The organism is Corynebacterium sp. ACRPS, assembly GCF_022346005.1.
In the GTDB taxonomy this organism is placed as follows: Bacteria; Actinomycetota; Actinomycetes; order Mycobacteriales; family Mycobacteriaceae; genus Corynebacterium.
In genome coordinates, this window is the sequence record NZ_JAKRMY010000009.1 from 1 (window position 1) to 56,212 (window position 56,212).

Genomic DNA, 56,212 nt, shown 5'->3' on the forward strand with positions numbered 1-56,212 from the left:
CGACCCCGAGGACATCCCCGAGCTCATCGTCGCCGGTGCCGTTCGTGGCGACGATGAGCTCGGGGATGTCCTCGGGGTCGAAGGGGGTGAGCCAGGTGGCATCGTCAAGCGGGTCAGCGCCCGGATCCCCAAGGAAGGCTGGGCCCTTGGCGGCGGCGGGGTAGTAGCGCAGGAGCGCGGCCCCCACGGGCTCTACAGTTGGGTCCTCGTTGGCGGCAAGGGGCAAGGCGATGACGCCGCCATCAACGATGGGGGACCAGTCCGCGATATGGGAAGGGAAGAGGCCCGCAAGGTAGTCGCGGTCCTCTTCCTTGGCCAAGCGAACACCAAGAGAAGAATCAGTCATTCTTCCAGGCTAGCTGGCGCGGCTACTTAATTTCCAGCAGCTGCGCGCCCTTGGTGGTGGACGAGCCGGCCTCGACCGCCAGCCCGGTTACTGTGCCGGACTTGTGGGCCTTGACGGGGTTTTCCATCTTCATGGCCTCAAGGACCATGACGATATCGCCCTCTTCTACCTCTTGGCCCTCTTCCACGTTGACCTTGATGACCGTGCCCTGCATCGGTGCGGTCACGGCATCGCCGGACACCGCAGACTTGGTGCCGGCACCCTTGCGCTTTTTCCGCTTGCGCGCGCCGGTAATGCCAAAGGTGGCGGGCAATGCTACCTCGATGCGGCGGCCGTCGATTTCCACGGTGTGGACCTGCGAGGCCTCGGGCGCGCCGGCTTCCGCATCGGTGGAATCATCGTGCGGCGTCAGCTGGTTATCCCACGCCTCCTCGATCCACTTGGTGTAGACATCGAAGGAACCATTTTCCGCGGTAAAGGCGGGATCTGCAACGATGGCTCTGTCAAAGGGCAGCACGGTGGGCAGGCCCTCAACCTGGTATTCATCCAGGGCTCGGGCGGAGCGCCGCAGGGCGGTTTCGCGGTCCGAACCCCAGACAATGAGCTTGGCCAGCATGGAATCGAATTGCCCGCCGATGACGGAGCCCTCGACGACGCCCGAGTCCACGCGGACGCCCGGCCCAGCGGGCTCGGAGTACTTGACGATGATCCCGGGAGCGGGCATGAAGTCGGCCGCGGCGTCTTCGCCGTTGATGCGGAACTCAAAGGCATGCCCGCGCGGTGCTGGATCCTCACTGAGCGAAAGCTTTTCGCCTTGGGCAATCCGGAACTGCTCGCGCACGAGGTCCAGCCCGGTGGTTTCCTCCGAAACGGGGTGCTCCACCTGCAGGCGGGTATTGACCTCGAGGAAGGAAATCAGGCCATCGGCGCTGACCAAATACTCCACGGTGCCGGCACCGCAGTAGTCAGCCTCGCGGCAAATGCGCTTGGCGGACTCGTGGATGGAGGCGCGCTGCTCGTCGCTCAGGAAAGGCGCCGGCGCTTCTTCTACGAGCTTTTGGAAGCGGCGCTGCAGAGAGCAATCGCGCGTGCCGACGACCACCACATTGCCGTGCTTATCTGCCAAAACCTGGGCCTCCACGTGGCGGGCCTTATCGAGGTAGCGCTCGACAAAGCACTCGCCGCGGCCAAAGGCAGTGGTGGCCTCGCGGGTCGCGGATTCAAATAGCTCCGGAATCTCTTCAGCGGTGTGCGCGACCTTCATGCCGCGGCCGCCGCCGCCAAACGCCGCCTTGATGGCTACGGGCAAGCCGTGCTCATCCGCAAAGGCCTTGACCTCATCCGCGTTGGCCACCGGATCCTTGGTGCCAGGGGCCATGGGAGCTTCGGCGCGCTCGGCGATGTGGCGGGCCGTGACCTTATCTCCCAAAGCGCGGATGGATTGGGGAGGCGGGCCAATCCAGGTCAGGCCAGCATCGATAACTGCCTGGGCAAAATCGGCATTTTCGGACAAGAAACCATAGCCGGGGTGGATGGCATCCGCGCCGGACTTAGCGGCGGCATCCAGAATCTTGTCAAAGACAAGATAAGAATCAGCAGAGGTAGAACCGCCGAGGGCAAAAGCTTCATCGGCCAGCGTGACGAAGGGTGCCTGCGCGTCCGGCTCGGCATAAACGGCGACGGAGGAGATCCCGGCATCGCGAGCAGCACGAATAACGCGTACGGCGATCTCACCTCGGTTCGCTACGAGAACCTTGGAGATCTTCTTGGTTTCTACTGCCACGGCAGTAACCTCCTGAATACACTTCGTTTACTACGGGATCTATTGTTGCACACCAAAATATAAAGTCGTCCGTTTGGCAATGATTGTTACGTTTAAACAAAAATAAACCCACATCGCTGTGATGTGGGTAATTATTGGCCGGACGAAAATCTACTTTTCAATCGGCATATTGACCATGTTGCCCCACTCAGACCATGACCCATCGTAGACCTGCGCCTTTTTAAAGCCCAAAAGGTAAGTGAGCACGAACCACGTGAACGCGGCCTGCGCTCCTAGGTGGGAATACAAAATGGTGTGGGTATCAGGTTCCAGCATGCCGTAGTTGACCTTCAGGTCATCAACGTTGCGGAAACAGGAGTTGGGGTAGGTTGCGCGATCCCATTCCAAGTTGATCGCACCCGGAATGTGCCCGTGGCACATGGTGGTGCCATAAGGCGAGTTTCCATTGGGGTCGAACTCTGTCGCTTCACCTGCGAATTCTTCCGGCGGCCGGGTATCAACCAGGGAGCCGGTTGCCTCGTGTACGTCGGCGACAAAGGCGCGCAGGAGGGAGTCGTCCCGGGTTACCTCTGGATAGTTGGATTCGGGGAATTCTGGGACCATGAAGGAGGTATCGCGCTCTTCTGACATCCACGCATCGCGTCCGCCATCGAGGAGGCGGACGTCTTTGTGGCCAAAGAGGGTAAATACCCATAGTGCGTAGGCCGCCCACCAATTGGACTTATCGCCGTACAGGACAACGGTATCGTCTTCGTGGATGCCCTTTTCCCGCATCAAGCGGGTAAATTCCTCACCGTTGATAAAGTCGCGCGTGAGCGAGCTTATTAGCTCGGTGCGGAAGTTGATCCGCGTCGCCGTGGGAATGTGCCCGATATCGTACAAAAGAGAGTCTTCATCGACCTCGATAACGCGTAACCCTTTAATGCCTAGGCGCGCGGACAGCCACGGAGCGGAAACAAGCCGCTCTGGGTGCGCATATTGCTGGAATGGGGGATAGGGGTCTACGTCTGCCACTGCCCGCCTACCTTTCTAATAAACCTATTTTTTCGCTCCCACTACTTTAACTCGAATTTTCTCGATTTATCACATTGGAATAGTGAAAGTGGTTTTCCATACATAACGTGCGTGGAATGAATTGACTCGGTAGGGGCCGCGACGTTGCGAAGGGGTGAGCTGCGTCAGAGATGGATAAATTTTGGGTTGACGCTGTAACCTGCTTAGTGGCCCCGCGAATTAGTGGCGTGGGACACTTTCCTACCTACCCTGACTACAACTAAAAGGACCAGATAATGGCTGAAAACGACCGCAACTCTGACGCCCCTCAAAGCTTTACACCCCGTGATTTTTCGGAACAACCCCGTCAGAACACTGAAACTCCTGAGTCCGCCGTTCCTAAACCACAGAACGATCAGGCGCAGAAAAATGGTGGACAGGAGCCTCGTGCGCAGGAGGCCAAAGAACCTAGTACGTCTGCTGAGAATGCAGCTTCAACTCCAGGCGGCGATCAGCCTGTAGATGCTGGTTCGGATAAGTCCAGCCCCCAGGATTCCCAATCGTCCGCAGCAGATGCAGAATCCGCATCGCAGGACCATAAATCTGCTACTGATTCGGAGCCCTCGTCCGCAAACTCGGCAGAAAACAACCGCCGGCCTGCTAATGATGCTGGGCCAGACGCCGGGTGGGGCACGGGACAACAATCACAGGAGGCATCGGCTGCAGGCGGGTACAACCCGGAGGCAGGTTCTCACCCAAATTTTGGTCAACCCCCTCAGGGCACTGAGGCCCCTCAAAGCTATGGGCGAGTAGCTGGACAGAACAAACGTGGATTCGGTGCAGCTATGAAGGGCCTGGGGAATAAAAAAGGCCTCTTAGGTGGGCTTTGGGAATTTGAATTTAAAGATTTCATGACTCTGACCCATGTGAAGGCGATCTATGTCGACGCTATGGTGCTGGGCGGAGTTTGGTGGGCTCTCCACGTTCTAGTGGCATTTATTCTAGGGACCATCGTCGGTATAGATGGAATTTCGGAGGGCGAGTTTGGATACGTTCTCCTCAGCTTTATCGGATTCATCGTCCTCGTCCTGCTAGCTACTGTGGTTTTTTATGCTGGGATGGTGATCACAAGGCTCGCCTTGGAAGCGTTAGTGGCAAACGTGCGCACAGCGCAAAACACCGGAGACCTATTGGACAAGGAGTCTTAGGATAAAGACTGGGCACTATGAATTGTGCCTGAAACTCCTATAGATAATGATCCCGCGGCAATCCGCGGGGTCATTTTTATGTGGTGCGCGAAGACGAATGGAAGACGGCAACTCCTATGGCCTAGCCATAAGAACCGAGCATGAACGTCATGTGCTCATTCAAAGCCTTATTGAAAAGGTCAATATCGCCAGAGACTGGTTCCACCGAGTCACCATCAACCTGGAGGCGCACTGTGTGATGCGCGGTGATCCCCGCGGACGTAGTAATTGAGCGCTCTCCCCACGTGAAGTCGACTGCATCGTCTGAGACGCGGCTGACCTTATCAACCGAGTCAAACATGGTGACTTCATTCACGGGCTCTCCATGGACGTATAGGGCCAGTGCATGGCCGACCGATGCTGCGTTATTGTTGGGGCCATTTTTGTCCCCCACCTCACCGTTGAAAGTAATCCAACTGATGGGCGCACAGGGATCGTAGGAGTTGTCGATATCCGCGATCCAAAAGTTGAAGTCATCACCTCTATCAGAGGGCATGCGCCCGGGCGCGGTGCCAGATGCATAGGCTTCCCGGGGATCGTTTGGTAGATCCGCGCATTCGGAATCGGTGGAAGAATCCTTGCCCTTATTATCGTTGGGTTGTTCCGGGGCTTCTTCAGTGGGCGTTTCGGTTACCGTGTGGGTCTGCCCCGAGGTTTCTGGGCTGTGGGTAGAAAATTCGGATTGGGACGAAGCTGAATTAGATTCCTGATCGCCCGAGCCACACGCCGCCAAGCTAAGCAGCAGGGCCGCAGCGAGGAGCGTTATTGCGGCCTTGGAACTTAAGCAGCGGGATATATTTCTAGCAAACATACTTAATCGAGGAGCTGAGAGACGCTATCGGGGTCGGCATCGGAAAGCATCTGGCGAATGCGGTCGTATTCATCGTCCTCGCCGATGGCCTTGGCGGCACGTCCAAGGGCTGCAATGGCGCGCAGGACACCCTGGTTGGGCTCGTGGGAGAAGGGGACCGGGCCCCATCCCTTCCAGCCATTGCCGCGCAGGCGGTCTAAGCTGCGGTGGTAGCCGGTGCGGGCGTAGGCATAAGCGGTGATGTACTCGTTGGGATCCGCGCCCTCTAGCTTGTCGAGCTCCTGCTCCGCGAGCATGGCCCACAGCAACGGGGAATCCGGGTGGTCTACGATGCCGGCCGCAGGCGCGGCCGCGTCCTGAGCGCCGGGATCAGCGGGCAATTTAATCGGTTCTGGGGCAAGCATGTCTTTCATTTCCATAAGACACACTCTAGCGATGCTCGTGCGGGCCTACCAGAAATCAGAAACGCTGAGCCCAAAAGAGTAAAGCGCGCGGCGCACCACCGGCAGGGACAGCCCGATGACAGAAGAGGGATCGCCGTCGATGCTATCGATAAACCAGCCGCCCATGGCCTCCAAGGTAAACGCGCCCGCGCACTCCAAGGGCTCGCCGCTGCGAGCGTAGGCCTCGATATCGGTGGCAGAAGCCTCTGCGAACCGGATGGTCGTGGTAGAGGTTTCCACGTGGCGTTGCGTGCCAAAAATCAGGCAATGGCCGGTAAGTAGCTGCGCGGTGCGCCCAGCCTGTTGGTGCCAACGCTCGATTGTGGCATCGACGGTGTGCGGTTTGCCCTGCAACTGGCCATCCAATAGCAGCATGGAATCGCCGCCAATAACCGGCTCGTCGGGGTACCGGCAAGCGACCTTTTCGGCCTTGGCGGTGGCAAGCTTTGCCACGGTATCGGCAGGCGAGTGCCCCGCCAACTGGGTTTCCAGGGCGCGCTCGTCAATATCGGCGGGCTCGAGCACCGGTTCCACGCCGGCCGCGCGCAGGATGGCGGCGCGCGAGGGGGACTGCGAGGCCAAAATGAGGCGCATTAGTAATACCGCACGGTGTGGAAGGCAGATGGATTAAAGACGCGCTGCGCGCCGTAGTGGTCGAAGCGCTCACCGGGCCTGCCCCAGTGGTTGCGATCCCCAAAGGCACCGGAGTGGTCCTTTTGCATCTGCTTGAGCACCGTCGAGAGCGCGGCGGCCTCTTCTTCCGTGGGGTTTCCCTTCAGGACTTTGATTTCGGGTTCAGACATCTTTTCCTAAACAGTTCCGTGCTTCTTGGGTACCTGGGCCACGACCTTGCGCTCTAGCAGGCGCAGGCCTTCAACCAGGTAGTGGCGGGTAGCGGAAGGCTCGATGACATTATCGGCCAGTCCGCGCTCGGCGGCAGCGTAGGGGTGCAAGAAAAGCTCGTCCATTTCTTCCTGCTTATCCTCATCTCCGTAGATGGTCAGCGCGGTCTGGGCTGCCTCGGCGACGGCGATTTCCGCGGTCGGCCAGGCATAGACCAGATCCGCGCCCAGATCCTTGGATCCCATAAACGCGTAGGCCGGGCCAATGGCCTTGCGGGTGACCACCGTAAGCTTGCCGACGCTCGCTTCCGCCTGCGCATACGCAAACCCCGCCGCCCGGCGCAGGAGACCGGCCTTTTCTTCTGCCGGGGTGGCAACGAAACCGGGCGAGTCCACGAACTCAATGATTGGGGTATTAAAGGCATCGCACAGACGCACAAAGCGTGCCGCCTTTTCCGCCGCGGCCGAATCCAGCGCGCCGTCCAGCGCTAGCGGCTGGTTGGCGACGATACCCACGGCGCGGCCATCCACGAAGGCAAAGCCCGTGATGATATTGGGCGCGGCCTCGGCCGAAAGCTCAAAGAAGGAGCCCTTATCGACGACCGCGTTGACCACCTCACGCATGTCATAGGCATCCGCTGCCGAATCCGGGATGACGGAATCCAGATCGAATTCGGTGACCTCGCGCGTATCGATGCGCGTTGCCTCGGCGCGGTTATTGGCCGGCAGGTAAGCCAGTACGTCGCGGACCAAGTCGAGAGCTGCCTGCTCGCTCGGGGCGCTGATCTGCGCGGTGCCCGACTTCGCGTGGACTGCGGCACCACCAAAGGTTTCCGGTTCCGCTTCGGCGACATCGCTGCCTGCTTGGTGCAGGCTGGTGCCGTGGGTGACAATGAGGACATCGGCAAGCGTGGGCGCAAATGCCGCAATGCCGCTGGTATCCCCGGCCACCACGGAGATCTGCGGGATAAGACCTGAGGCCTCGGTCGCGCGGGCGAGGATGCGGGCGTAGCCAGCAAGTGTGACGATGCCCTCTTGCGCGCGCGGGCCGGTGGAATCATAGATGCCGACGATGGGCACGCCGGTTTTCAGCGCAAGGTCATAGACCTTGGTGAGCTTTTCCGCATAAACCTCACCCATCGTGCCGTCAAAGACGGTGGCATCCTGGCTGAAAATGCACACGCGGCGCCCGTCGATGGTGCCGTAACCGGTGACGATGCCATCGGTGTACGGGCGATCGTGCTCGCGGCCAAAGTCGGTGGAGCGGTGGCGGGCCAGTGCATCGGTTTCTACAAAGGAACCCTCATCTAGCAGCTGATTCACGCGAGTGCGGGCGGCTGGCTCGCCTTCCCCCAACGGCGCGCGGGACTCGGCGAGCTTGTTGTCCAGGTCCTCAATTTTGCCAGCGGTGGTCTTCAGGTCAGTCATAGGCGCTGAGTGTACTAGTGGAAGGCCAAAGATGCGGAAATTGTGCAGTTTGGGCATCGTCACAGGGGTCGGTGTCGGAGCGCTATCGGTGCGGCATCAGCGCAACCGGAGTACCTGCCAGACATTAGGAAATATTAGCTCCCCTTTATAGGGGTAAGGGTGAAATGTGATGTGCAGCGTTCGTTACCGGTAAGGGGCGTTTTCCCACCGTATCGACGATAAATGTCATAAAGAGAGATAGCCGTAACTGTTGAGGAGCTATAACGAAGAGCTTAATATCGGCTGTGTCTTCATGAATTATTTCTCGTATCCTTAAACAACCACAAGGACGGTCTTCTGGTGATTTCAAAGGGACTGCGACTTGTCGCGCCGCTTGCCATCGCGACACTTCTCGCGCCCGCGGCACATGCGCGCGATATTCCCCCGATGCCACAGGCATATCCCATTACCAACCTCTATAAAAGCTGCAGCGCCGCCGGAGATAACACCGAACGCGAATGGCGGTTTGCTGAAACAGGCCGTCGCTACATGAGCGACGGAACCTTGCAATTCAAAAACACCACCGACCAGGAGGTGCCGTACACCGCCGAGGTAGAAACCGGCACCAACCACGAAATTGACGCCAACTCCAAGGCCAAGTTGCCCTCTGGTTGGGACACCACCGCCAAATCCGATATTGGCCTAAAAATGGCCAATGGCTGGCGAGATAAAGAAACCTTCGGGCCCGTCAAACTCAAGCCGGGCGAATCCTTCCGCGTGGAATACGGCGTGGTGGAAAAGGACTTTATTTCCATGTTCGTCGGCTGCAATGATGACCGCCTCGAAAACATTCCCGGCGCCAACGTCATCCGCGGTAAAGCCCCAGCAGAGCGCTATGCCTTTGCCTATATCATCAAGGCTGATGGATCCGTATCGGACTTGGCAATGGAAATTCCGTCTCGTTCCGGCAGCACTAACTCTAAGCCCATCGAAGGTAACTACACTGCGGTTTCCGGACCCAGCTTGGAAAAGATCGCTGATCCGAGCAAAGACGAGATCATGCAACCAGCCGCCGAACCCCAACGCGATCCTGCGTGGCCCAAGGAAGGCGAAAAGTGCGAGGCCAACGATAACTCCTGGTATCCGCTGGATATCACGGCGGTGAAACCCACCTTCCGCAAACCCGGTTATTCCACCGACTTCCTCAACTGGTCTCAGGGTGACTATGAATTCGCGCCGGTAACGGACTTCGTAGTTGGTGCCCAGCACGATCCATATACCAATTGGCGAGGCAATAGGGGCGATATTCCCCAGGGCTGGCTCGAGTCGGTCGGCGCCATCAAGCGTGCCTATATGCCGGTTGGTACTGAGCTCAAACACGTAAACCTTGCGCCCGGAGAGCGCGTTCGCGTGGAATACGGCACCACCATGACCCGTATCAACTATCGCGAGGTGCACTGCGGAAAATCCGGCAAGTACGACCTTACTTCGAACTATAAACAGACCACCGCCCCGAGCGGTTTCTGGGCCGAAGCCACAATCACTTCCAAAGACGGTAGTACCCGCACCGTAGACGTCACCCCTGACGAATACCGCGATCTGCCCGTACCCACCCAAACCATCTACTAACTACCTGCTAGGAGTACATCTCATGCGCATTTCCAAGATTGCGTCCACCACCGCGGCTTTAGCCGTTGCCACCGGCGTATTCGCTGCCCCAGCCGCCAATGCATTGCCGCAGCGCGACCTGGGCCCAGCAAACCCCACCACGATTGGCGAGCGCTGCGCCAATCCTGGCGATACCGGCCAGACCATTGATATTAAGCGCACCTATTTCGACGGTTCCGCCGGCACCTGGACCGTTTCCAACTACAACGATGAGCCACTTCCAGTCACCCGTTCCATCAAGGAAACCAAGACCAAGTCTTGGGACGTTTCTGCTGGTGTGGACTTTAAGTTGTTGGATCTGATTCACTTCACCTTCTCCTCCAGCTACACCTCTAGCCAGACCTACGAGGTAGGCGAGCAGGTCGGCCCATACGATATTGCTCCGGGTAAGACTGCCGTGCTGAAGGCTGGCTGGGTAGTCTCTGACTTCGAGGGTCAAAAGACCGTGTGCGGTTCCGACCACACCTGGCAGGCCAATGGCGGTAAGTTTACCGCAACTCTGCCCAAGGAACGCCACGTCGCGGTCTCCACCCGTGATAACAACGATTGGGGTTAAACCTTGAAGGCTAAGACCATCGCTAGTGCAATCGCAGCGCTGAGCTTGGTGGCCGTTCCAGTAGCCCACGCCTCTGACTTCGGCGGAGACTTTGAACTGCCCCAGCGCTGGAACGATGACTATAAGCCCGGCACGCATTGCGCAACGCCGGGGGAGAACTCCACCTATGTCACCGCGAAGCGCCGCTGGTTCAAGCAAACTGATGCCGCCAGCGTGGCCAACCACAATGCTGAGCCGGTGCCGGTCAAACACACCGTATCCAAAGCGCGGACAGAAACCGTTGAGGTTTCCGGCTCCGTGCAGGGAGAGGGAGATTTGGCCAAGATCCTGACCAAGACCTACGGCTTCAACTACGTCAGCGAACAGCACTGGAAGATTAACCAGGTAGTTGGGCCATATACTTTGCCTGCAAATTCCCAAGGCAAGTTGGTGTGGGGCTTTACCATGCTGGATACCGATGGCCAGGATGTGCGCTGCAACCGAGACCAAGTATGGGAAACGGTAGGAAAACCATATTCGGCCACTGTCCCTGAAGCTCGCTATTCCGAGCTGCGCTTAGAAGACGCTCCGGACTGGAGTTAATTCATCAGGAAATGAGCCCACCCGCACCCTATGAATCGGGGTGTGGAGCTGGGCTCTTTTTGGCAGCTACGGTGCCTTATTAGAAGTGCATCCTCTGAAGTGCATCCTCCAAAGTGCAGGTTCCTCTGCAACATTTGAGGAAGATTTGCGATATCTGAGGGCCGGGTTTGCTCAGTTATCGCAGTGGAGGATGCACAAATGGCAAAGCCGGGCCCATCCACCGGCATGGCTGGCTGTGCAGTGGCTATGCAGGGCCGAAGGCGGCCGCTTTAAGCCGGCAACCACGCATACCCGTAAGGCCCAAGCTCAACGGGGCCTAGGTCAACGGAGCGGTCGCTGAAATTGTGCAGGCACAGCAGGTCGCCGCGCTGGTAACCGAGCACGCTTTCCTTACCGGTTTCCACCGGCTCGCAGGGTGCTGTACCCAGCTCGGGGTGCGCGTGGCGCTCCGTGATCATGGTGCGCACGCTGTGCAGCAGGGAAGTGGCATCATTGAGCTGCGATTCCACGGACGTGCCGCCGACAATAGGCAGCCGCGCCGGGGTGCGGGCACTAAAGCCCGCGGTTTCGCTATCGTCCCACTGCATAGGGGTGCGAACGGCATAGCGATCCGGCAAAGAGGTGTCATCGAGCATGCCAATTTCATCGCCGTAATAAATAAAGGGCGCACCCGGCAGGGTCATCAGTAGCGAAAACATCAGCTCCACCTTGCGGCGGTCCCCGCCCATGAGCGGCATGAGCCGCCTGGCGATGCCCACATGCGCCCGCATGCCTTCTTCTGGCAGGTAGGTCTGATACATCAGCTCGCGGACGTCATCGTCGACCATTTCCAAGGTCAACTCGTCATGGTTGCGCAGGAAGGTACCCCACTGGCACCCCTCGGGCAGCGGCGGTAGCTGGTTGAGGATGTCGTAGACGGGGGTGGCATCGCCAAGCGCGAGCGCCTGGTACAGCCGGGGCATGACCGGGAAGTTGAAGACCATGTGGAAGCGATTGCCGGAGCCGTAGTACTCCATGGTCTCCTTGGGAGGCTGGTTGGCCTCCGCAATGAGGACAGCCTCGGGATAGTGGGTATCCATAAAGGCGCGAATCTTTTCCACGAACTCCACCGTCTCCGGCAGGGACTCGCCGCCGAGCTCATCGCGCTCGAAGAGGTACGCGATGGCATCGAGGCGCAGGCCGTCGAGGCCCTTGTCCATCCAGAAGGACAAGATATTAAAGACCTCATCCTGCACGTCCGGGTTATCGTAATTGAGATCCGGCTGGTGGGAGTAGAAGCGGTGGAAATAGTACTGCTGGCGCTTATCATCCCAGGTCCAGTTGGAGGTTTCAACGTCGGTGAAAATGACGCGAATTTCGGGGTAGCGCTCGGGGTCATCGCCCCAGACGTAGAAATCCCCAAACGGGCCATCCGGGTCGGAGCGCGAGGCTTGGAACCACGGGTGATCGGAGCTGGTGTGGTTGAGCGCCAGGTCCGTCATGATGCGCATATCGCGACGGTGCAATTCCTCAACCAGTTCCTCGAAATCCGCCATCGTGCCGTAATCGGGGTGGATAGAGTAATAATCGGCGATATCGTAGCCGTCATCGCGCAGCGGCGAGGCATAAAACGGCGAGAGCCAGAGGCAGTCCACGCCCAACCACTGGAGGTAATCCAGCTTGTCGATGACCCCGCGCAGTGTACCGATCCCCTTATTCTCGGCCTCGTTATTGCCGGAGTCCTTAAACGAGCCCACCAGGGCTTGGTAGAAGACGGCGTTGTGGTGCCAGCTCATTGCAGATCCTTTCTTTTTGCCCGCCACGCAAAGTACGTCAGTGCGCACAGCACGCCGGCCACCAGGCTGGGCCATACGGCGGGAGAGTCTTCAAATAAGTTCACTACGGCTTGGATGACCGCAAGGCACGCGAAGAAGCCGAGGAATCCGAGGAGCGAATCCCACAGCAGGGACCGGCGCATTAGGCCTTGACACCTCCTGCGGTAAGCCCGGCGACGATGCGGTGCTGGAAAATGAGCACCATGATGATAAGCGGAATGGTCACCAATGCACCAGCCGCCATGGTTGCGGCATAAGGGTACTCGAAGGCCGAGGGGCCAGAGAAACGGGCGATGGCCACCGTGACCGGCTCGGTGCCCGTCGTGGACAGCTGCTTGGCCAGCATGAATTCATTCCACGTGGTGATAAAGGCAATGATCGCGGTGGTAAAGAGCGCCGGGGCGGCCAGCGGCAGGAGGATGAGCCGAAAGGCCTGGGCGCGGGACGCGCCATCCACGCGGGCGGCCTCCTCAAGCTCCCAGGGCAGCTGCCGGAAGAAGCTGAGCAGGGTATAGACCGTCAGCGGCAGGGCGAAGGAGATATTCGGGATGATCATCGCGCGGTAGGTGCCGATCCATTCCAGGCGCCCAAAGAGCTGGAAGAGCGGGGTAACCAGCGCGATGGCGGGAAACATGGAGGCTGCCAGGATGATGCCGGTGACGATACCCTTGCCGGGGAAGTCATAGCGGGAGAGCGCATACGCGGTAAATACGCCGACTAAAACGGCTACCGCGGTGGTCGCGAGAGAGATGAACAGCGAATTGCCCAGCGCGCCGAGGAAGTCATTGCCCTTGTCCGTCGCGAGGGCATCGCGGAAATTATCGAGCGTGATATGCGTTGGCCAGGGCGTGGTATCGAAGGTGAATTCCTGGCTGCGCAGGGCGGTGACCACCATCCAATAAAAGGGCGCAAGGCCCCAGAACATGATGAAGATAATGCCCGCGTAGTGTCCGAATTTACGCATTACTTTGCACCCTTTCTGCCGGAGACATCCGCGCCGAGGAAGCGGATGAGGATGAAGGCGACGAAGAAGATGAGCAAGAAGATAAGGGTGGATAGCGCCGAGGCGGAATTGAAGTTACCTTGGCGCATATCTTCCACCACCAGCTGGGAAATGGTGGCGGTAGGGGAGTTAGACGAGCTCGAAATCATGATGACGGGAAGGTCATACATGCGCAGCGCATCCAGGGTGCGGAAGAGCACGGCCACCATCAGGGCTGGGCGCACCAGCGGCAGGGTGATGCGGAAGAAGGTTTGGATGCGGTTGGCGCCATCGACGCGGGCGGCATCGTAGACGTCCTTGGGGATCATCTGCAGGCCGGCCAGGATGAGCAGCGCCATAAATGGCGCGGTCTTCCACACGTCTGCGATGATAACGGCAAAGCGCGCATAAAACGGGTCCGTGGTCCAGGCGATATTCGTACCAAGCAAGGAATTGACGATGCCCTCTGGGGCGAACATGAACTGCCACAGCTTGGCCGTCACGGCGGTAGGAATGGCCCAGGGGATGAGCACGGCGGCGCGCACCAAGCCGCGGCCGCGGTACTCGCCGTTCATGATGATGGCCATGAACATGCCGAGGATGGTCTCCAAAGCGACGGTGACCACGGTGAAAAACAGCGTGATTTTTACGGCGGGCCAGAAGTCGGTGGCGATAACACCGGGCGGGCACGTCGTGATTTCCCCCGCACCGGAAACACAGCGGTTATTGATCCAGTACAGGTAATTGTCTAGGCCGGCAAAACCGCCTTCTTCAAAGATGCCCGTTTTGGGGTTCAGCTGCCGGTTTCCCTGGAAAGACAGGATGACCGCGCGCACGATGGGATAGCCGATGATGATGCCCAGCACGATGAGCGCTGGGGCGATCAGCGCGGCGGGCCGCCCGAAATTGGCTAACCTGCTGGAGCTAGGGGTGCGCTTGGGTTTCTTCGATGATGAGTGCGTCTGTTGCGTCGGCGAAGTGGTGACCACGGTTATTCGCCTTTCTGGTTCAGATAATTTCTGGTGCGCTAGATTCTATCCCCAACTAGGGTGGGAAAACCACAAAGGGTGAGGCTATGGCGTATGCGCCTTCCTCACCCATTTGTGCACTAGCGGTTCGCTATGTATTTCTCAGTTTTATGCATGCTCCCTGCTCGTGGGATACGAGGGGCAGGGAGCGTATCTTTAACCCTGCGAAGCAGAGTCGATGGCCGCCTTCATATCGGAGGTGGCATCTTCGACGGACTTGCCATCGGTCAGCGCGGCATAAGCGTTGTCCTGGATGGCCTTAGAGATGGCGGAGTAGAACGGCGATACTGGGCGCGGTGCGGCGTTTTCCAGGGATTCCTTCAGCGCTGGCAGGTAGGGGAATTCCTCCTGCAGCTGCGGGTCATCGTAGATGGAGGAAAGAACCGGCGGGAAGGACTGCTCAGCAAAGGACTTCTGGTTTTCCTCATTGATGATGAAGTTCATGAAGTCCAGGGCGGTGCCCTTGTTCTTGGAATTGATGTTGATGCCGTTGTTGTAGCCGCCCAAAGTGGATACGCCAACGCCGTCCTTGCCCAGCGGTGCCTGGACCTCGACGTCGATGCCGGCATCGACCGCGTTGGTGTACATGTAGGGCCAGTTCACTGCGAAGGCGGTCTTGCCCTCGGTGAAGGCCATGTTGGTCTCTTCCTCGGTGGCGGCGGTGGAGTCCTTGGAGATGATTTCGTCTTCATAAGCATCCACCATGGCCTGCAGGCCTTCCTGGGCTTCCTTTGAGTCGACGGTGGCATTGCCGTCATCGTCAAGCACCGAGCCGCCCCAGCCCTCTATGAAGCCGGCGGTATTAAGAGCCAAGCCCTCGTACTGCTTGAGCTGCGTGGTCAGGCACTTTTTGCCGTCTTCCAGTGCCTTGCAGGCGGATTCGAGGTCGGCGAATTTCTCCGGGGTAGCGTCCGCGAGTTCAGTATTGCGGAACAGGAGCTGGCCATTGGTGTTTTGCGGGAGCGCATACAGCACGTCATTGTAGGTTGCGGATTCCACGGTGGCCGGCAAGAGCTCCGAGGTATCGGTCTCGAAGTCACCGTTGAGCGGCTGGAGCCACTGGTTGGCGGCGAATTCCGCGGTCCAGACCACGTCGAGGGCCATGACATCGTAGTCATCATTGCCGGCCTGGAGGGACTGCACGAGGGTCTCGCGCTGGGCATCTGCCTCGCCCGCGAGCTCCTTGAGCGTGACCTTTTCATCCGGATTTTCTTCATTCCACTTATCGATGATGGGAGTGATCTTATCCGTGTCGTTCTTGCCCATGGCAAAGGTGATGGGGCCGTGGGAGTCAGCGCCGGAACCGGAACCGGATGCGGAGCCATCTGCGTTATCTGCACCGTCGTCAGACGTGGAGCAGCCGGCTAGTGCCAGTACTGCCGTGGTGGCGACTGTGGTGCGAATGAAGTACTTCTTCATGGGGAATTCACCTTTCAGAAAGCTTGGGTGTTCCTTAAAAATAATTTACAAACACCGCGCTCAGAATAGATTTTGATTATTCACCTCTAAACGGGGGTGCTTTAAGAGGTAGCGATGCGCTGCCCGGTCTCTGGATCGAAGCGGTGTGCGGCGCTTTCATCAAAGGTCAATACAACCTCCTCGCCGCGCTGTGGCGGGGTGCCTTCGCAGCGCGCAACGAAACGCTCGCCACCCACCGTGGCGTAAACGAAGGATTCGGAACCCAATTCTTCAACTAGGTCGACCACGCCGCGCAGGCCCTCAGCGCCCTCATTGAGGTGCATGTTTTCCGGGCGCACGCCCAGGCGCTCGCCGTTGTGGTCAAAGATATTCATTGCAGGCGATCCGATAAAGCCAGCGACGAATTCGTTGGCTGGCTCCGCATAAAGCTCACGCGGTGGGGCAACCTGCTGCAATACGCCATCTTTTAACACCGCTACCCGGTGCCCCAGCGTCATCGCCTCGACCTGGTCGTGGGTGACATAGACCGTGGTGGTCCCAAGCCGCTGCTGCAGGCTCGCAAGCTCGGTACGAGTCTGCACGCGCAGCTTCGCATCCAGGTTAGAAAGCGGTTCATCCATGAGGAAGGCCTTAGGATTGCGCACGATGGCACGGCCCATGGCCACGCGCTGGCGCTGACCACCCGATAGGTCCTTGGGCTTGCGCTTGAGGAACTCGCTTAGGCCCAGCATGTCTGCTGCATCCTGGACCTTTTGCTTGATTTCAGCCTTCGAGAGCTTGGCCAGTTTGAGCGAAAAGCCCATGTTTTCTTCCACCGAAAGGTGCGGGTAGAGCGCATAATTTTGAAAAACCATCGCAATATCGCGATCGCCCGGTTCAAGGCCCGTGACATCCGCATCATCGATGAGAATCCGGCCACTAGAAATTGGTTCAAGGCCGGCCAGCGCGCGCAGCGTCGTGGACTTGCCGCAGCCAGACGGTCCCACCAAGACGAGGAACTCGCCGTCCGCGATTTCTAGGTCCAATTCCTTCACTGTGGGCGCCGCCGCGCCGGGGTAGGTGATATTTACCTTTTCAAAAGTGACCTTTGCCATGCGCAACACACTAGCACCACCGGCGGGCGGTATCTTGGAATCTATGACTGCACTTGATAAGCACCGCATCCGCACCGCCCTGGCAGAGGACTTCAGCACCATCGATTTTGTGGATCAGACCGGTTCCACCAATACCGACCTGATGCAGGCCACCAACGTTGCCGATGGCACCGTGCTGCTTGCCGATGAGCAGCTATCCGGCAAGGGCCGCCTCGGCCGGGCGTGGACGGCGCCCGCCGGATCCCAGGTGATCTTTTCCGTGCTGCTCTTGCCCGATTCCCTCGATTACTTGGGCACGCTTCCGCTGGCTGCGGGCCTGGCCGTGACCGATTCCATCGAGGGTTCCGTGCTCAAGTGGCCGAATGACGTGCATATAGATGGCAATAAACTCTGCGGCATCCTTGCCGAGGCCGGTCCGGTGGGCCAAGCCTTCAAGTCCGCTCCGAAGACCGAGCTCAACAAGACAGAACTCAATAAGACTGAGTTGAACAAGGCTGAGGTCAACAAAGCAGAAGTCAATAAAGCCGAGGTAAATAAGACCGTCGGCGGGCAGGCACCCTCCGCGCGCGTGGTCGTGGGTATGGGCATTAATGTCACACTCACCCGCGAGGAATTACCCATCGAAAGGGCCACCTCGCTGGCGCTTGAAGGCCGCGATACCGACCGCACCGAGCTGGCTATTACCGTGCTGAAAAACCTGCGCCGCCGCATTACGCAGTGGGAAAACCAGGATCCGCAGCTTATGCAGGATTACCGCGCGGTGTGCTCATCCATTGACCAGGAGGTGCGGTTGGAGACCCCGACTGGCGATGTCATCGGCCGCGTCGAGGGCATCGGCGATGACGGCCGCATTAACGTCGCGGGCGAGTACTACTCCGCCGGCGACGTGACGCATCTGCGCCCGGCACGATAGGTACTGCGCGGCGGGTGCTGCGGAGTCCGCGTGGTCTGAGCAGCACGGCCTCGCACTGGTACTATCCATGGCTATGGGATTGATGAAGATGGGCCAAGGCGAGGTAAAGCGCGCGGATGTATCCGCGCCGTTTCGCGCGCTCGTTTTCCCATTCTTGGAGCTCATCCTCATCACCGGCGTGCTGTGGATTGCCATCGGCTGGTGCGATGCCCAGGGAGTAGATCCGATGTTGCGCAATGGGCTCGTCGTCTTGTGGGCTGGGCTGAGCACGTGGCGCTTCCTTATTCCTTTATATAGGGCCCGCCGCAAGCGGTTCATCGTGACCAACCGCCGCGTCATCGTGCGAGAGGGCCGCCACATCGATTCGATTCCGCTGGAAGATATTCGCGGCGCCCGCAAGCGCCGCGGCGGCATTTCCATTGCACTCAACGGTTGGGACAGGGCCATGTATTTTCCCACCGTGGCCAAGTCAAAGCAGGTGGCGGAGATTATTAATGATCGCCCCTGGTTTTAACCTCGGTCGAGTGCAATTGCTTATCTAGGTCCTCCGGTGCGAGATTAGCGCTGCTGAATTCTTGGGTCAACGGAAGACGCAGTTCTAAATCGGAACCGGGGCAGAGCTCGATTTTCGCTTCATCCACGGTGTAATCCAGCACATGTCCGCCGGACTTACGCGCGGCGTCGATAAAGTGCACGTGGCAGCCGGGCACCGAAATCCCGCGCTCGTATACGGGAGTGCGGAAGCCACCGATGACGCCTTCGACATCGCTAAAGTGCAGCTCTTTATCGCCGCCGACCGCCTTGGTCATTGGGGGATAGGGCTTGGTTTGTTTGACCACGGTGCGCGTTGAGACCTCAGAAAACCTGCCCGTGATGCGGACGGCATACATGTAGTTGGCGGAAGGCCCTATCTCGTCGATGAAGGCGGAAAGCTCGTCGCGGCGCAGGCCCCGTGGGGCATCGACAAGAATGCGCGGCACAAAGTTGGTGGCCACGGAATAAGGAGTCTGCTGGTCCAAGTCCGCAACCCGCGCGGAGCCATCGCCGCGCAGCTGGTAGCAGGTCCCGTCCAAGATGATCATTTCACCATCGAGGCCGTTAAAGGTACCGATGCCAAAATTGCCCTTTCCTAGCAGCTCAGAGATGGTCATCTCGCCGTCATAAATGCCATCAAGGAGGGCGCTCATGAGGGAGTTCTGGAAGATCGAATGACGGGTAAACATGGTATCCAAGCTAATATTGTGGGCGTGAGTGTCTCAAAACCTATTGTAACTGTCTGTGGCGATGGTCAGCTGGCGCGCATGATGCAGCCTGCCGCCGCTGAACTCGATATTCATCTGCGGATTCTTGCTGGTAGCCCGGATTCTTCTACCGCGCAGGTTACCCCGGATATCGTGGTGGGCGATTACCACAAGTACGAGGACCTGCTCGCGGCAGCCCGCGGCGCGGATGCGGTTACCTTCGAGCATGAGCATGTGCCCAATGAGCATTCCGCCGCGCTTATCGATGCCTCCTTCAACGTCCAGCCCCAGCCCAGCGCCCTGCGCTATGCCCAGGACAAGCTGGACATGCGCGAAAAGCTTTCCGCTCTGGGGGCGCCCGTCCCGCGGTTTAGCGCCATCGAATCCGTCGCCGATGCCCGCGCTTTTTTCGATGCCGTAGACGGGCGCGTGTGCCTCAAGGCCCGCCGCGGTGGCTATGACGGCAAGGGCGTGTGGTTTCCCTCGGATGCCGATCTTGATGAGCTCGTCGCCGAGCTATTAGATGCCGGCACGCCGCTCATGGCCGAAGAGAAGGTGGATCTGACCCGCGAGCTGTCCATCTTGGTAGCGCGTCGCCCATCCGGTGAAGCCAAGGTCTGGCCCATTACCCAGTCCCGCCAGGCCAACGGCATCTGTGCCGAGGCCATCGCGCCCGCGCCCGATCTCTCGCCTGAGCTGGCAGAACGCGCCTCTGCGCTGGGGCTGAGCATTGCCGAATCCCTCGGCGTGACCGGCGTGCTGGCCGTGGAACTTTTCGCCTTCAACGGTGAGAATGGCGAGGACATCTCCGTTAATGAATTGGCCATGCGCCCGCACAATACCGGCCACTGGACCCAGGATGGCTGCGTGACCTCGCAGTTCGAACAGCACCTGCGCGCCGTACTCGACCTGCCTTTGGGCGCGGTGGATGCCCTCGCTCCGGTGACCGTGATGGCCAACGTGCTCGGTGCGGACGAAGACCCCAAGATGCCCATGCCGCAGCGCGTGCGCGAGGTCATGGAGCGCTTCCCACACGCCAAGATTCACCTGTACGGCAAGGACCACCGCGCTGGCCGCAAGATCGGCCACGTCAATGTCGCTGGTACATCGCTCGATGAGACCCACGATGCCGCCCGCCAGGCCGCGCACTTTCTGATGCACGCAACCTGGGCATAACTCTTAAAACCTAGAAAGGACATTATGGAACCGCAGGTAGGAATCATTATGGGCTCGGATTCGGATTGGCCCACCGTCGAACCCGCAGCGGAAGTCCTCGCGGACTTCGGCATCCCCTTTGAGGTTGGCGTGGTCAGCGCCCACCGTACCCCGGAAAAGATGTTGGCCTACGCCAAGGGCGCACACTCCCGCGGCCTTAAAGCCATCATCGCCTGTGCCGGTGGCGCCGCCCACCTGCCAGGCATGGTTGCTGCGGCCACGCCGTTGCCCGTTATCGGCATTCCGCGCGCACTCAAGGATCTCGATGGCCTAGACTCCCTGCTTTCTATCGTGCAGATGCCTAGCGGCGTTCCCGTGGCCACCGTCTCCATCGGCGGCGCAAAGAACGCCGGTCTGCTGGCCGTCCGCATCCTGGGCGCCGGAGACCCAGCGCTGCAAGACAAGATGGTTGCCTACCAAGAAAAGATGGCAGAAGAAGTCGAACAGAAGGATAAGAACCTGCGCTCGAAGTTGCTAGGGGAGTAGCCCCTAGTACTCTGCGTCCAAAACAACCGCGTTTCTCCAATTTGGGGTCTGATTTTTAGAGGAATGCGGTTGTTTTAGGCGTTTTTGTATGGCGTGCGTAGGTTTTCTGGCATCCAGGGCGTTGATCGGGCGGCGCTGCGTCCAAAACAACCGCGATTGTTCATTTTTTTGGCCAGATATTTAGAGGAACGCGGTTATTATGGACGCCTCAAGGCTGGGGTCGGTGGCACGTGGCCCTGCGAATCCGCGCTGCCTCACTTACAATTCCACTCGGGGCGTAACTGTTTCGAGGGGGGAGTAGATGAAGGAACTTTTAGTATCGGGGTTGAATCAAAGGCAACTGCGGTCCGGTCTGGCCAGCGGCAAGATAATTAAAATTCGCCGTGGGTTGTATACGTGGCGGAAACCTACGCCATTCGAGCTCGCTCGCATCGTGCATGAAAAATGGCCTGGAATAATGCTCGCGGGGAAATCTGCGGTTGAGCTCTATTCCAAGAAGGAACTGACCTTTCCGCTGCATTGTGCCTACGAGCACCCGCTGGCGAACTCTACTTGGTTAAAGGTGCAGCGTACGCGGCAGACAACGACCTTTAGCCAGGATGGCGTTCCTGTTCAGAATCCACTATTGGCTGCGGGAGAGGTAGGTGAAGCGGAAGCGCTGGCGATGCTAGAAGCGCGCTATCAGACGCGACGCGGGAAACAAGCCCTAGAGAAGGAATGGGGCGCTATCTCTCGGGTACCGGCAAGGGTCAAAGAACTGGTGAAAAAGGCCGCCATCGGTGCCGATAGTGAAGTGGAGAGGAAGGTGGCCCGCGCATTGCAGAAGCGCGGTAAAAAGGTGCAGGTTAACCATCAAATCGGTCCGTACCTGTGGGACATTGTGGTGGGTAAGGTGGCGGTAGAGATTGATGGTTACGACTACCACAAGGCTGAAGACCTAGGTACCTTCATTAAGGACCGGTGGAAGGGAAATAACGCTGCGTTGAAAGGCTATACGGTGTTGCGGTACTCGGGGAGCTGCGTGAAGCACCACTTAGTTGATGTAGTGCAGCAAATAATCGAAGCAGACGAGGGCCACACCAACTTCACGTCGCACGTTCACAAGCCCGTGTGGCAGTGGCATTGGATTCTCGCCGGATTTGAGTCCGAACCAATCTACGGCTAGATACCACCGAACGCAGTTCTATTCTTGCGTTACCTCTGGCAACCTCGAAGAGGTCGTGGGATAGGACGGCTGGGCGCCGGCGCTAGTGGCGGCAAAGGCACCGACGCGGTCGGCGAAGGTGGCGGCATCGACAAGCGTGGCGCCTGCAAGGAGCTTGGTACAAAATGCACCGGCAAAGGCATCGCCGGCGCCGGTGGTATCGACCGCGGTGATCTGTGGGGTGGGGATATCCGTGTTGGATTCGGGCGTTGCCACGTAGGCGCCTTCGGCCCCGAGGGTCAGCACCACCGATTTAAAGCCGGCGGAAACCAGGCGGTGGGCGAGCTCGCGCGGGGTGCCGGTGGAAGAAAGGCCCAGTTGCTCAAGGATGAGGCCAGCCTCGTGCTCGTTGGCCATGAGGGGATCGGCCTGCAGGAGCGCGTCGCGGTCCACCTCGATGACTGGGGCGAGGTTGACGACTACGCGTCCTTGGGCGGCATCGACTGCGGCTTTGAAACCGGAGGCGGGGATTTCGCCCTGGAGCAGGACCACGTCCGCATCGGCGATGGTGGATTGGCGGGCGGTGACGAAGGGGGCATCGACAAGAGCGTTCGCGCCGGGGGAGATGACGATGGTGTTTTCGCCATCGGCGGAGACCGTGATGACCGCCAAGCCGGTAGTGGTATCGGCCTGTTCCACCGCGTTGAGGTCGATGCCGGAGCTGTGCATGTAGTGCATGGCGGGCTCGGCGTAGGGATCGGAGCCGACCGCGCCGACGAAAGCTACATTGGCGCCCAATTGCGCAGCGGCGACCGCTTGGTTTGCGCCCTTGCCGCCAGCGAGGATCTCGCCGCCGGAGCCCAGCAGGGTTTCGCCGGGGTGCGGGTGGCGTTCGGCGTGGACAATAAGGTCAGCATTAATCGAGCCGACGACGGTGAGCTTGCTCATTGGAAATCCTCCTATGAATCGGATTCTACGGTGAATGCGGTGGACATGCGGGGGATATATCGCGTATCGATTATTGATCCTTGAGGCAGGCGCCTATTTTTGATGGCCGCGATGAGTTCTGCGGTGGCTATCTTGCCCATGTGATCGACGTTTTGGTCCACTACGGATATGGGTGCCGGCTGGAAGCGCAGGTAAATGAAGTCATCGAAACCGACGAGTGCGACTTCCTCTCCAATGGCCTTGCCGGAATTATGACAGGCTTCTAATGCGCCTGCAGTCATCATCGAATCAGCGGCGACGATGGCCGTAACCCCTGCATTAAGTAGTTCGATTGCACCCTTGTATCCCTCTCGGTGCCGGAAGCTGCCGTGGTGAATGTGGATATTAAGGTCGCGAGCCGCTTCTGTGAATACAGCGAGGCGCTGCCTGCCGGTAGAGGTTTCTTGGGGGCCGGAAAGATAGCCAATCGAGGTATGGCCTTTGTCCTTGAGCTGCGCAATTGCCCTGTGCATTCCCGGACTGGGATCAGAAATCACGGCGGGAAATTCTCCGAGTGTTCGGTCAATCAATAGCAACGGCCGATGGGAGTGGGCTTGGTCAATCGCCTCTTCTGCGCCATCGAGGGGAACAGTAATTATTCCATCGACCTGCCGCTGCGTGAGGGCATCGAGGGCGCGTTCCAAACGCGCAGGATCCTCGCCGCAACTAGTAATCATGGTGGCAAAACCGTGTGCATTAGCCTCTTGCTCAATTGCGGCGGCCATGGCGGCGAAATACGAGTTGTCCAGGCTTGGTATGACGAGGCCGATGGCATTGGACCGTGCGTTGCGCAGCGCGCGTGCCTGGGCATTTGGGCGGTAATTGAGCTGTTCAGCTGCCTGTTTTACGCGCGTGCGGGTGGCTACGGAAATAGCTGGGTTTCCTGCCAGTGCGCGCGAGGCGGTGGAAATGGACACCCCAGCAGCAGCGGCTACGTGCTTGAGGGTGGTTGCGGCCATTTCGGTTCCTAGGGGTAGAGCAGCTTCGACGGGGTGTGCAATCGATTGCACACTTATGTTTCAATTTACGGTTCAGTACCTGTGCCTGTCAAGGGTTCGCGCCGGTCTAAGCTAATGAGCATGGAAAATTCCCCACGAGATCCGCTCCTTGTTTTGGGCTCCCGGGTTACCCACGGTCATCCAGGCGCCATGCTGCGATCGCGTTTGGATAAGACGCTCGAACTCTATTCTGGGCAGACGGTCATCGTCTCTGGCCGCGGGGAAGCGGGCGCGATGGCCGAATACCTAATCCAGCGGGGTGTTGATCCTCGGGATGTGCTCGTGGAACCGGTTGCTACCAGTACAAATGAGAACCTAGAAAACGCGCACAGCCTCGCACCAGATGCCGTATTGCAGGTGGTCACCAACGATTTCCATGCCCTGCGCACCGCATTGTGGGCCTGGCATTTGGGCATTGCAATAACCGTTCACTCCGCGCGCACGCCGTGGCTGTCGATGCCGCGCAATTACCTGCGCGAGCTTGCGGCGACCCCGCATTCCGCGGCGCGAATCCTGTGGCGGCGACTGCGGAGGTAACCGAGGCTATACCACTTTGAGTGCCTTACTGATCCCGCTTTGCAAGGTAGGCCGAGATTGCTTCATGGGGTGGGCAATGGCGCGCAGCCCCATATACGCAATCTGATCGGCGGCGCGATTGAGCGGATCTCCGGCATGCCCGAGTACCCTGCGGATGTCCACTTCGCAGGTGCCTTCAAGGTCGCCCCAGGCCTGTTGGAAACGGGAACGCGCGCCAGACGAGACACCGCGCCACCTGCGTCCAGACCGTGCCGCCTTGGAGCCCTTCTTGTGCAGGATATGGTTGACCGCGTCCAGTGCCGCGACGGAATCGGATTCGATCACGGCCTTCGTTGCACCTACCTTGAGCAGGTACTTTAACGCGAGCGTGAGCGCTTCAAGCTCCAGTTCGTCCGTGCTAGCTTTCGTCTCGCGGGTGCGCAGGCGGTAGTCACCGTTTCCCGCCACGAAACACATTGAGCCCTTGAACACGGTATCGGAGGAGGCATCGGTGGCGATGCGCACCACCGCGCCCGCCGGCCACGACGTCGTGTGCGAGAAGTTGGGCCACCATTTCGCCTCTGGTGTTTCGACCTGGTTGGTTTCCTTCTTCTTCGGGGCCTCGCCCAGCTTGCGGGCCTTCCGTGCGGTCAAACCAGCTTGTTTGCGGCGTGCGGAGCTCGCGCTTGCCGATGCCCGATTCTCCCCCGCAAAGCTCCCCGTCACCGTATAGCCGCGCTTCTCGAGTGTCGCTCGCAGCGCATTTTGCCTACGCCCGGTGACAATCCAGGTGCGTCCATCTATTCCGTGCAAGGCCCGCTGTAGCTCGTTTACTGCAACTTTGACGATATCGCCTTTTTTGATCTGGCCTTTGCGCACGAAGCGTGCCTGCGGGGTGTTGACCGCGATGACCCACCCCTCGATAGTTCCGTCCTCCGCTGAGTCCCAGCGTTCATCCCACAACGCGATCGCCACATGCACCGGCGCAGACACCATGTTCTTGGTAATTTTGCGGGTGCCGTAGGTGCGCGATTGCGTGCCGGTGAGTGCTGAGAGCTCGAGGGGTTCCATTGGTACTAGTAAATCACGCCCCATTCCAGCTGTGAGCTGCACGCGCCTGATGTGGGCTCGATTCGTGAAGGTTCTCGATAGTTCTAGTACTCGTTGCCGCCAGTCTCGCAACAGTGCCACAAAAGAGCTGTGCAACGGATTGTTCAGGAAGCTGCGCAAAGGCCCCTTCAGGAAGCTCCGAAATGGGCTGTGCAAAGGCCCCTTCAGGTTGCTCCGCAACCGGTTGCTCAAAGGCCTCTTTAGGTTGCTCCGCAAAAGTGCAGGGTCCCATGCAACATTTGAAGAAGATTTGCGATATTTGAGGCGCTAGTTTGCTCAGTTATTGCAGTGGAGGATGACCATAGGAGGCTGACCATAGGAGGCTGACCCTCCAACCCCTGACTGAAAGCGGCCGACTACCTAGCCTTCCGCAACAGATGCTGGCCGTCCGCTCCGTGGACCGTCACCCGTTCGGTGCAGATTGCCGGCGGAGAGCTCAGAATGTGACCATTTGGAGCATCACGCCCGGCAGTTTCTCTAGGAAGCCGCGAAGATAAAGAGCATGTTAAATCATGAGTTAATTAATCTTCGTTACGCAGGTTCAACTAGTCCTTACTATCCCGCGCTGTACACGGGCGAATTAAAGCGAGTCGCTCCATGGATTGCAGTGAAAACAACGACGTGGGAAAGCTGGCCATGGCATAAGCAACAGCTTGCCCTTACTTTAGCGGCCGGCCTAAGTGCGCACCGAGCGTCATTGGTGGCTAAGTCGGCTGCGCGTATTTGGGGAATTTGGGTAATTCCGCGGAGAAATGAGGTCGTCGAACTCGCTTCACCTTCAGGAAGTATCCCACCGAAAACGCACTGGCCGCGAAAGTACTACCGAATGTCACGTATAGGGGAGACATCGGTGGAAAGGTCTGGGGTTCGGGTGACGAATCCGGCGCGGACGTGCTTGGATATCGCCAGGCTACATGGGTTTGCGGAGGGGCTTGTTGCGGTCGATTCCGCATTGCGTGCGGGCCTAGTTTCGGTAGAAGAACTAAAGGAAACCCGGGCAGTAATGGCTCGGATGAAGGGGCCTCTCCCCATGAAAATGGTGGTGGAGCATGCGTATGCCGGTTCTGAATCACCGTACGAGTCGCTGTTGCGGGCGTTAATTATTGAAAAGATTCCCTCGGCCACTGTGTACCCACAATTTCGCGTATTGGGAAAGTACCGGGCTGACTTATGCATCGATGGGTGGCTCATTATTGAGGTCGACGGGGATACCAAGTACGACGGTACTTATGGGAAAGCGCCGGAAACAGTGGTCAAGGAACAGATGCGCCGGCAACGAGAAATCGAAAACCAGCGATTTACGGTATTGAGGTTTGGGCCAAAAGAGCTGGTTAATGACCCGAATAGGGTCGTAGAGACAATAGTTGAATACCTGGGGCGAAAGACGGGAAAAGTAGCGTAGATCACCCCCGTGGTACCCCTAGCTATAGATGTTGTTGAACAACCTCCGTAATAGCAATTATGATGATGCGAATCACAATTAAGAGAGACCGGCGTCACGAAAGGTGAGACTAGTGAGTGCTGAAAAACAGGCTTCCGCCCCGTCACCGGCGGGGGCGGAGGCGGATGCGAAAACCCCGCCCAAGGGCATTGGCGCCATGGCGGGAGCCATGTTCCTCATGGCTACCTCGGCCATTGGCCCGGGCTTTTTGACCCAGACTTCGGTCTTTACCGTCCAGATGGGCGCTTCTTTTGCCTTCGCTATCGCGCTGTCCATCTTGGTGGACATTGCCATCCAGCTCAATGTGTGGCGCGTGCTCTGCGTGACGGGAATGCGCGCCAATACCTTGGGCAATACCGTCCTGCCCGGTCTAGGTTGGGTGCTCGCCGGCTTCGTCTTTTTCGGCGGGGCGATTTTTAATATCGGTAATATCGCCGGCGCAGGCTTGGGCTTGAACGCGATGCTGGGCATCGATGCGCGCATCGGCGGCGTCATTGCGGCGGCGATTGCGGTGTTTATCTTCCTCTCCCGCCGCGCCGGAATGGCGCTGGACCGCCTCGTGGCCGCCCTGGGCGCGGTGATGATCCTGCTCATGTTGTACGTGGCCATCGTCAGCCAGCCGCCGGTAGGGGAGGCGCTGAAGAATACAGTCGCGCCGGGTGAAATCGATTTCTTCGTTATCACCACCATCATCGGCGGCACCGTCGGTGGCTATATCACTTTCGCCGGCGCGCACCGGTTGATCGATGCGGGCTTATCTGGCGTTGAAAACGTGAAGAACATTACGCGGACCTCCGTTAGCGGCATCATCGTCACCGGTATTATGCGCATGCTGCTCTTCTTGGCGGTATTGGGCGTGGTGACTACCGGCGTCACGCTAAAAGAAAATAATACTGCCGCCGATGCCTTCTACCACGCGGCCGGTGAATTCGGTCTCCGCGCATTCGGCATGGTGCTCTTTGCTGCGGGCCTATCTTCCGTCATCGGTGCCGCTTATACCTCGGTATCCTTCGTGACCACCCAGGAAACTTCGGCCCGGACTCGGAATATCTTCACCGTCATCTTCATTACGGTCTGTACGGTCATTTTTGTAATAATCAACTCCGCGCCGCAAAAGCTCTTGATCTTCGCCGGTGCGATTAACGGGCTCATCCTTCCCATCGGCTTCGCGCTGGTGATGTGGGTGGCTTGGCGCCGCAAGGATCTGCTGCAGGGCTATAAGTACCCAAAGTGGCTCCTAATCCTTGGCGGCCTGGCCTGGCTGCTTACCATCTTCATCGGCCTCCGAGCAGTCTCAGGAATCACAGCGATATGGGCATAATGCACACGCCAGAAGAGGTGCGCGAGTTCGCGCGCACCCACGAGATGACCACCACCGCCGCGCATGCGCGGGGATACATGCAGGCCAACCTGCTCTCGCTGCCCAGCGCATACGCCTTCGACTTCCTGCTTTTTGCCCAGCGCAATCCCAAGCCGTGCCCCATCGTCGGCGTGCTTGAGGCGGGACAGTACACCTCTGATCTCCTGCCTGGCGGCGATATCCGCACCGATATCCCGGCCTATCGCATCTTTGAGCATGGTGAGCACACGGCCACGCTTGCCGATGCCACCTCCTATTACACCCCCGACATGGTCAGCTTCCTTATCGGCTGCTCGTTTACCTTTGAAACGGCGCTGGTGGATGCGGGTATCGAGATCGCGCATATTAAGCAGCAGCGCAATGTGCCGATGTACCGGACGAATATCCCTACTACTCCTGCGGGCGTATTCTCCGGACCGATGGTGGTATCGATGCGCCCGATTCCGGCATCGCAGGTCTCCGATGCGGTGCGCATTACCTCTCGCTATCCGTCCGTGCATGGCGCTCCGGTGCACGTGGGGGATCCGGCGGCTATCGGTATTGCGGATTTAGCGCACCCGGACTTTGGTGATGCGGTGGACATTCCAGAAGGTTGCCTGCCCGTCTTTTGGGCGTGTGGGGTTACCCCGCAGGCCATCGTGATGGAATCAAAGCCAGATCTGGCTATTTCCCATGCCCCGGGCAAGATGCTGGTGACCAATGCCCGCGATGCGGAGTACCTCATCCCTTAGGTATTGACCCCGCCGCTTAATTAGTCCGTGAAGGATAAGATGGTATCGCAAGTTTCTAAGAGGCTATCGCGCAAGTGTGTGGTGGCCTCTTCGCGTTTTCCATCCGCGATGAGCGTGGCCACATCCACGTTGCCTTGAATGTGCTCGGCGTGCAGCTGTGGGTAGCGGGGGATGACCAATAAAAAGGTAAGCCGCATGCGCGCGAGCAGGTTGCTCATCTGCTCATCCAAGGTGGGGGAACCCAGCCCTGCCACCAGGGCTTGGTGGAAGCGCTGGTTAATGGAGGAGACTTCCTGGTGCTTATCGCGCCTCGCGCACTCGAAGGCGGAGGAGGCGAGGGAGATAAGCGAGGGGGCATCGGCAAACGCGCCCCAGCGCGCCGCGGCCGGCTCGATGGCGGCGCGGGCGGCGAATAAATCGCGGATATAGGCGGCATCCGGGGTGGCGATGAAGACGCCGCGGTGGGGGATGCGCTCGACCAGGCGCTCGGCGGCGAGCGTGGTGAAAGCCTCGCGGAGGGTATTGCGGGAGCAACCGAATTGCTCGGCCACCTTTACCTCGCTGAGCTGCTCGCCGGGCTGAAAATTGCCGGCCGACATCTCTTGGCGCAAAGCGGTGGCGACGGACTGGGAAAGCATGACCCTCACCTTACTGAATGGGTGAGGCGTCAACGGCCATTCCGTATGACTTAAAGATCTAAAAGTTCTAAAGAGGTGGCAAAGTTCTAAAGGATCTAAATGGAAGCTCTGGCATAGTGATTCTGGATAAGAATCCTTTTCGCCCCAGTTTCGGCGCGTCGCCGGTGCAGCTGGCCGGGCGCGAATTTGAAATTAGCTCGTTTAACTATGGGCTCGTGGGCGGCGTGGGCAGCATGCAGCGCGCCTTGCTGGTGTCCTGTTGACTGTCGATGAGGTGCAAGCGGCTTCCGTGGATGAGCTTGCACAGCTCGCAACCGCCATCCAGGATCTCATTCGCGACGAATACGATATCGCCTTCGCCGCCGCGGGATTGACGTTTGGGGTAGAAGAACTTTTGGAGCATGAGGGCACCACCTTTTTGCGCCGCGCTCAAAGGCTGGATTTGGGGCTGCTTGATGATGCCACCGTAGCCGATACCCTGCACAGCACCGCTACCGCGGCTGGGCGCGGTTTCAGCGAGCACGCTTTAAAAGAGGCGACCGCATTGGTGCAGGGCTATCCGTACCTATTGCAGCTGGTCGGCGCTTTGGCGTGGACCCGTGCGGTACTCGATGGGGCGGATGCCATCGAGGAGCGTCACGTGTCCTCCATTGCGCGCGAGATTCCAGCGCACATGGGCAACCAGGTGCACAGGATTGCGTTGAAGAATGTTCCTGACGCCCAGCGCGCTTTTCTCAACGCCATGGCGGAGCTGGAAACCGAACACGGCGCTGATATTCCCACCGGTGCCATCGCCGCGAGCCTGGGCAAGACTCCCAATGCCATTTTCATGGCCCGCAAGCTGCTTTTAGAACGCGATCTCATCGCTAGCCGCCGCTATGGAACCGTGCGTTTCCTCTTGCCCTACCTTGGCGAGTATTTGCACGGCCAGGCGCCCAGGTAGGTGCGCGGGCCCACCGGCAGGCAGCATGCGCTAGTCGATGGTCGCAATCACCGTCGCGGAATCCAGGCGGTCGCCCTCTTCAGCAAGGATCTTGATGGTGCCGCCGCGCGGGGCCTTGATGGCAGATTCCATCTTCATGGCCTCAACCGTGGCGATGGAATCTCCTTCGGAGACGCTATCGCCATCGGATACATTCCAGGCCACGAGGTTGGCCTCGAAGGGGGAGGTGACCGCGTTATCGTCGGTGGACTGCGCCCCGGCAGTGGAGGGGGCGGTGGCACCGGAATCACCCGCGGCGCCCGCGCCGGCGCCGGCACCGGCACCAGCGAGGAAGTCCATGGGCACGCCGATATTGACGAGCTTGCCATCGATTTCTACCGCGACCGTCCGGCGCTTGGTGTAGATTGCTTCGACCTTGTCTACCTGGTTGGCGGCAGAAGGCCGGTAGTTGTGATCCAGCCAGTCAGTAAAGACGCCGATTTCGCTGGCGCCGGCATCGGCCTCGGCGGAAGACGCGGTGCCAATAAGCGCTGGCTCGTCCATCATGTCGCGGTGGAAGGGCAGCACGGTGCGCACGCCGGAGACATCGAATTCGCGCAGCGCCTGGCGCGAGCGGACGAGGGCCACCTCGCGCGTGGGGCCCCAGACGATGAGCTTGGCGATGAGCGAGTCATAGTACGGCGGGATAATGGAACCCGAGCGGACAGCAGAATCGACGCGGATGCCGGGGCCGGTGGGCGGCTCGAAGGAGACGATGGTGCCGGGGCAGGGGGCAAAGCCGTTGAGGATGTCCTCGGCATTGATGCGGAACTCGAAGGCGTGGCCGGTGGAGGCTGGATCCTCAGCGATGGAAAGGGGCTCGCCCGCGGCGATGCGGAATTGCTCGGCGATGATATCTGTGCCGGTAACCACCTCGGTCACGGGGTGTTCGACCTGGACGCGGGTATTGACTTCCAAGAAGGAGATGGTGCCATCCTCGGAAACGATGTACTCCACGGTGCCGGCTCCGGTATAGCCCACGTGGGAGCAGATGGAGCGGGCGCCTTCGATGATGCCGGTGCGCTGGGCATCGGAAAGCGCGGGCGCCGGGGCCTCCTCGATGAGCTTTTGGAAGCGGCGCTGGGTGGAGCAATCGCGGGTGCCCAGCACGCGAACGTTGCCGTGGGTATCCGCCAAGACCTGCGCTTCTACGTGGCGCGGGTGGGTAAGGAACTTCTCCACGTAGCACTCGGCGCGGCCGAATGCCTCCATGGCCTCGCGCCCGGCGGAGTTGAAAGCGCCCTCGATTTCATCCATGGAGTCCACGACCTTGAGTCCGCGCCCGCCGCCGCCATAAGCGGCCTTGATGGCAATCGGCAGGCCGTGCTCCTCGGCGAAGGCGCGGGCCTCCTGCCAATCATCAATGGGATCGGAGGTGCCCGGAGCCAGGGGCGCGCCGACCTCTTCGGCCACGCGGCGGGCGGCAATCTTATCGCCCAAAAGCTCGATGGATTCCGGCGAGGGGCCGATCCAGATCATGCCGGCATCGGTGACGGTGCGGGCAAAGTCGGCGTTTTCGGAGAGGAAACCGTAGCCCGGGTGGATAGCATCCGCACCGGCGCGCACTGCAATATCCAGTAGCGCCGGGATATTCATATAGGTATCGGCGGCGGTATTGCCGGGCAGCGCATAGGCTTCATCGGCAACCTGGGTGTGCAGGGCGCCGGCGTCGGCCTCGGAATAAATGGCGATGGATTTAATGCCCAAGTCGCGGGCCACGCGGGCGATGCGCACGGCGATTTCGCCGCGGTTAGCAATGAAGACGGTTTTAATCTGCATTTTCTTCTCCAGTATTTAAAGCTTGGGGTGTCACGAGGCGGAAGGTCACGCGCGCGCCGGGCGGGAGCTGCGCGCCGATGTCGATATCTTCCTCCAGCACGGTGGCGATGACGGGGTAGCCGCCGGTGACCGCGTGGTCGCGCAGGAAGACCACCGGCTTGCCATTCGGCGGGATCTGGATGGAACCGGCCACCATTCCCTCAGAGGGGAGCTCGCCGTCTTTCACGCGCTGCACGGTGATATCGGAAGTCTCTGCGCTGCCTTTAGCCCCGGAAAGCCGCAGGCCAACGCGGTTGGAATCAGAGGAAACGACCCATTCGGTATCCAGGAAGGTGGAGATATTATCGCCAAACCAGTCATCGCGCGGGCCCAGCACGCAGCGCAGCGTCGCGCGCGTTTTTCCGGCGGAGTCAGCGGATACGCGCAGGGGGTTGACCAATTGTGCATCCGTCATGCCGGTGGAGCGCGGCAGCACACCGATGACATCGCCGGTGGTGACGGGATCGGGGCCGAGGCCGGAGAGGACGTCGGTGGCAGAGGAGCCGAGCTCGGACTCGGCAATGATGCCGCCGCGAATGGCCACGTAGTTGCGCATACCCACCGTTGCGGCACCGACCGTCACAGTCTGGCCGGCGGTTACGAGCACCGGGCGGGCGAGGTGCACGGGCATCTCACCCAGGCGAACGCGCGCGGTGGCGCCGGTAACGCAGATGACGGTATCGGTAAGCGCGCGCAGCTTAATGCCGCCGATATTTTCTAGCACCGTCGCGCCCCGCGGATTGCCCACGGCAACGTTCGCGGTTGCCGCGGCGGCGTGGTCGGCGGCACCGGACGGGGTCACGCCGAGGTCGCCCACACCGGGGCGGCCTAGGTCTTGATAAAGCGTGAGCAGGCCCGCATCGAGGACCTCCATGCGGGGCAGGCGGGCCGGCGAGCGCTTGGATTCCGCGCTGCGATCCACCAAGTCCGGCAGCTCGTCCACGGCGCGGTAGCGCACGCGGTCACCGGGCTGCACCAGCGCGGGCGGGTTCGCGTGCGAATCCCACATCGGGGTATTGGTGGTACCGAGCAGCTGCCAGCCGCCTGGCGAAACGCGCGGGTAGACCGCAGAGAATTCGCCCGCGATGCCCACGGCGCCAGCCGGAACGGCCGTGCGCGGATCGGAGCGGCGTGGCACGGCCTTGGCCTGGGCCGGATCGGAAGGCGCGCAGTAGGTAAAACCGGGGGCAAAACCACCAAAGGCGGCGGTCCATTCGGCAGAGGTATGCCAGTCAATCAAGGCCTCGCGCGACATGCCGAGGAGCTCGGCGGCGGCGTCGACGTCTTCGCCATCGTAAAGCACGTCGATGTCTACCGTGCGCGCTTCCTTCGCGGTAGCGGCGGCAGGGGAGAAGTCTGCCAGAAACTCTGCGGCCGCGCGCGCGGAATTAGGCGCCTCAAAGGTAATGAGCAACGTGGTGGCGGCGGCAATGCAATCCACCTGATTCTTCAGCGGTTTAGCGGACAGCGCCGCATGCCACGCCATGACCTGTTCAAGCCCGTCCAAATCAATGAGCAGGGCGCGGGTGCCAACGAAGTGAATATGCGGCATTAGATAAAGCTCCGAATGTCGATTCCTTCCGCGCTGAGGCGCTCGACCACACCGCGCAGCAGTTTCACGGAGCCCGGCGAGTCACCGTGGGTGCACACGGATTGGGCATCCACATCGAGCGTGGTGCCATCGATGGCGGTAATGGAGCCGGTTTGGGCGACTTCAAGCACGCGCTTGACGACATCCCCTTCATCCCCCATCACCGCATTGTCCTGCTTGCGTGAGACCAGCGTGCCATCCGGGTTGTAGTTGCGATCCGCGAAGGCCTCGCGGATGACGGTGAGGCCTTGCGATTCTGCGATATCGACCGCGAGGCCGCCCGGCAGCAGCATCACGGGGAGGTCACCGAAGGCCTTGATGCCTGCGATAACTCCCTTGGCTTGTGCTTCGTCTTTGACGATGGTGTTGTACATCGCGCCGTGCGGCTTCACATAAGACACCCGCGTGCCATTGGCGCGCGCCAGCGCATCGAGCGCACCAATTTGGTAGGTGACCTCGTCCGCGAGCTCCGCTGCATTGTAGTCGATGAAGCGGCGGCCAAAGCCGGCCGGATCGTTATAGCCCACGTGTGCTCCGACCGTGACTCCCGCACGCGCCGCAGCCTTCAGGGTCTGGGCAATGGAGTGCGGATCACCGGCGTGGAAGCCGGTGGCGACATTGGCGGAGGAGACCATCTCCAGCATCGCGGCATCATCGGCTACCGGGTTGCCGGCGGTGGTTTCACCCAAGTCCGCGTTGAGATCAATGTGGAGCGAAGCCATTCAACACCATCCTTAATTGTTGAACAATAAGTGTGGTTCCAAGTGTAACCCGTGCCACTGCCATTTGTGAAGGCGGTTACTCTTTGGGCGGAGTGGTGTCGATAGAACAGCTCCTCTCAGGAGCGGCCGTGGGCAAGGAAGAAAACTAAGACTCCACGGCGGCTTGGGGTTCGACCTGGAGGACAGAGGAGATGATCCCTTCTGCTTCTTCACAGGAGCTGGCCTCGTGCAGCTGGGCGCGGAAATCCTCCTTCATGATGGCGCGGGCGAGGGTGGACAGCAGCTTTAAGTGCTGTTTTCCGGCGTCATCGGGAACGGCGATAAGGAACGCTAAAGTCGTGGGCTCTTCGCCGCTTGCCCAGGTGATACCGCCCTCGGGAAGCCGGGCGAAGGCCAGAGTTGGTGCGGAAACTCCGGCGGAACGAGCGTGCGGGATGGCCACGCCGTGGCCCACGCCGGTGGAGTGTTGGGCCTCGCGGTTCAGGGCGGCATCGGCAACCGCGGCGGCGTCGTTAATGCGGCCATCGGCGGCGGCGAGGGAAACGAGCGACTTGATGACGTCCTTCGGATCGGAACCGAGCGGTTCATCGAGGCTGATAGTAGAGGTACCGAGAAGAGGGAGCACTGCGGGTGACTCCGTTTCCTTGTCTGTTTCCGGGGAGCGCTGTGTCAGGCGAATGAGCAGGAGCATGAGCGCGGCACACACGGCAACGCCGCAGAGCATGGACAGGAAGAACCACGCCACTTGATCCACCGCGCCGAGGACGGCGACGATGGGGCCACCGTGCATGACATGATCTTGGACCCCGAACGCGCCCGCCATCGCACCGGCGACGGCACCACCGGCGACGTTGGCCGGGATGACCTGCAGGGGACGCGCCGCCGCTAGGGGAATGGCGCCTTCGGTGATGCCGAAAAATCCCATGAATAGCGCGGCGATACCGGAATCCTTTTCCGCCTTATTGAACCAACCGCGGCGCAGGAGGGTGGACACGCCCACTGCGAGCGGCGGAACCGCAATCGCGGCGGCGGCCATACCCATCGGGGCTGCATTCCCCGCGGCGATCATGCCGCCGCCAAACAGGAAGGCTGTCTTATTGAAGGGCCCGCCCATATCGAAGGCGATCATCGCACCAATGATAAGACCCAGCACAATCGCAGACGAGCCCTGCAGCCCACCGAGGTATTCGGTCATGGCCTCGAAGGCGCTGGCAATCGGCGCGCCGATGAAATAGATGAAGGCCAAGCCCACTATCAGCGTGGTGAAAATCGGGATGACGATAATCGGCCAAATCGGCGCGATGAATTTGTGCACCGGAATCTTCTTGATTGCAAGGGCCACGTAGCCGGAGAGGATACCGGTGACGATACCTCCCAAGAATCCGGCTCCGGCCTCGGACCCGTACAGCGAACCGGTCGTGGCGATGAGCCCGGTGATAAGCCCTGGCGCTAACCCCGGCCTATCCGCGATGCCAACGGCAATGTAACCAGACAAGACCGGCACCATCAGCGAAAATGCCAGGCCACCAAGTTCATTGAGCGTATTCCAGAAGCTATCTTCAGGAATCGACAGCCCCTCCGGCGTGGGCGTGCCGCCCAAGGACAGCGCCACGGCGATGAGCAATCCGCCGGTAACCACGAAGGGAATCATGTGGGAAACGCCATTCATCAGCGCCTTGTACATGGTCTGCCCAATACCGCGCAGCCCAGCATCTCCCGCAGCGTCCTCCGCCTCGCTTTCCGATGCCCCGTTATCCTCACCCTTCCACGCTGCTGCCTCCAAGGACTTGGTTAACAGCCGCTCTGGGTGCTTGATGGCCTCGTCCACACCGGTTGCCACCAAGCGCTTGCCGTGGAATCGGTCCTTCGCGATGGTCGTATCGGCACCGATAACAATCGAATCGGCTTCCTCGATGTCTTGTGTACTGAAGTTGCCCTCCACTCCGATGGAACCGTGCGTTTCAATCTTGATGCGGTAGCCCAGCTTTTTGGCGGCGGCCTCCAAGTTCTCGGCGGCCATATAGGTATGGGCGATACCCGTTGGGCACGCCGTGATGGCGAGAATGAAAGGCGAAGAATCTGATGTGCTCATACTCTTATTAAAGGCACCCGTGTAAACGAGCACAAGGAAAAGGGGAGGTTCTTTGCGCAGAGTCCGCTGTATGGGGGCCTATGCGCGGGAGCCAATGCGCAGTGCCCGATGTACAACCTCTTCTGTGCAGGGTCTTATGCGCAACCTCCTATGCGCATCCTCCTCTGCGTCAATTGAAGGCGCGATGCGATTTTTGAGGGGCGACTTTGCTCAAAATGAGCATGGGACCTATAGCATCGCGGAGATCGAACGATTGTTGACCGGCGGTACCCTAGAAACAGAACCGAAACCGCCCGCATCTTGGGCACACGAATGAATCGTGCCCACTTGAACCGAAGAAAGCCGCATCGTGAGTACAGCATCGCCGGATAATATCCTGCTCTACCTGCCGAAAAAGCAGGAAGAGCAGATTCGGGAGATCTTTGCAGGTCTTGCCGAGCGCGGATTCCCCGTACAAAATCAGCGCCCGCATATTACGGTGACTTTCGCGCAGGAGATGGAGCCCCACGTTGTAGAGCTTGCCGCGGAGCTTTTACCGCCGGTCATTCCGGCGACGTTTCGGCGCGTGGGAAACGTCATCTTCGGCACGAAGAGGAAACGGACCGTGGCATGCTTATTAGAGACCAGCGATGAACTCGAAATGGCAGCGCGGAAGATTAGCGCCGCCAATCCTGAGGGCCGCGGTCCGCGCTGGACGCCGCACCTGACCATGGGCCTGCGCTTACCGCGCGAGGATGTGGGTGGCTATTTAACCGCGATGGATGAGCTGACGTCCTCGCATTTCAAGGAACTTAACGCAGTAGAAGCGGCGTATTGGCGCCCGCACACGCAAGAAAAGACGGTGCTAGCGGGAGGCTAGCCAGCGCGAAATCGATTTAACATATTGCGTATATACATCTAATACTCGCGGGATTGAATTGGAGACGATTCCCAAATCCACTTCAACGTATTGGTGAGTAATGACATTGCGCAAAGCCGCACTCTTATAGAAATCTTGCTCCAGGTCGGAGGGCAAAACGCCCGCGCGAATGAGATCTTCGAAACCGCGACGGCTATTAGAGTCCGCAACGTTTAAGGTCGTTGCCGCAATGTGTTGGTTAATATCCGTGGCAAGATCGATTACTTGCTGCAGCATGAAAAACACGGCATACATTTGTGAAAGGTCAGAGCGCAGTTCTTCCACGTCTGAATCCCGGTATTTTTCAAGTTCTCCAAGTATGCGCTGGAGGGAGACAAGCCTTTTGCGGATAGTGTCTGATTGAAAATCCCGTGGACTCATGACATTAAGCTCCTGAGCTCGAACTCGCGGCGGTACGCCGTATTGATGTACTCCCGTGCCGCCATCATTTGCAGCGTTCCATATTTGGTATTGGATGGATCGACCAAGAGGTCGCACTTTTGCAGAGCTTCATGCTGCGCCACCGTGTCCGCAGTATCCAGGCACATGAGATCGATGCCGTCGCCATAGCGGGAGTAAAACGCCGTGGCAACGTCGAGCACGTTCGGCCGGTCAGCTTTCGCACGCGAGAAATCGATCGAATAGGCAAGGTCAACATCATTCGCATTGGCGGCATTGACGTGCGCGCTGCCAAAAAGAACCAGCAGGTCAATGCCGGTATCCAAGCAGAATGACTCCAAGGACCCGTCATCGGCCTCGGCGCGCAACCGCGCGGCAAGCTGTGCTGGAGTGCTCATAACCATCACCTTACCAACGCCGTGAGCAGGCGGATGCACGAAGAATTGTACTGTGCCTAAAGCAGCGCCTGAATCTCGCGGGCGACGCGCAAAACGGTGAGGTCTTGGCCCGGCTTGCCGATGACCTGCACCGCATCACCCACCCCCGTGGTTTCCCTCGTGCGCAGCGGGATAGTGATCGCCGGCCAGCCCAAGACATTGAATGGCTCGGTCCAGCGGCGCAGGCTGCCAGCAGAATCCGCAGTATTTTCTGCAGTGATGTCGTCCCACCTGATGGGACCGGCGTCGAGGGTGGGGGCGAGGATGATGGGGGAGGCATCGACAAGCGTTAGTGCTTCCGTACGCAGTTGTTGTACCTGCTGCGCTGCAGCGTCGTATTCTGCCTGAGTAATATCCTGCCCGCCCAGGACGCGCTCCAAGATGACGCCCTGGTACTTATCCCGCTGATCGAGGTAGGGCTGGTGGACGGCGTAGGCCTCCTTGAGGCGCATCGGCGCGTAGAGCTTCGCGGTGGCAGCAATGGTGGATTCGAGCTGGGAGTAATCGAGGTCTTCTACGGCGGTGAACGTGGAATCCTGCAGCGCAGACAGCAGACCAGCAAAGCGCTCACCTTTGGTATTCAGCGCAGAGACATCGATGGTGGATACATTCTCGGCCGGCTCCGGTGTCTTATCCGCCGTTGCTAGCAGGGCCTGCTCGATGAGGTCGATGGAGCTGGCGAAGAATCCGATGCAATCGAAGCTTGGCGCGAAGGGGAAGACCCCATCGAGCGGGATCGTGCCGGTGGTTGGCTTAAATCCCAGCACGCCTTGGCTGGCGGCCGGGACACGCACAGAACCTGCGCTATCGGAACCCACCGTGAGATCGAGCGCTCCGCACGCAACCAGCGCCGCCGACCCAGAGCTGGATCCGCCGCCGCAGACCTGCGGATCACGCGGATTGATGACGCGGCCATACGCGGAGGCATCGCCCAAGATGCCATAGGAAAATTCCTGGAGGTTGGCCTTGGCCACGGGAATCGCGCCGGCATCCATTAGCCGCTGTGCCACCGTGGCATTCTGCGTTGGAGCCGGTCCCGTATCAACGTTGGTGCCACAGGTCGTTGGCACTCCGGCGATATCCACGATGTCTTTAAAGGCAACGGGTAATCCGTGCAGCGTAGGGGCAGTATCCACGGTGTCCTCATCAAAAGGGATGGTGGAAATTACCGCGTTAAACTCCTGCTGCGCGTGAGTCAGGCGGTCAGAAACTGTCGACATGGTGGGGCGAATTCCTTTCCACGACGGTTCATACCGTTTGCGGGGTGACTTGCTGCTTTCCAGGGTACAGCTGGTGAGCACGGAGGAAATGAAGCTGTGCCACACGATGAAACCGTGGCGGTCTTCACCGACCAAAAGTAGGCTCGAGACATGACGCGAAAAATTATTCTGGATTGCGACCCTGGCCACGATGATGCGGTAGCCCTGCTCTTGGCCATGGGAAACCCCAACATCGATCTGCTGGGCATTACCACTGTCGGCGGCAACCAGACCTTGGACAAGGTTGCCCGCAATGCCCTCGTGGTCAAGGAAATTGCCGGCCACCCAGAGATTCCTGTCTACGCCGGTTGCGATCGCCCGCTCGTGCGCCCCGTAGAAGTCGCTGAGGCGATCCACGGCTCCACCGGCATGGACGTCAACGGCGTCGATCTTCCGGAGCCCAGCACCGCGCTTGCCGATGCCCACGCCATCGACTTCATCATCGACACCGTCATGTCCCACGAACCCGGCACCATTACCTTGGTCCCAACGGGGCCGTTGACCAATATCGCTATGGCGGCGCGTAAAGAACCGCGCATCGTCGAGCGCGTCAAAGAGGTCGTGCTCATGGGCGGCGGCTACCACGAGGGCAATTGGTCCCCAGTCGCCGAATTCAATATCAAGATCGATCCTGAGGCAGCACATATCGTCTTCGAAGAGCCGTGGCTGGTCACCATGGTCGGGCTCGACCTTACCCACCAAGCACTAGCAACAGCCGAGGTCGAAGCTGCAATTAAGGCGTTGAATACACCCGTCTCGGACTTTGTTGTCGGACTCTTCGGTTTCTTCCGCGAGGCGTATCAGCAAAACCAAGGCTTTACGGATCCCCCGGTGCACGATCCGTGTACGGTGGCTTACCTCATCGATCCGAGCATCGTACAAACCCGCAAAGCGCCCGTCCATGTCGAGCTTGCCGGCGCACTTACCACCGGCATGACCGTGACTGACTTACGTGAACCCGCCGATGACAGCTGCCATACCCAAGTCGCTACCAAGTTGGATCACGCGGGGTTCTGGCGCTTGGTTACTGACGCGTTAAAGAACCTGGCCTAAAAGTGAGCCATTAGCCCTGTTACAGCCGCTGTATTGCTAATTGCAGGGCATATCACGGCTGTTTGGGGCTCTGTAAAAGTCCTCATGGGTTTTATGAAAACTCGCTCAATCGGTGAATTAGCTCAGCGATTGAGCCGTTAATTATTTCTTGGTGGAGATAACTTCCACCAAGCATTTGAGACACTTTGATGTGCTGAGTGAGTACAGCTAGGACTTGGTCGTCGCTCATTTCAGGGATCGCGGTGGACGAAATGAATTCCGCGAGCTCTTTACCGCCAAATAATGCTTGGGGGTCTGTGACACTAAAGTATTCAAAGTCCTTAATGAACTCACTGCGAAGTGACTCGGTACTCTGGGGCGTACCCTTTAGCTCTTGTGCTTCAACCAGTTGATCATAGAACTTAGTGAGCTCTGCATACTTGCCTGAAGTGTCGCTGCTATCTTGGTCTCCTGTGTCATCTGTCCGACCTGTTTTGGATACAGGGAAGGTGAATACAAGATCTTCTGGATCTAAGTCGAGATATTCGAAAAGGCTTCGAAGGAACCAGATTTTGGCAGAAGTGTTGTTGCCAACCTGAACATAAAGGCCTTCCTCAATCTTTCGGAAAGACCCAGTTTTTTCGGTGGTAGGCTTTTTAGACCGAAGGAATTTCGAAGATTCTGCGAAAGAAAGAATTTCAGTCCGGTGCTCGTGAAGTAAATACTTCAGTACTGCTTCGACCATGTCAGCCCACGATTTAGTGGTCTTTCTAAAGTCGCCGAATTCAAATCCGCTAATTTTTCGACCACTGAATTCTTCGCTTTCACCCATCGGCTCCTTTGGGAGTACTGCCTCTGGCGGTGCGAAGTTGGTTGACTTAGTTTCCCAGAAATCTAATGCTTTATCGGTAAGGACCTCGTTTCTCTTTTCAATCTGGGGTAAGGACCAGCGATCGGATTCCCGCAGGAGCTCATTGAGGCGATACGGCGAGCTGTCGAAGCCGTTCTCCATGGTTTTCTTGATGGTAAATGGAGAATTCGAGTAGGAAGAGTTGTAGCCGGTGACCGTGAGATTGCCAATTCGGTTTAACCATGACTCGTGAATTTCTTCGGCCCTGTCACCGAGCTCCTGGCGCCAAGCATCAGTAAGGGTCTGGGGCATGATGTGCTCGATGGAAATCCTATTTTCAGCAAGCGCCTTGGAGACATCGCGAATATCCTTTGAATCACCGTTTTCCAGGCAATTGAAAAGGTACTGCCGCCAGTATGCCCGAATGTTGTAGAAGTCTTTGGTGGCAAAGGCTTCCTTGAACTCAGCATCGGTGGGGAAACGACCGCTGCCTGAACGCCTGTTGATCTGATAGATGACGATTGGGGCGAATGGGGTGCCGTCTGAGTGAAGCTTACTGACCTCCGCGTACATAGTCGCGAAGATTTTATTGAGTGAGTTGGTAGCGATGCCGGTGACAAATCGGCGGACGATATAGGACTCGATGGTGAGCAACACTTCGAGGAAGTCCTCAGGCGTCGTCTTGGATTCGTGGACATCGCGAAGAAGCGGCATAAGGAATGGTAGAACCACAGCGCCCATAAATTCGTTCATGCGCTTTAGCTGCGTGTCTATTTCAGGATAACCGGTATCGGATTCGCGTATTTCACGGAAATACTTGGAATAGGCGTATAAATCATCCAAGAGCTCTGGCATATTCGTCTTGCGCTTGGAAGCGAAAGATTTGAATGCCTCATAAACGTCTTGTTCGCGTGGGGTCTTGGTGGTGTACGTAGTGAGATACCAGCGAATGAAAGAGTCGGTCTGAAAGTTGCAGTTGTCTTCAATCGGATTCCAGCGTTCGTTATATAACCTTTCCTGTTGCGTAGAGTCCAAGCCCATGAGGACAAAGTTGCGAATTTTGTCAGCTTCTTTAAGTTCCAAACCGGTGGAGTTTAAGCTTTCGAAGATGCGCTGGGGCTCGTCGTATTCCTCCAAATCCAAGTGCATTACTTCGAGGCGGCAGATCGCTTTCCAAACCTGGTCAGCGTCTAAAGGGGTAGAACGCAGCTTTTCTCGGAAGAAACGGTAGTTAGACGTTACATTCGATGAGTTGATGAATTCACTTTCAGGACCAAATAGTTTCTGATAAGCATTGTCATCGTCTTTTACAGGCTTAAGCTTGAAACGCGGGTTCTCCTTGTTGTGGCCGATTCGCAGGTAGTCAGAAATAATTTTCTCAGCAAGCGAGGGATCTTCACTCTGGATTTCGCCATCTCGGAGGGCATGAGCGAAAGCAAGCATGAGGATGCTGACGGTGGTAAGCCTCTGTTGGCCATCGATGACAATCCAATTCCAGGAATCTTGGTTCTTCCCGACTACCGCGCCGAAGAAGTGTTTCTTTCGGTCGCTAAGGATTATTTCCTCGAGATCGTCAAAAAGCCGGGCACATTGTTTGTGCTGCCAGTCGTAATTGCGCTGGTATACGGGGATGAGGAGACGGCGATTATTGCCATCATAAAGCGTATAGATTTCGCGGATGCTGCCGCGCATGGGAGACCTTTCGCGAGAAGGAAATTAGGAGGACAAGGCTATATTAGGTCAAGTCCGGTGGAGTGGTGTATCTGTCCTTTCTGAATCTGTGAATCGGGTGACAGTGTTGGGGTCCGGCTCAGGGTTGATGTCGGTTCATTAGGAGGCTGCTCCTCCTCGAGATTTGCATCCGCAAATTCACAGTTCGGGGCTGGTAACTCGATGCGGATAAAATGAATGGGAATAACCCCAACCCAAGGAGCCACCATGAACCAGAACAAATTCCGTCATGTCGTCGTCATGGGAGTCTCTGGCTCTGGCAAGACAACGGTGGGGGAGGCCCTGTCGCCGCTGGTTGGGCTAGAGTACCGCGACGGCGATGATATGCATCCGCAGGCGAATATCGACAAGATGGCCGCTGGGGCGCCGCTGAATGATGAGGACCGCGAGCCGTGGCTGAGGCAGATCGGTCAGTGGCTAGCGGAAAGACCAGAAGGCGCGATGGTGGGGTGTAGCGCGCTGAAGCGAAAATACCGGGACCTGATTCGGGAGTACTGCCCTGGCGTGGCGTTTGTGCATGTACACGGTGACTTTGATGTGTTGTATGAGCGGATGCAACACCGGCCGGGACACTTCATGCCAGCGTCGTTGTTGCAATCGCAATTCGATACCTTGGAGCCACTGGAAGAAGATGAAACTGGCCGCGTCTTCGATGTGACGCGGCCAGTAGAAGAGATTGCTAAAGACGCTACTGCCTGGATAAAGGCTGGCTCCTAAAAGACTGCAGCCGCACCGTAGAGGACGAGCACGAGTGCGAAGCCGATGACGGAGATGAGCATCTGATTAACGGTCCACGTCTTCAGAGTTGTCATCGTGTCCATGCCCATCAGGCGGCCTACGAGCCAGAAGCCGGAATCGTTGACGTGGGAGCCGAAGACCGAACCGGCGGCTGTGGCCACAACGATGAGTGCGAGTTGGAGCTCGTTGAAACCGCCAGCTTCCACGGCGGGGACCATGAGGGCAGCGGCCGTGGTGAGGGCTACGGTGGCTGAACCTTGTGCCAAACGGAGGGCTACGGCGATGAGATAGCAGGCCAGGATGACAGGGATGCCGAGGCCGGAGAGGGAATCGGCAAGCGCATCGCCAATGCCGGAAGTGCGGAGCACGCCGCCGAACATGCCGCCCGCGCCGGTGATGAGCACGACGGAACAGATAGGGCCAAGCGAGGAGTCAACGAGCTTTTCCAGCGCCGTCTTTTCCACGCCGCGGCGCAGACCGAGGACTACCAGTGCGATAAGCACCGTAATCAGCAATGCGATTGGAGTTTGGCCGAGCATGACGAAGAACCTGACCCACGTGGCATCGGCGTCGATGGTGCCGTAGGAAGCTAGGGCGTTGAGCCCGGTATTGAAGAAAATGAGCACCATCGGGATGAGCAAAATGGAAATTACTGTGGTGGCGGAGGCAGGTTTTAAGGGTTGTTCTTCTTCATTAACGATGGGCCCGGCGATGGCGTCAGTGACCTTGAAAGGGAACTTCTTTCCAGCAAAAAGGCCGAAGCGGTAGCCGGAGATATACCAGGTAGGCAGAGCCAGTAACAGGCCGACGAGCAGCACCAAGCCGAGGTCGGCGCCGTAGAATTCACTGGCGGCGACAGGACCGGGGTGCGGTGGCATGTAGACATGCATGACAGAGAATGCGCCGGCGGCCGGCAGGCCAAAGGCAAGGACCGGGCCATTCAAGCGGCGGGCGACGGCAAAGATAACCGGAAGCATCACGATAAGCCCAGCATCGAAGAAGATTGGAAAGCCCATAATCAGCGAGGCGATGCCGAGTGCAAGGGGTGCTTTATTTTCGCCGAAGCGGCGAACCATGGCGTCGGCAAGCGACTGGGCACCGCCGGAAGCCTCCACGAGCCGGCCGATCATGGCGCCGAGGCCCACCAGAAGCGCCACCGAGCCAAGGGTGGAGCTGAAACTTTCCGTCATCGTAGGGACGATGCCTTCCAGTGGTATGCCAGATGCAAGTGCTGTCAGCGCGGAGACCACCAGCAGAGTGAGAAAAGCGTGGAGTTTGAAATATATGACCAGTACCAAAATCACAGCGACCGCAGCGACCGCAATCCCCAGCAGCGGACCAGTGGACAATGTGGGTTCCCACGTCTCCATAGAAAAGGCTCCTTTTCTTGTGCAAACCTTTGAATATGGGCAACGTTAGCAGTAGCTCTGCTAGCCGATGCCCACATTCACCAACGCGGCTTATCTACCGCCCCGAAACTGGGCATATAAAAATCCCCTGATTCTCGTTGAGAACCAAGGGGGAGCAGAGGCGAGCTTAGTCGAACTGGCCTTGGATAATGGCGGCCGCATCAAGCGGCGTTACGTGATAGGAGATCGGGTTCTGGTTGGAACCTGCCATAAGTGCGCCGGCGCAGGAGTGTCCCGCGCCCATCATGTGGCCTAGCTCGTGAGCGATGGTGCCTTGGAGAGCCTCAGGGTAAGTAGCATTGGGCATCTTGATGGAGACTAATTTGTGATCCGGGTAAGCCGAGCCTTGGACGTAGCCGCGAGGATCTGGATTGTAGATGATGGAAATGGTGTCATCATCAGCTTCGGAAGGCTTTACTTCCTTAAGGGAAGCCTTCCCCTCGAGAGCCTCGTTCCACTCGGCAACGGCGGCGTCTAGCTGCTTGCGGTAGGGGAAGTTATCCGCCACTTTGTACTTCAGTACGCCATCGCTGAAATAAGGTTTTACAGAGTCCTCATCGTGGAGGATGGAAGGATCTGGGACCGGTTTCCCTTCGTTAGCCAGTTTGGTGATGGCCTTGCAGGTTCCAGGATCGATGATGGAACGTACTGGGTCGCTCTTTGCGTTCGCGGCCGGCGCGGCGATAGTACCGAGTATGGCGGTGGTGGCAAGGGCGGTGACAGATAGCTTCTTCAGAGAGCGCATCGGCAGTTAGTGACCTTTCGATTGGCTTATCGTTCGTGGAGTGCAGTTTGCCTTAGCAATATCCGCGGAAAAGAATTGCGTGGATGCCTCAGGCAAGCGAGTAATAATCAATTTTTACTACACCGGCCAAAGTAGAAATTTACATTGTTAACTTCGCTTTGTCGACTCTAATTTAGACGCTCACCAGTAGTAGAGCTAAATAGGTGGACACGGTCAGGATCGGGAGAGACGTGGAAAGTATCACCAATTGCGTAATCACAGCGAGCGCTTACCAACATGCCAGTTTGTCCGCCCATTCGGGTCGTCGACTGCAGATCTTCGCCGGAGTCCGCTAAGTCACCATAGAGGTAGGTTTGATTGCCTAGTTCTTCAACGTGTTTAACGGTGAATTCCGCACCTTCCTCTGTGTGCACCCAATCTTCGGGGCGAACGCCAACGGTAACGGATTTCCCACCATCGAAGTCGTAATTCGCCAAGTTGATGCGAGTCGACCCCAGGGTGAGCCGGCTAGAGGTGTGTGCGAGGTCGTAGATATTCATGGCAGGGGAGCCGATGAACCCAGCAACGAAGACGTTCTGGGGGCGGTCGTAGATTTCACGAGTGGTATCTACTTGTTGTAGGACACCTGCATTAAGCACCGCGACGCGGTCACCCATGGTCATTGCTTCGGTTTGGTCGTGGGTCACGTACACCGTGGTAGTGCCAAGGCGGCGTTGCAAATTCGAAATCTGCGCGCGGGTGGATACGCGCAGTTTTGCATCCAAGTTGGACAATGGTTCGTCCATGCAGAATACAGCTGGTTCGCGCACGATGGCGCGGCCCATCGCTACGCGCTGGCGCTGGCCGCCTGACAGATTCGCGGGCTTCCGGTCAAGCAAATCCTCCATCTGCAAAATTTTGGCGGCTTCTTGTACCCGTGTCTTAATCTGGTCCTTGGGTACTTTCCGGTTTTCCAAGGCGAAAGACATATTTTGTGCGACCGACATATTCGGGTACAGGGCGTAGTTTTGAAAGACCATGGCTACGTCACGATCTGATGGGCTGACTCCAGTGACGTCTTTTCCGCCGATCCGAATGGAACCTCGGTCTGTCGGCTCAAGGCCAGCGAGCATTCGTAGGCTGGTGGATTTTCCGCAGCCAGAAGGCCCGACGAGGACCAAAAACTCGCCATCGGAAATATCTAGATTAAGACGGTCAACTGCGGGGCGCTCCGCGTCTTTGGAATAGATGCGGCTTGCACCATCAAATGTGACAGTAGCCATGGTGTTACCTTTCAGATACTAAGGAAAATTGGCAAGATTAGCCGTTAATGACGGGCTTTACCTGGTTGTCATAAATGGATTGCAGAGTCTTTTCTAGATCCGTAAGCACCTTGGTGACATCGTCGCGGTTGGTGACGATCTTCTCAAAGGCACCACCAATCTCCTGATCTGCACCAGGGAGGAATACACGGGCGTTGTCCTGTGGGCGAGTTTCTGGAAGCTGCTTGATAGCAGTCTCGAAATTCGGGTTCTCTTCCATGAATTTCTTCTGATCCTCGTTGTCGGCAGCAGAAGAGCGGACTGGCATATAACCCACATTTTGGGACCAATACGAGGTGTTTTCCTCGTTCGTGATGAAATCAATCAGCTTGATGGCTGCCACCTGGCGGTTCTTGCTAATACCGGAAGGAATGGCGAGGCCTGCACCTCCGGTGGGGCAAGCGCCGTCTCCCTTTGGATTGGGAAGGAATGCGGTTCCTAACTCGAAGTCAGCGGTATCAGAGATACCTGCGAGATCGCCTGTGGATAGGACAGTGGCTGCAGCGCGTCCGGTGCCGAATTCCATAGCCATGTCATTGCCCATGTAGGAGTAGCCATTCTTGCTATCGGTAACATCCTTGAGCCATTCCACAGCTTCGATGGTTTTGTCATCAGTGAACTTCAAATCCCATTCATCGGAGTAGGCACCGCCCTTAGACCACAAGGGGCCTTGGAAAATCCATCCCAAGTAGCCGACTGCATCGCCCCAGCCAAAGGGCTTCATCTTAGAATCCGCGCTGGCGAGCTTTTTAGACCACTCATCCATTTCGTCCCAAGACTCCGGTCCACGGTCTGGCAAGCCAGCCTTCTTCCATGCGTCCTTGTTGTAGTAGAACAGGGGAGTTGACCGGACAAAGGGAAGCGCGAAGTGGCCGCCGTCGTAGTTATAGTCCTCATAGAGCGGCTGGACATAGGTCGAGAGGTCAATATCGGCTTCTTTGGCTAGATCATCAACATTGGCAATCTGCCCATTGATAGCGAAGTTGTACCACCACACATCAGACAGAACCACGATGTCTGGAAGATCAGAGCCGGTAAGTGCAGCATTAAACTTTTGCGCTGCCTCTTCGTAGTTCTTTCCAGCGTCAACAAGGGTGACCTTGATGTCAGGGTTTTCCTTCTCGAAGCGAGAGATGATTTCCTTTTCGATGTCCTTTGAGGAAGCCGGGTGGTTGGACCACCACGTCAATTCCGTGACCTCGCCACCATCGCCACCGTCGCTACTGCCCTGGGAACTGGTAGATGAGGTGCCAGCACAAGCGGCAAGAAATGAAGCGGTAGAAGCAGTGGAGGCTAGCGCGAGAAACTTACGGCGAAGCATGGGTATCTCCTTAAATTGAAGTCAGATTGAGAAGAATAGGGCGACAACGGCGAGCGTGATAAGGATAGAAGCCTTCTAACCTTTTACGGCGCCAGTGGTGAGACCTTGAATCATGTATTTCTGCAGGCCAAGGAAAATGACGACCATCGGGAGAATGGTTAGAACGGTTGCGGCCATTACTGGTCCCCAGTTAGTAACGCCATCGTTGTTTTGCAGCATGGTCAGACCCACCTGCAGGGGAGCAACCCGTTCTGTATCCGCCATCAGGAATGGCCACAAGTAGGTATTCCATTCGTTTACTAGGGTGATCACGGAAAAAGCTGTCAATGTTGGCCAAGAAACGGGAAGAAGCACCTTGGTGAGCAAGCGAATGGGGCCGGCGCCGTCCATGCGAGCAGCTTCCACAAGCTCATAAGGCAAGGACAGGAAGTGATTGCGCATGAGGAAGGTGCCGAATGCAACACCAGCCAGCGGGACGATGATGCCTACAAAGGTATTACGCCAGCCCAAGGAATTGACCAAGGCGTAGTTGGAAATCACCGTGATTTCTGCGGGGACCATCAGGGAAGAAATCACCACGATGAACACTAGATTGCGTCCTGGGAAGCGAAGGATAGATAACGCGTAGGCGGAGACGACACCAAGCACAATCTTTATAGCGGATAGCACCGCGGTAATGAAGACTGAGTTACGCAGGTAGGTCCAGAAAGGGACGCGCGTTGTGGCATCTGCGTAATTTTTGGTTTCCCACGTCGGCGGTAGCCAGTTAACTGGGTCGGTGTAAATATCACCTCTGGCCTTGAATGAGGTCATTAAGATCCAGAACAACGGCAGTCCCACGAGTAGGAGGACGAGGATAATTCCTACGTACCCACCGATGAGTTTGGCACGCCTTGCTACAGGGGAAGAGTCTGTGATCATGTGAAGATTTGAATCAGCCATAGGGTGGGTTAACCTCGCTTATCCATGATGCGGACCTGAATCAACGTAACGACGAGCAGGATGAGGAATAGGATTGTCGCAGCAGTGGCGCCGTAACCAGCACGGAAGTTGACAAAGGTTTCGTTATAAATCTGAAAAACCAGGGTCTGGGTGCCGTTTCCTTGAGGGCCGCCCCGGGTCATGACGTTGATGATGTCGAAGACCTGCACAGAGTTGAGCAGTACCGTAATGGAAAGGAAGAAGGTGGTATTGCGCAGTTGCGGCATTGTCACGCGCCAGAATTTGCGCCAACGGCCTGTTCCATCAATGGCGGCAGCTTCGTCTAATTCCTTATCTAGGCCCTGTAGGGCAGCCAAGTAGATGACAAACGTATAACCCAAGTTCTTCCACACGAATGTAAATGTCACCATGAACAACGCCCAGCCAGGCACGGCATAAAAGTTTGGAGAACTAATGCCAAACCATCCGAGGATTTCTTGAATCAACCCAAAGTTGGGGTCGAATACGAACTGGAAGGCGATACCGATTGCGGCACCGGAGATGGCGTAGGGCGCGAAGACCACCGAGCGTGCGAAGTTGCGGCCTCTGATCTTTTGATTGAGAAGTAGCGCAAGCGCGAGCCCAATAACCATGGAGCCGATGACCGTGAAAAAGGTGAAAATGACGGTATTAAAGACGATCGTCTTTGTATCGTCGCGCGTGAACCACTCCACGTAATTATCAAAACCAACAAAAGTGGAGCTTGAACTAGAAATATTCCAGTTAAAAAAGGAAAGCCGAATATTATCCAGTAGTGGCCGGTAGGTAAAAATGGCCAGCAAGATGAGGTTGGGCGCCAAAAGCGCGGCAGCCAGCAACCATTCCTTATGTCGGCTCTTTGTAGCCTTTCGCACGAGCTCCGATGAATTATCGTTGCTCGGGCCGGTGGCCGTGGCAGTCGCGATGCCGTTCTTAGCGTCGGCGTGGTCATCCCTGAGAGTCACCCAGCCAACGTAAACCGCGTAGATTACGGGGTGTTTCACATAATGGAAACTTTTGATGAATTTAAAACGTCGAGTCCGTAAAGGCTAGGGGGCTATTGCGAACTCTATTGAAAACAACTCCAGCGCCCGGGCCTCAGTGAAGGGCCGCAGGGCGCTGGAGCTGGTTCTCTCTATCTCTCTTGCGCTCTCTCGAACGCTAAGAAAAGTATGGCGCTAGACCCTGTTATGGGCATTGAAGAAAGCTGAAATTTTCCTGGAAGTTAGTGGAGGGTAAGAAGGCCGCGAGGGAGGCGCACGGTGCGCTAGTCTGGGAGGTAGAAGAAACAGCCAAAATGTGGGTGGAAGCTGGGGCAATGGCCGCCGAGAAGTGGCCTGGATCGCAGCTTTCCCGCGAGGTAGAGGTGGAAGATTTGTCGTCGCAGTATGATCCGAATTTTCACCGGCAGATGGGCGTGGAAGCTGACGTCGTCTTGCGCGTCGGAATGATGCTGATGGGGGCGGGCACATCGGGCTATCGCGTCCTGCGCGGTATGAAGCGCAGCGCCCGGGCACTGGGATTTGATTATTTGGACGCAAACGTGGGCCTGACGCAGATTACCTGTACTTTTCACCGGGGCGATTCCTTTCGCACGGTGATTGCGCGCACGCATTCGCCGGCCGTTGATGCTTCCCGCATTGAGGCATTGGAGGACCTCACCCATAACCACTTGTATTCCGGCATTACCGCGGAAGAGCTTGCGGGGATGCTCGATTCCATAGAAAGCGATGTGAAAAAGCGCTGGAGCGTGTGGGTCCTATCCACGGCGGCCGCGGTCGCGTGCGCGGCGTTCGCTTACCTGAATTTCTTCCCAGTGCAAGCGGTAGGGCTCGTGGCGCTGGCGGCATTCGTGGGGCAATTTGTACGCTATGAGGTGCTTCACCAGCACGTGCACCAAATTGGCGGGATCATCGCTGGTGGCGCGGCAGCCAGCATCACCTTCTTTATCCTCATTGAGCTCCTCGGATTTGCTGGGGTGGTGGAGCCGAGCGAGCTGTCCTCAGGCTATGTCGCAGCGGTACTCTTTTTGATCCCGGGGTTCCCGCTCTTTTCGGCGCTGATCGATATTGCGCGCTTTGATTTTGATGCGGGCATCGCCAGGCTGGGCTATGCGTTCACGGTCATCTTTACCGCTACGTTTACCGTCTCCATGGTCAGTTGGCTAACGGATCTCAGCCCAGATCCGCCGGTTCCCGCCCCGGATACGCGGTGGTACCTGCTGGCGTTTGTTGCCAGTTTCTTCGGCATCGCGGGCTTTGCCTTCCTCTTTAATTCCTCGCGCCGCATGGTGCTGGTGGCTGCAAGTGTGGGAACCGTGGCCAACGCGGTGCGCCTTGGCCTCCTTGAGCTGGGCACGACCATCTACTTTGCAGCGTTTATCGGCGGGCTCATTATCGGGCTCTTGGGCGCGGTGGCCTCGCAAAAGGCGCGGTTGCCGCGCATTACCACCACCGTGCCGGCCGCCGTCATCATGATCCCTGGGGTGACGATGTTCCGCGCGGTCTACTACCTCAATGATGGCCAGATGGATCAGGCGGTGGCGAATGTAGCCACGGGCTTGATGGTGGTAGGCGCCATCGGTGCTGGGATGGTATTTGCCCGGCTGCTGACGGACCGCGATTGGGCGCTGGGACGCCTTATTGATTTCGATAAGGAAATCCCGCGGAAAAAGCCCTCTTAGTTCGGGTGGTCTAGCAGTGGGGCGGCCAGAGGCAGCAGGCAGTAGCGGCACCCCACAACGCAGAACCAGTAAAACGCCAGCGGCACCCGGTTCCTTTCGGTTCCGAGTGCCGCTGGCGTCTCTCTCTACAAGGGTGTTTCCATGTATCGGTTTTCACCGCCCTCTGGAAACTGAGGGGTTCTCTCTATCTCTCTCGTATGCGCTCTCTCAAACGCATGATTTAAGTATGGGGCACGCGGCTGAGCTCACCATGGAATCTGCCTGAAAGGTTGCTGCTAAGTGCTGTGAGTTGGGTGGGGAAGGGAGGCATCGGCAAGCAAAGCTTGTAGGCGAGGCTATAAAGGCATATAAAAGTGACATAAACCATAGTAAATTCTGTAGGCTCGTTGCTATGGGTGCAGACTATGCTGCGCCATTTTTGCGAAAAGCTCAACAGAAACGAGGTGAGGAGCATGGCTCCTCTGATAGCCCCACCGCCAGCGAGTGACGAATCTGCCCCAACGGATGTGGACGTTCCTGGCACTTCACACGAACAGCGCGCTTCCGCTATCAAGGCCGCATTCATCGGCACGTTTATTGAGTGGTTCGATTATGCGGCCTATATCTATATGTCCGCGATTATCTCGCGTGTCTTCTTCCCAGAAATGGAAGGCCGCCGCGCGCTGATTTTGACCTTCGCGCTCTTCGCGCTGTCATTCCTGGTGCGCCCCATCGGTGGAATCGTCTGGGGCCATATTGGTGATAAGCACGGCCGCATCCACACGTTGACCTATTCCATCGTGCTGATGTCGCTGGCGACCGCCTGCATCGGCCTATTGCCTGGGTATGCCACCATCGGCTTTGCCGCCACGCTCTTGCTCCTTATGTGCCGCATGGTGCAAGGCTTTTCCGCCGCCGGTGAATATGCCGGCGCCGCCACCCACCTGGCTGAGATTGCCCCACCTGGAAAACGCGGGATTTATGCCGCGGTGGTGCCCTCGGCCACCGCATCCGGGCTGCTCTTGGGCTCGCTCATCGCGGCTTTTCTTACCGGCGTGCTTGATGATGGTGCCCTGCATTCCTGGGGCTGGCGCGTGCCCTTCCTGGTAGCGCTGCCGCTGGGCCTGTACGGCTTGTGGATCCGCCGCCACACGGAGGAATCCAACCGCTTTGAAAAGCACGCGGACACCGAGCTTTCGCCCCTGCGACAGGTGCTGAAATACCCCAAGGCCCTGGCTATTGCCTTTGCCGGCGCGGTGCTCAACGCGATTGGCTTCTACGTCATCTTGACCTACCTGCCCACCTATCTTTCAGAGGAGCTGGGCATGGCAGAAACCCCGGCGTTTATCGCGTCCTCGGTGGCCTCCGCGTTCTACGTGGGGTTTGCGCTACTTACCGGCCTGCTCTCTGATCGCCTGGGCCGGCGGACTACCATGCTGTGCGCCGCGCTCTTTATGGGCCTTGCCATCATTCCGGCATTCATGCTTCTCGATGGCGCAGGCATCCTGCTCGTCATCATCATTCAGGTGTGCCTGGGTGGGGTGCTGGCGCTTAACGATGGCGTCTTGCCCTCCTTCCTTTCCGAGCAGTTCCCCACGCACGTGCGCCTGTCTGGCTTCGCGCTGACGTTTAATACGGCCAATGCCATCTTCGGCGGTACCGCCCCGATGATCGCGACGTGGCTGATTGATACCACCGGAAATAGACTCGCCCCGGCCTTTTACCTGGTGGCCGCGGCGATCGTGACGGGCACCGCCGTGCTCTTCGCGCCGCGCAAGAACGACCTGGTGGCATAACCCGTGCGGGTTATGCCTGTGGAACTAGCAAAACGCCAGCGGCACTCGGTTCCTTTCGGTTCCGAGTGCCGCTGGCGTCTCTCTACAAGGGTGTTTCCATGTATCGGTTTTCACCGCCCTCTGGAAACTGAGGGGTTCTCTCTATCTCTCTCGTATGCGCTCTCTCAAACGCATGATTTAAGTATGGGGCACGCGGCTGGAACAGCAATGGAATCTATCTGATAGGTCGCTGAAAATTACTGAAAGTTTCCTGTACATCCATTTGTGCTGGTAAGCGGCCCCAAAGATTATCCTTCTATCAGCCCTTCATCGATGAGGAAATCTCGGGCCACGGCGGTGTAGTCCTCACCGTCCACGTCCACGCGGGCATTGAGCTCCTGCATCTTTTCATCCGTCAGGAGCTCCGCGAGGGGCGCGAAGAGATCCTTGATCTCTGGATGTTCTTCCAAGACCTCGGTGCGTACAACTGGGGCGAGGTTGTACTTAGGGAAGAAGAGCTCAGGATCCTCGAGCACGGTGAGGTTTAAGGACTTAATGCGGCCATCGGTGGCAAAGATCGAACCGAAGGTGCACTCGCCCTTATTCAAGGCGGCATAGACGGCGCCGGAATCCATAATCCGGATGCGGTCGCGCGGTGGTTGTTCAATGCCATAGCTATCCAGCATGGTAAGCAGGCCGTCGTTGCGGGCCAAGAACTCGCTATCGGTGCAATAGGTCTGTTCATTGGCGGGAATACCCTTGATATCGGCCAGCGACTCAAGGCCGTACTGTGCGCGGGACTGTTCGCTAATGGCCAGCGCGTACGTATTATTCATCGGCGCAGGGGGCAGCCAGGTAAGTCCATGGTCCTTATCGGCTTCTTTTACCGCCTCGTATTGCTCCTGCGAGCCGGGGACCGGATCGGCGTTGCCCAGGTAGGTAATCCAGGCGGTACCGGTGTATTCAAACATGGAGTCCATATCGCCGACCTCCAGCGCTTGGCGCGCCGAGGTGGAGCCGGGGATATTGGTCAAGTCCTTTACGTTGGCACCGGCGGATTCCAAGAGGATGGCGCCAATCTTGCCCAGGATCACCTGCTCGGTGAAGTTCTTGGAACCGATGGAAATATTGGCGCCATCCAAGTCGATATCGGCTAGGTCGCCCTTTAACTGTCCGCTCGGGATGAGGCCACCGGCGGTGCCGAGGCCGCACCCGGCGAGGAAGAAGGTGCCTGCGGCGGCGAGGGTTGCGAGGAGGCGTTTCATTTGATCATTCCCTTCGGGGCGAAGACAACCTCAAGAACGCGGCCCACCCATTCGACCGCTAAGGCTAAGGCGGCGATAAGGACCGCGCCAGAGATGAGAATAGGGTTGCGGTAGAGAGTAATACCGGTGGTAATCAGCCCGCCGAGGCCGCCGGCATCGATAAAGGTGGCAAACGCACCAGCGCCGACCAAAAGCACCAAGGAGGTGCGGATGCCGGTCATGATGACCGGCAGGGCCATGGGCAGCTCAACCTTGGTGAGCACCTGGATTGGTGACATGCTGAGGCCATAGGCGGCCTCGACAAGCTGCTTATCCACGCCCCGCAAGCCCGCAATCACGTTGGCGAGCACGGGCAAGAAGGCATAGAACCAGAGGCCGAGGATTGCCACCGGCTCGCCAAAGCCCAGCCAGATGGCCAATAAGACGATGA

At 58.1% G+C, this 56,212-nt stretch carries 55 protein-coding genes (1 of these 55 cut by a window edge); 20 read left to right on the forward strand and 35 right to left on the reverse strand.

Translation table 11 applies throughout. The features are described from left to right. The 3 genes from MHX65_RS06405 to MHX65_RS06415 form a co-directional block, all read right to left on the reverse strand. On the reverse strand, positions 1-346 hold a 346-nt coding region (locus tag MHX65_RS06405), incomplete at its 3' end, for a hypothetical protein (protein ID WP_239269343.1). Positions 347-368: 22 nt separating this feature from the next. Further along, positions 369-2,129, reverse strand: coding sequence for an ATP-binding protein (locus tag MHX65_RS06410; RefSeq protein WP_239269344.1), 1,761 nt, complete (start codon positions 2,127-2,129; stop codon positions 369-371). Between the two features lie 150 nt (positions 2,130-2,279). Beyond that, positions 2,280-3,143, reverse strand: a complete 864-nt coding sequence (locus MHX65_RS06415; RefSeq protein ID WP_239269345.1) for a sulfurtransferase — start codon at positions 3,141-3,143, stop codon at positions 2,280-2,282. 275 nt (positions 3,144-3,418) lie between these two features. Here MHX65_RS06415 and MHX65_RS06420 point away from each other — a divergent pair, with 275 nt between their 5' ends. Then, positions 3,419-4,330, forward strand: coding sequence for a DUF4282 domain-containing protein (locus MHX65_RS06420; protein WP_239269346.1), 912 nt, complete (start codon positions 3,419-3,421; stop codon positions 4,328-4,330). A gap of 121 nt (positions 4,331-4,451) precedes the next feature. Here MHX65_RS06420 and MHX65_RS06425 read toward each other — a convergent pair whose 3' ends face one another. From MHX65_RS06425 to MHX65_RS06445, 5 genes are read right to left on the reverse strand one after another with little or no spacing between them, the layout of a single operon-like run. Continuing rightward, positions 4,452-5,180, reverse strand: a complete 729-nt coding sequence (locus tag MHX65_RS06425; protein ID WP_239269347.1) for an LppP/LprE family lipoprotein — start codon at positions 5,178-5,180, stop codon at positions 4,452-4,454. 2 nt (positions 5,181-5,182) lie between these two features. After that, entirely contained in the window at positions 5,183-5,599 is a 417-nt protein-coding gene (locus tag MHX65_RS06430; RefSeq protein ID WP_239269348.1) for a DUF3151 domain-containing protein, read from the reverse strand. Between the two features lie 30 nt (positions 5,600-5,629). Then, the gene (locus MHX65_RS06435; RefSeq protein ID WP_239269349.1) at positions 5,630-6,217 is read right to left on the reverse strand and encodes a Maf family protein; all 588 of its coding nucleotides are present in this window, start codon (positions 6,215-6,217) and stop codon (positions 5,630-5,632) included. Then, positions 6,217-6,426, reverse strand: coding sequence for an acyl-CoA carboxylase subunit epsilon (locus MHX65_RS06440; RefSeq protein ID WP_239269350.1), 210 nt, complete (start codon positions 6,424-6,426; stop codon positions 6,217-6,219). The genes MHX65_RS06435 and MHX65_RS06440 overlap by 1 nt, the downstream gene beginning before the upstream one ends. 6 nt (positions 6,427-6,432) lie before the next feature. Continuing rightward, entirely contained in the window at positions 6,433-7,893 is a 1,461-nt protein-coding gene (locus tag MHX65_RS06445; protein WP_239269351.1) for an acyl-CoA carboxylase subunit beta, read from the reverse strand. 339 nt (positions 7,894-8,232) lie between these two features. On the opposite strand from MHX65_RS06445, the gene MHX65_RS06450 reads away from it, so the two are divergent. From MHX65_RS06450 to MHX65_RS06460, 3 genes are read left to right on the forward strand one after another with little or no spacing between them, the layout of a single operon-like run. Continuing rightward, positions 8,233-9,501, forward strand: a complete 1,269-nt coding sequence (locus MHX65_RS06450; RefSeq protein WP_239269352.1) for a hypothetical protein — start codon at positions 8,233-8,235, stop codon at positions 9,499-9,501. A 22-nt stretch (positions 9,502-9,523) separates the two neighbouring features. Further along, a complete protein-coding gene (locus tag MHX65_RS06455) occupies positions 9,524-10,096 on the forward strand; it encodes a hypothetical protein (RefSeq protein WP_239269353.1) in 573 nt (190 codons plus the stop codon). A gap of 3 nt (positions 10,097-10,099) precedes the next feature. Then, positions 10,100-10,678, forward strand: coding sequence for a hypothetical protein (locus MHX65_RS06460; protein ID WP_239269354.1), 579 nt, complete (start codon positions 10,100-10,102; stop codon positions 10,676-10,678). A gap of 269 nt (positions 10,679-10,947) precedes the next feature. Here MHX65_RS06460 and MHX65_RS06465 read toward each other — a convergent pair whose 3' ends face one another. The 6 genes from MHX65_RS06465 to MHX65_RS06490 form a co-directional block, all read right to left on the reverse strand. Further along, entirely contained in the window at positions 10,948-12,453 is a 1,506-nt protein-coding gene (locus MHX65_RS06465; RefSeq protein ID WP_239269355.1) for an alpha-amylase family protein, read from the reverse strand. Beyond that, positions 12,450-12,635 (reverse strand): hypothetical protein, encoded by a 186-nt coding sequence (locus MHX65_RS06470; RefSeq protein WP_239269356.1) that lies wholly within the window; start codon positions 12,633-12,635, stop codon positions 12,450-12,452. The genes MHX65_RS06465 and MHX65_RS06470 overlap by 4 nt, the downstream gene beginning before the upstream one ends. Beyond that, on the reverse strand, positions 12,635-13,456 hold the full coding sequence (locus tag MHX65_RS06475) for a carbohydrate ABC transporter permease (protein WP_023016855.1): 822 nt from the start codon (positions 13,454-13,456) through the stop codon (positions 12,635-12,637). Before MHX65_RS06475 ends, MHX65_RS06470 begins: the two co-directional genes overlap by 1 nt. Continuing rightward, positions 13,456-14,361, reverse strand: a complete 906-nt coding sequence (locus MHX65_RS06480; RefSeq protein ID WP_232207994.1) for a carbohydrate ABC transporter permease — start codon at positions 14,359-14,361, stop codon at positions 13,456-13,458. Before MHX65_RS06480 ends, MHX65_RS06475 begins: the two co-directional genes overlap by 1 nt. A 297-nt stretch (positions 14,362-14,658) precedes the next feature. Then, entirely contained in the window at positions 14,659-15,921 is a 1,263-nt protein-coding gene (locus MHX65_RS06485; RefSeq protein WP_239269357.1) for an ABC transporter substrate-binding protein, read from the reverse strand. 101 nt (positions 15,922-16,022) lie between these two features. Further along, entirely contained in the window at positions 16,023-17,015 is a 993-nt protein-coding gene (locus MHX65_RS06490) for an ABC transporter ATP-binding protein (protein WP_239269358.1), read from the reverse strand. A gap of 43 nt (positions 17,016-17,058) precedes the next feature. On the opposite strand from MHX65_RS06490, the gene MHX65_RS06495 reads away from it, so the two are divergent. Both MHX65_RS06495 and MHX65_RS06500 read left to right on the forward strand, forming a co-directional pair. Beyond that, positions 17,059-17,928: a biotin--[acetyl-CoA-carboxylase] ligase gene (locus tag MHX65_RS06495; RefSeq protein WP_239269359.1), complete on the forward strand. Its 870-nt coding sequence runs from the start codon at positions 17,059-17,061 to the stop codon at positions 17,926-17,928. 73 nt (positions 17,929-18,001) lie between these two features. Further along, entirely contained in the window at positions 18,002-18,442 is a 441-nt protein-coding gene (locus MHX65_RS06500) for a hypothetical protein (protein WP_239269360.1), read from the forward strand. Here the strand turns inward: MHX65_RS06500 and budA are convergent. Further along, complete coding sequence (budA, locus tag MHX65_RS06505; protein ID WP_239269361.1) at positions 18,420-19,151, reverse strand: acetolactate decarboxylase; 732 nt, start codon at positions 19,149-19,151, stop codon at positions 18,420-18,422. The genes MHX65_RS06500 and budA overlap by 23 nt on opposite strands. Between budA and MHX65_RS06510 the strand changes: the two genes are divergently transcribed. The 3 genes from MHX65_RS06510 to MHX65_RS06520 all read left to right on the forward strand — a co-directional run bounded on the left by MHX65_RS06510 (position 19,137) and on the right by MHX65_RS06520 (position 22,035). Then, the gene (locus tag MHX65_RS06510) at positions 19,137-20,345 is read left to right on the forward strand and encodes a 5-(carboxyamino)imidazole ribonucleotide synthase (protein WP_239269362.1); all 1,209 of its coding nucleotides are present in this window, start codon (positions 19,137-19,139) and stop codon (positions 20,343-20,345) included. The genes budA and MHX65_RS06510 overlap by 15 nt on opposite strands. A gap of 24 nt (positions 20,346-20,369) precedes the next feature. Then, positions 20,370-20,870 carry a 5-(carboxyamino)imidazole ribonucleotide mutase gene (gene purE, locus MHX65_RS06515; RefSeq protein WP_239269363.1) on the forward strand — a complete coding sequence of 167 codons (501 nt, stop codon included), beginning with the start codon at positions 20,370-20,372 and terminating at the stop codon, positions 20,868-20,870. Between the two features lie 301 nt (positions 20,871-21,171). After that, the gene (locus tag MHX65_RS06520) at positions 21,172-22,035 is read left to right on the forward strand and encodes an endonuclease domain-containing protein (RefSeq protein ID WP_239269364.1); all 864 of its coding nucleotides are present in this window, start codon (positions 21,172-21,174) and stop codon (positions 22,033-22,035) included. Between the two features lie 18 nt (positions 22,036-22,053). Here the strand turns inward: MHX65_RS06520 and MHX65_RS06525 are convergent, their stop codons facing one another. Together MHX65_RS06525 and MHX65_RS06530 are read right to left on the reverse strand one after the other, a co-directional pair. After that, positions 22,054-22,962: a ribokinase gene (locus tag MHX65_RS06525; protein WP_239269365.1), complete on the reverse strand. Its 909-nt coding sequence runs from the start codon at positions 22,960-22,962 to the stop codon at positions 22,054-22,056. 11 nt (positions 22,963-22,973) lie between these two features. Then, complete coding sequence (locus MHX65_RS06530) at positions 22,974-23,960, reverse strand: LacI family DNA-binding transcriptional regulator (protein WP_239269366.1); 987 nt, start codon at positions 23,958-23,960, stop codon at positions 22,974-22,976. 120 nt (positions 23,961-24,080) lie between these two features. Here MHX65_RS06530 and MHX65_RS06535 point away from each other — a divergent pair, with 120 nt between their 5' ends. Then, positions 24,081-24,536: a YdcF family protein gene (locus MHX65_RS06535; RefSeq protein ID WP_239269367.1), complete on the forward strand. Its 456-nt coding sequence runs from the start codon at positions 24,081-24,083 to the stop codon at positions 24,534-24,536. Positions 24,537-24,542: 6 nt separating this feature from the next. On the opposite strand, the gene MHX65_RS06540 is transcribed toward MHX65_RS06535, so the two are convergent. Continuing rightward, complete coding sequence (locus tag MHX65_RS06540) at positions 24,543-25,586, reverse strand: RNase H family protein (protein ID WP_239269368.1); 1,044 nt, start codon at positions 25,584-25,586, stop codon at positions 24,543-24,545. Between the two features lie 541 nt (positions 25,587-26,127). Here MHX65_RS06540 and MHX65_RS06545 point away from each other — a divergent pair. The 3 genes from MHX65_RS06545 to MHX65_RS06555 all read left to right on the forward strand — a co-directional run bounded on the left by MHX65_RS06545 (position 26,128) and on the right by MHX65_RS06555 (position 29,157). Continuing rightward, positions 26,128-27,027, forward strand: a complete 900-nt coding sequence (locus tag MHX65_RS06545; RefSeq protein WP_239269369.1) for a DUF559 domain-containing protein — start codon at positions 26,128-26,130, stop codon at positions 27,025-27,027. Positions 27,028-27,223: 196 nt separating this feature from the next. Next, a complete protein-coding gene (locus MHX65_RS06550; RefSeq protein WP_239269443.1) occupies positions 27,224-28,387 on the forward strand; it encodes an NRAMP family divalent metal transporter in 1,164 nt (387 codons plus the stop codon). After that, positions 28,378-29,157 (forward strand): putative hydro-lyase, encoded by a 780-nt coding sequence (locus MHX65_RS06555; RefSeq protein WP_239269370.1) that lies wholly within the window; start codon positions 28,378-28,380, stop codon positions 29,155-29,157. Before MHX65_RS06550 ends, MHX65_RS06555 begins: the two co-directional genes overlap by 10 nt. A 20-nt stretch (positions 29,158-29,177) precedes the next feature. Here MHX65_RS06555 and MHX65_RS06560 read toward each other — a convergent pair whose 3' ends face one another. Continuing rightward, entirely contained in the window at positions 29,178-29,795 is a 618-nt protein-coding gene (locus tag MHX65_RS06560; protein ID WP_239269371.1) for a GntR family transcriptional regulator, read from the reverse strand. A 116-nt stretch (positions 29,796-29,911) separates the two neighbouring features. On the opposite strand from MHX65_RS06560, the gene MHX65_RS06565 reads away from it, so the two are divergent. Beyond that, entirely contained in the window at positions 29,912-30,058 is a 147-nt protein-coding gene (locus tag MHX65_RS06565) for a hypothetical protein (RefSeq protein ID WP_239269372.1), read from the forward strand. Then, positions 30,055-30,738: a hypothetical protein gene (locus MHX65_RS06570; protein ID WP_239269373.1), complete on the forward strand. Its 684-nt coding sequence runs from the start codon at positions 30,055-30,057 to the stop codon at positions 30,736-30,738. The genes MHX65_RS06565 and MHX65_RS06570 overlap by 4 nt, the downstream gene beginning before the upstream one ends. Positions 30,739-30,768: 30 nt before the next feature. Here MHX65_RS06570 and MHX65_RS06575 read toward each other — a convergent pair whose 3' ends face one another. The 4 genes from MHX65_RS06575 to MHX65_RS06590 all read right to left on the reverse strand — a co-directional run bounded on the left by MHX65_RS06575 (position 30,769) and on the right by MHX65_RS06590 (position 37,000). Further along, the gene (locus MHX65_RS06575) at positions 30,769-32,556 is read right to left on the reverse strand and encodes an acetyl/propionyl/methylcrotonyl-CoA carboxylase subunit alpha (RefSeq protein ID WP_239269374.1); all 1,788 of its coding nucleotides are present in this window, start codon (positions 32,554-32,556) and stop codon (positions 30,769-30,771) included. After that, on the reverse strand, positions 32,546-34,147 hold the full coding sequence (locus tag MHX65_RS06580; RefSeq protein ID WP_239269375.1) for a 5-oxoprolinase/urea amidolyase family protein: 1,602 nt from the start codon (positions 34,145-34,147) through the stop codon (positions 32,546-32,548). Before MHX65_RS06580 ends, MHX65_RS06575 begins: the two co-directional genes overlap by 11 nt. Then, complete coding sequence (locus tag MHX65_RS06585; protein ID WP_005277447.1) at positions 34,147-34,908, reverse strand: LamB/YcsF family protein; 762 nt, start codon at positions 34,906-34,908, stop codon at positions 34,147-34,149. Before MHX65_RS06585 ends, MHX65_RS06580 begins: the two co-directional genes overlap by 1 nt. Positions 34,909-35,053: 145 nt before the next feature. Beyond that, positions 35,054-37,000, reverse strand: a complete 1,947-nt coding sequence (locus MHX65_RS06590) for a fructose-specific PTS transporter subunit EIIC (RefSeq protein WP_239269376.1) — start codon at positions 36,998-37,000, stop codon at positions 35,054-35,056. Between the two features lie 349 nt (positions 37,001-37,349). Between MHX65_RS06590 and MHX65_RS06595 the strand changes: the two genes are divergently transcribed. Next, complete coding sequence (locus tag MHX65_RS06595) at positions 37,350-37,859, forward strand: 2'-5' RNA ligase family protein (RefSeq protein ID WP_239269377.1); 510 nt, start codon at positions 37,350-37,352, stop codon at positions 37,857-37,859. Here MHX65_RS06595 and hepT read toward each other — a convergent pair. Genes hepT through MHX65_RS06610 form a run of 3 tightly spaced genes read right to left on the reverse strand, consistent with a single transcriptional unit; the run spans position 37,845 to position 39,954 of the window. After that, on the reverse strand, positions 37,845-38,279 hold the full coding sequence (hepT, locus tag MHX65_RS06600) for a type VII toxin-antitoxin system HepT family RNase toxin (protein WP_239269378.1): 435 nt from the start codon (positions 38,277-38,279) through the stop codon (positions 37,845-37,847). The two genes, MHX65_RS06595 and hepT, sit on opposite strands and share 15 nt — an antisense overlap. Then, positions 38,276-38,695, reverse strand: a complete 420-nt coding sequence (locus tag MHX65_RS06605) for a hypothetical protein (protein WP_239269379.1) — start codon at positions 38,693-38,695, stop codon at positions 38,276-38,278. The genes hepT and MHX65_RS06605 overlap by 4 nt, the downstream gene beginning before the upstream one ends. Positions 38,696-38,751: 56 nt before the next feature. Then, positions 38,752-39,954 (reverse strand): amidase, encoded by a 1,203-nt coding sequence (locus MHX65_RS06610; RefSeq protein ID WP_239269380.1) that lies wholly within the window; start codon positions 39,952-39,954, stop codon positions 38,752-38,754. Between the two features lie 150 nt (positions 39,955-40,104). On the opposite strand from MHX65_RS06610, the gene uriH reads away from it, so the two are divergent. Further along, positions 40,105-41,046 carry a uridine-preferring nucleoside hydrolase UriH gene (gene uriH / locus MHX65_RS06615; RefSeq protein WP_239269381.1) on the forward strand — a complete coding sequence of 314 codons (942 nt, stop codon included), beginning with the start codon at positions 40,105-40,107 and terminating at the stop codon, positions 41,044-41,046. A 91-nt stretch (positions 41,047-41,137) separates the two neighbouring features. Here uriH and MHX65_RS06620 read toward each other — a convergent pair whose 3' ends face one another. Further along, a complete protein-coding gene (locus MHX65_RS06620) occupies positions 41,138-43,567 on the reverse strand; it encodes a DUF262 domain-containing protein (protein WP_239269382.1) in 2,430 nt (809 codons plus the stop codon). Between the two features lie 246 nt (positions 43,568-43,813). Between MHX65_RS06620 and MHX65_RS06625 the strand changes: the two genes are divergently transcribed. Continuing rightward, the gene (locus MHX65_RS06625; protein WP_239269383.1) at positions 43,814-44,323 is read left to right on the forward strand and encodes a gluconokinase; all 510 of its coding nucleotides are present in this window, start codon (positions 43,814-43,816) and stop codon (positions 44,321-44,323) included. On the opposite strand, the gene MHX65_RS06630 is transcribed toward MHX65_RS06625, so the two are convergent. The 6 genes from MHX65_RS06630 to MHX65_RS06655 all read right to left on the reverse strand — a co-directional run bounded on the left by MHX65_RS06630 (position 44,320) and on the right by MHX65_RS06655 (position 50,955). Further along, positions 44,320-45,714, reverse strand: a complete 1,395-nt coding sequence (locus MHX65_RS06630; protein WP_239269384.1) for a GntP family permease — start codon at positions 45,712-45,714, stop codon at positions 44,320-44,322. The two genes, MHX65_RS06625 and MHX65_RS06630, sit on opposite strands and share 4 nt — an antisense overlap. Positions 45,715-45,880: 166 nt before the next feature. After that, positions 45,881-46,498 carry a hypothetical protein gene (locus MHX65_RS06635; protein ID WP_239269385.1) on the reverse strand — a complete coding sequence of 206 codons (618 nt, stop codon included), beginning with the start codon at positions 46,496-46,498 and terminating at the stop codon, positions 45,881-45,883. A gap of 167 nt (positions 46,499-46,665) precedes the next feature. Further along, positions 46,666-47,760 (reverse strand): ABC transporter ATP-binding protein, encoded by a 1,095-nt coding sequence (locus MHX65_RS06640; protein WP_239269386.1) that lies wholly within the window; start codon positions 47,758-47,760, stop codon positions 46,666-46,668. 37 nt (positions 47,761-47,797) lie between these two features. Beyond that, the gene (locus MHX65_RS06645; protein ID WP_239269387.1) at positions 47,798-49,120 is read right to left on the reverse strand and encodes an ABC transporter substrate-binding protein; all 1,323 of its coding nucleotides are present in this window, start codon (positions 49,118-49,120) and stop codon (positions 47,798-47,800) included. Positions 49,121-49,195: 75 nt separating this feature from the next. Next, positions 49,196-50,041 carry a carbohydrate ABC transporter permease gene (locus MHX65_RS06650; protein ID WP_239269444.1) on the reverse strand — a complete coding sequence of 282 codons (846 nt, stop codon included), beginning with the start codon at positions 50,039-50,041 and terminating at the stop codon, positions 49,196-49,198. Between the two features lie 29 nt (positions 50,042-50,070). Further along, positions 50,071-50,955: a carbohydrate ABC transporter permease gene (locus tag MHX65_RS06655; RefSeq protein WP_239269445.1), complete on the reverse strand. Its 885-nt coding sequence runs from the start codon at positions 50,953-50,955 to the stop codon at positions 50,071-50,073. Positions 50,956-51,491: 536 nt separating this feature from the next. Here MHX65_RS06655 and MHX65_RS06660 point away from each other — a divergent pair. Together MHX65_RS06660 and MHX65_RS06665 are read left to right on the forward strand one after the other, a co-directional pair. Further along, positions 51,492-52,763: a threonine/serine ThrE exporter family protein gene (locus MHX65_RS06660; protein WP_239269446.1), complete on the forward strand. Its 1,272-nt coding sequence runs from the start codon at positions 51,492-51,494 to the stop codon at positions 52,761-52,763. A gap of 452 nt (positions 52,764-53,215) precedes the next feature. After that, positions 53,216-54,538 (forward strand): MFS transporter, encoded by a 1,323-nt coding sequence (locus MHX65_RS06665; protein ID WP_239269388.1) that lies wholly within the window; start codon positions 53,216-53,218, stop codon positions 54,536-54,538. A 287-nt stretch (positions 54,539-54,825) separates the two neighbouring features. Here the strand turns inward: MHX65_RS06665 and MHX65_RS06670 are convergent, their stop codons facing one another. Further along, positions 54,826-55,782 carry a glycine betaine ABC transporter substrate-binding protein gene (locus MHX65_RS06670; RefSeq protein WP_239269389.1) on the reverse strand — a complete coding sequence of 319 codons (957 nt, stop codon included), beginning with the start codon at positions 55,780-55,782 and terminating at the stop codon, positions 54,826-54,828. After that, a protein-coding gene (locus MHX65_RS06675; RefSeq protein ID WP_023016900.1) for an ABC transporter permease crosses the window boundary here: on the reverse strand, positions 55,779-56,212 show its 3' portion. It continues 319 nt past the right edge of the window; the window shows 434 of its 753 coding nt (coding positions 320-753); its start codon lies beyond the right edge, outside the window — the gene reads right to left on this strand; the stop codon is at positions 55,779-55,781. The genes MHX65_RS06670 and MHX65_RS06675 overlap by 4 nt, the downstream gene beginning before the upstream one ends.

What these genes read in the sequence shown, in the direction of transcription:
- MHX65_RS06575 (WP_239269374.1), bottom strand. Translation starts at nt 32,556, where the DNA reads ATGCAGATTAAAACCGTCTTCATTGCTAACCGCGGCGAAATCGCCGTG.
- MHX65_RS06605 (WP_239269379.1), bottom strand. Translation starts at nt 38,695, where the DNA reads ATGAGCACTCCAGCACAGCTTGCCGCGCGGTTGCGCGCCGAGGCCGAT.
- MHX65_RS06485 (WP_239269357.1), bottom strand. Translation starts at nt 15,921, where the DNA reads ATGAAGAAGTACTTCATTCGCACCACAGTCGCCACCACGGCAGTACTG.
- MHX65_RS06500 (WP_239269360.1), top strand. Translation starts at nt 18,002, where the DNA reads ATGGGATTGATGAAGATGGGCCAAGGCGAGGTAAAGCGCGCGGATGTA.
- MHX65_RS06530 (WP_239269366.1), bottom strand. Translation starts at nt 23,960, where the DNA reads ATGGCCGCAACCACCCTCAAGCACGTAGCCGCTGCTGCTGGGGTGTCC.
- MHX65_RS06620 (WP_239269382.1), bottom strand. Translation starts at nt 43,567, where the DNA reads ATGCGCGGCAGCATCCGCGAAATCTATACGCTTTATGATGGCAATAAT.
- MHX65_RS06535 (WP_239269367.1), top strand. Translation starts at nt 24,081, where the DNA reads ATGGAAAATTCCCCACGAGATCCGCTCCTTGTTTTGGGCTCCCGGGTT.
- MHX65_RS06640 (WP_239269386.1), bottom strand. Translation starts at nt 47,760, where the DNA reads ATGGCTACTGTCACATTTGATGGTGCAAGCCGCATCTATTCCAAAGAC.
- MHX65_RS06625 (WP_239269383.1), top strand. Translation starts at nt 43,814, where the DNA reads ATGAACCAGAACAAATTCCGTCATGTCGTCGTCATGGGAGTCTCTGGC.
- MHX65_RS06590 (WP_239269376.1), bottom strand. Translation starts at nt 37,000, where the DNA reads ATGAGCACATCAGATTCTTCGCCTTTCATTCTCGCCATCACGGCGTGC.
- MHX65_RS06660 (WP_239269446.1), top strand. Translation starts at nt 51,492, where the DNA reads ATGGGCGTGGAAGCTGACGTCGTCTTGCGCGTCGGAATGATGCTGATG.
- MHX65_RS06445 (WP_239269351.1), bottom strand. Translation starts at nt 7,893, where the DNA reads ATGACTGACCTGAAGACCACCGCTGGCAAAATTGAGGACCTGGACAAC.
- uriH (WP_239269381.1), top strand. Translation starts at nt 40,105, where the DNA reads ATGACGCGAAAAATTATTCTGGATTGCGACCCTGGCCACGATGATGCG.
- MHX65_RS06420 (WP_239269346.1), top strand. Translation starts at nt 3,419, where the DNA reads ATGGCTGAAAACGACCGCAACTCTGACGCCCCTCAAAGCTTTACACCC.
- purE (WP_239269363.1), top strand. Translation starts at nt 20,370, where the DNA reads ATGGAACCGCAGGTAGGAATCATTATGGGCTCGGATTCGGATTGGCCC.
- MHX65_RS06465 (WP_239269355.1), bottom strand. Translation starts at nt 12,453, where the DNA reads ATGAGCTGGCACCACAACGCCGTCTTCTACCAAGCCCTGGTGGGCTCG.
- MHX65_RS06440 (WP_239269350.1), bottom strand. Translation starts at nt 6,426, where the DNA reads ATGTCTGAACCCGAAATCAAAGTCCTGAAGGGAAACCCCACGGAAGAA.
- MHX65_RS06560 (WP_239269371.1), bottom strand. Translation starts at nt 29,795, where the DNA reads ATGCTTTCCCAGTCCGTCGCCACCGCTTTGCGCCAAGAGATGTCGGCC.
- budA (WP_239269361.1), bottom strand. Translation starts at nt 19,151, where the DNA reads ATGTTTACCCGTCATTCGATCTTCCAGAACTCCCTCATGAGCGCCCTC.
- MHX65_RS06510 (WP_239269362.1), top strand. Translation starts at nt 19,137, where the DNA reads ATGACGGGTAAACATGGTATCCAAGCTAATATTGTGGGCGTGAGTGTC.
- MHX65_RS06585 (WP_005277447.1), bottom strand. Translation starts at nt 34,908, where the DNA reads ATGGCTTCGCTCCACATTGATCTCAACGCGGACTTGGGTGAAACCACC.
- MHX65_RS06455 (WP_239269353.1), top strand. Translation starts at nt 9,524, where the DNA reads ATGCGCATTTCCAAGATTGCGTCCACCACCGCGGCTTTAGCCGTTGCC.
- MHX65_RS06520 (WP_239269364.1), top strand. Translation starts at nt 21,172, where the DNA reads ATGAAGGAACTTTTAGTATCGGGGTTGAATCAAAGGCAACTGCGGTCC.
- MHX65_RS06545 (WP_239269369.1), top strand. Translation starts at nt 26,128, where the DNA reads ATGTTAAATCATGAGTTAATTAATCTTCGTTACGCAGGTTCAACTAGT.
- MHX65_RS06610 (WP_239269380.1), bottom strand. Translation starts at nt 39,954, where the DNA reads ATGTCGACAGTTTCTGACCGCCTGACTCACGCGCAGCAGGAGTTTAAC.
- MHX65_RS06540 (WP_239269368.1), bottom strand. Translation starts at nt 25,586, where the DNA reads ATGGAACCCCTCGAGCTCTCAGCACTCACCGGCACGCAATCGCGCACC.
- MHX65_RS06475 (WP_023016855.1), bottom strand. Translation starts at nt 13,456, where the DNA reads ATGCGTAAATTCGGACACTACGCGGGCATTATCTTCATCATGTTCTGG.
- MHX65_RS06430 (WP_239269348.1), bottom strand. Translation starts at nt 5,599, where the DNA reads ATGGAAATGAAAGACATGCTTGCCCCAGAACCGATTAAATTGCCCGCT.
- MHX65_RS06665 (WP_239269388.1), top strand. Translation starts at nt 53,216, where the DNA reads ATGGCTCCTCTGATAGCCCCACCGCCAGCGAGTGACGAATCTGCCCCA.
- MHX65_RS06645 (WP_239269387.1), bottom strand. Translation starts at nt 49,120, where the DNA reads ATGCTTCGCCGTAAGTTTCTCGCGCTAGCCTCCACTGCTTCTACCGCT.
- MHX65_RS06470 (WP_239269356.1), bottom strand. Translation starts at nt 12,635, where the DNA reads ATGCGCCGGTCCCTGCTGTGGGATTCGCTCCTCGGATTCCTCGGCTTC.
- MHX65_RS06555 (WP_239269370.1), top strand. Translation starts at nt 28,378, where the DNA reads ATGGGCATAATGCACACGCCAGAAGAGGTGCGCGAGTTCGCGCGCACC.
- MHX65_RS06550 (WP_239269443.1), top strand. Translation starts at nt 27,224, where the DNA reads ATGGCGGGAGCCATGTTCCTCATGGCTACCTCGGCCATTGGCCCGGGC.
- MHX65_RS06495 (WP_239269359.1), top strand. Translation starts at nt 17,059, where the DNA reads ATGACTGCACTTGATAAGCACCGCATCCGCACCGCCCTGGCAGAGGAC.
- hepT (WP_239269378.1), bottom strand. Translation starts at nt 38,279, where the DNA reads ATGAGTCCACGGGATTTTCAATCAGACACTATCCGCAAAAGGCTTGTC.
- MHX65_RS06435 (WP_239269349.1), bottom strand. Translation starts at nt 6,217, where the DNA reads ATGCGCCTCATTTTGGCCTCGCAGTCCCCCTCGCGCGCCGCCATCCTG.
- MHX65_RS06425 (WP_239269347.1), bottom strand. Translation starts at nt 5,180, where the DNA reads ATGTTTGCTAGAAATATATCCCGCTGCTTAAGTTCCAAGGCCGCAATA.
- MHX65_RS06580 (WP_239269375.1), bottom strand. Translation starts at nt 34,147, where the DNA reads ATGCCGCATATTCACTTCGTTGGCACCCGCGCCCTGCTCATTGATTTG.
- MHX65_RS06630 (WP_239269384.1), bottom strand. Translation starts at nt 45,714, where the DNA reads ATGGAGACGTGGGAACCCACATTGTCCACTGGTCCGCTGCTGGGGATT.
- MHX65_RS06490 (WP_239269358.1), bottom strand. Translation starts at nt 17,015, where the DNA reads ATGGCAAAGGTCACTTTTGAAAAGGTAAATATCACCTACCCCGGCGCG.
- MHX65_RS06670 (WP_239269389.1), bottom strand. Translation starts at nt 55,782, where the DNA reads ATGAAACGCCTCCTCGCAACCCTCGCCGCCGCAGGCACCTTCTTCCTC.
- MHX65_RS06635 (WP_239269385.1), bottom strand. Translation starts at nt 46,498, where the DNA reads ATGCGCTCTCTGAAGAAGCTATCTGTCACCGCCCTTGCCACCACCGCC.
- MHX65_RS06650 (WP_239269444.1), bottom strand. Translation starts at nt 50,041, where the DNA reads ATGATCACAGACTCTTCCCCTGTAGCAAGGCGTGCCAAACTCATCGGT.
- MHX65_RS06525 (WP_239269365.1), bottom strand. Translation starts at nt 22,962, where the DNA reads ATGAGCAAGCTCACCGTCGTCGGCTCGATTAATGCTGACCTTATTGTC.